Source organism: Janthinobacterium sp. 35 (genome assembly GCF_002754575.1).
GTDB lineage: Bacteria > Pseudomonadota > Gammaproteobacteria > Burkholderiales > Burkholderiaceae_D > Janthinobacterium > Janthinobacterium tructae.
Genome location: NZ_PEFN01000002.1, coordinates 55,794 through 113,464, shown reverse-complemented (window position 1 = coordinate 113,464; position 57,671 = coordinate 55,794). Strand labels below are relative to the sequence as shown.

Sequence of the window (57,671 nt, the reverse complement as noted above, 5' to 3'; positions counted from 1 at the left end):
CCCGGCGGGAACCGGGCCTCTGCTAATGCTCTGGCAGTGCCAAAACATGAATCACGTACTCTTCAGCCGTGATTCTAGTTCGGTGCTCAACTCAGTGCAAGGGATTTTTTACGCCTGTCACTTGGCATCTGGAGCTCCCATGAAGAATCATGGCCGAGGTGAGTACCTGCTCGCCCAAAAATTTGAGCGTTGTACCGTGCTTGCGCTACATGTTGGCACTGTCTTGCCGCCCCCTGGGAGCAAGTGGTGAATAGCGTCGCCGAGCCCGATGTTCGATACTTCGAGCACGGTACCGCCCTGCACCGGGTGCTGCAAGAGGCGCCCTATATTCCGCGCTGCAGCGACAACAAAACAGCGACCCGCACTCGCCCGCGCGAGTATGCGGTACGCTATCCGTACATGCAAATCAATCGGCCAGGCCTTGTCAGCTGGCTGATCTTTGACCTCGACCATGCAAATTCCATGATATGGGAAGATGCAGGCCTGCCTGCGCCAAACCTGATCGTGCGAAATCGCGCTTCCGGCAATAGCCACCTTTATTATGCGATTCCCCCGGTGTGCACGACTGATGCCGCGCGCGACAAGCCTATCGCTTTCATGAAGGCCGTCTACGCAGCATTCTCGATAGCGCTGCGCGCAGATCCCAATTTCCACTCAGGGCCGGTGGCCAAGACGCCAGGACATCCATGGTGGTCGACCGAGGAGTTACACAACTCAGTGTACGAGCTGGGCGCCCTGGCCGACTACGTCGACCTGGCCGTGGCGGCCCCTTGGGCCAAGAGAGTCAAGGTAGACGAAATTGCACACTCTCGCCATTGCCTGTTGTTCGAGCATTTGCGTCACTACGCATACTCCATCGTCAACCGCGAGCGTCAGAGTGGGAACTACGACAGTTTCGTGCGCTGGCTCGATGCCAAAGCCCACGACTTGAATAGATTCACGCAGCAAGGCTTTGCCCAGGACCTGCCTGTATCGTCGCTGAGGGCAACGATTCGCTCGATCGCGCGCTGGACGTGGACCAATTACACGGGCAGCGGCCGCTGCAAACGCGGCATCATGCAGCTTGACCCGGACCTGCCGCTTCCGGCACGCCAAAGCCTGGCTGCAGAACGCACGCATAGCGAAAGGCAGAAGAGTACAGCGGACAGAATCCGTGCCGCCTGCAGGCTTTTGCTACAACGCGGAGAGAGTCTTACTCAGATCGCGATTGGACGCATCGCCGGCGTGACCCGGCAGACGGTGGCCACCTACAAAACGCTCGTTGAGCAAGCCCGCCAGGCTCTGAAAACGCCAGATGCATCGAGCGCCGGCGCAGCCCCGGCGGATGTTAAGTTTGCTACACATCAGGTACCTGCAGTGGGGGTTGCTTTTTTGCAACTTGTTCCGCTTGCGGGTATTGAGGGAGGTTCCGGTGAAACTTCTTCCATTCCACAGAGTTGGCAACAGGTTGACGATGGATAATTTTCTATTTCTTTAGCGTTTCGCGGTTTGAGTTAGTGGTGTTTGCAGTAAGCAATCGGATGCGTATCGTTTGTCTTGGGTTTTAGGATGTTGAATTTATGGGTTCACAAGTTAACCGGGCGTGGCGACGGGGGTTTCGTCGGGGCGCAAGCAAGCGGGGACGTCCGCGCGCGAAGTCAGTCCTTGGAGTTTTTTTGTTCAGCGGTGTTTTTTAGTTGAAGCCGGGGAGAACACAGGCGACGGTATAAGGCACGTGCCGATCAAATGCAACGCAGAGCTGGAGTTGTGGTTAAAGGCGCGACGGAACGATTATGCTCAGCATATCCGTTCCACTGCACCTCAAACCCCAGATAGACGGCGATGGGAGGACGCTTACGATGTTCGCTAAATGATTCACGCTTCTGTCAGGCGTCACATGTAGCAGGTGGACAGCGTCTGTCCTCTGTCTGCTGCAGTTTCTTTCCAATCAACAAAAAACATTTGTCGCGGGAATGCAATCCGCCTACAGTTCACGTCAGCAAAACAATACGACGTGACGGACATGACGACCAATCCTTCTTTGCCAGACGAACAAACCGACCCACCGCAACTGCTGATGGCAGCACAGCGCCGCGCCCTGGCAGAAAACATGCTGGCTGCGATGGATGTGGCTGGCGCGCCAGGCCGCGATGGCCAGCCAGGCAAACTCAATCAGAGCGATCTTGCGGCCGCCACTGGTATCGCCCGCAGCACGCTGTCGCGCTTTGTGACTGAAAACACCGACAAGCCTCCCAATCCCGATCTCGATACTCTGTGTCGGATCGCTGAGGCACTCAACATTCCGCCTTTTTTCCTGCTGATGGGCAAGTCAGATTGGGTAAAGATGGCCGAGGCCGTCAAAGCCTATTTGCTGGTTATGGATGACGTGGAATTGAGCGAAGCGATGAACAACTATACGCAGAAACACAAAGTACTGGCAGGCATTGAACTGGCACAACGATTCGATATGTACCAGCCAGACGAAAACGTGGTCGCTGCAAGCGACCGCCACGAAGAGATCCAAGCCGATCTCGCCCGTCGTAGCGAGCGCAGCCGGCGTGCCATCCTCAGTGCGACGGCCGTGTCCCAGCTGTCTTCGCGCGAGAAGAACCGCGTGTTGTTGACGACGATCGGCGCCATCTTTGGCGCCATGCACCAGTAAGGAATCAAATGAACACCTCCGCCCACGACACAGATTTATCGCCGCTTCTTCGCACCGGCGACCAAGATGACATCGCTATCTTGATCGATTTTTTGACCGATAACGGCAAGGGCCGCATCTCCATGAACCGCGACGTGTGCGCCTTGCTGGTGACGGCCCGCGATGCGGTTACCGTGGGCCGCGTCGCCCAGGATGCCATCGTCAGTGAACTGCAGCGTTTCGGCGGTAACTCGCTGCTGAACATGCTGCGCGGCGGCAAAGGCGTGTCTTACCGGGAAATCGTGCGTGACGTCGCCGACCACCTTGATGTTGAGTGTCCGAAGGGGCAGGATATCGCCGGTATCGAAAGCGCCATCCTGATGCAGATGGTGGCGAAGTCGCTAGAAAAAATGTCGGATGATGAAAAGCAGCGTTTCTTCGCCCAGTTCCGCATGGTGTACGACGGCGCCATCGCCGGCGCCACGCTGGCCGCATTGGCCCGGCTGGTGGCAGGTGGCGGTGCCGCTTCGTACCAACTGGCACTCGTGGCTGCCAACGCGGTGGCCCGCGCCCTGGCAGGCCGCGGCGTAACACTAGGCACCAATGCCGTTGTCGCGCGCGGTATTGGCGCCTTTGCCGGGCCGATTGGCTGGGCGCTGACCGCTATCTGGACCGCTTACGATCTGGCCAGTCCGGCATACCGCGTCACCGTCCCCTGCGTCGTGCAGATCGCTTACATGCGCCAGAAAGCCATGCTTCCCCACTTGCAACGCGATGCTTTTTAGTAAGGAGAACAGTATGTTTCATCACCAGTCACCGTTTAAAACGCTGGCGTCGTATGCCATTTCGTTCAGTGCCGGCGTGATTGCCGTGGCGGCAGTTACCCTGTACGGCCGCTGGATGCAGCGCCGTGGCGCATGCCAAGCCTCACAGCAGCGGGGAGTTTGAATGGAAACCTGGCAAAAAGTAGTGGGCGGTGCGGCCTGCGGCATTGTTTGTATGGTGGCGCTGCCGGTGATGGCGCCGTTCGGCGCCATCACGGCAGTTGGTGCACTGATCGGCGCATCGCTCGGCGGCGGCGCCGCTTACGCTGCCAGCGAAGACGATGCGGCAGTGACCGAAACGCGCGGCTACTGCAGGGCCAAGGCGGAATACGACGTCAAGTTGCAGGAATTTATTGCGACCCTGCAGCGCAGCACCGGCCACACCCTAGCGCAAACGCATTACTTTGATGTAATGCTGGCCTTGATAGGCGTCGGCATGGCTTGTGCGGGTGCACGTGCCCCCGACAGCGCAATGGCGATGTCAGTGAAAGAGTTTGCCGCTGGCCAGGCGCTGGCGTTTTTACCATCACAGATTCTGCATATGATAGATACCACAGTCGCCAGTCCTCCAACGCTGAAAACGGCTTACCTGCGCGCGCTTAAAGTGGCGGCGGGTGACCTGGCGCTCTTCGACGAAATGGTGTACCTGGTCGAGGGGCTAGAAGCGTTCACGAAGTCGTCGAACCAGTCCATCCCTTCCATGATCTGGCGCCAACTGCGCGCGGCTTAAGGAGAACAGTATGTCAGAACGTTTACAGCGTTACCAAGCTCTGTTGCGCGCGCGCGCAGCAGTTCCTGTGCTGAGCTTACTACCTGCTGCTGCTGCTGTGCGCGGCTTGCACGAGCAGGACGTCGACCTCGATTATGTCAATGCACCTCGTTTCGGCGAGCAGTTCGAGCTGCATGCGCTGCCGGCGGCAGCGGCGTCGGTTGACGCGCTGTTGGCAGATATATCAGCACAACTTGATGGGCAGCGCTGGACCAGCACCGTCGATGGCCTCAGGCGCAGCGTACTGCAGACCATCGGTGGCCAGTTCGGTATCGGCAAGCTGGTCAGCGCGTTCGATCAGATTGGCGGCCGCGTCGATACCATCCACAACGTTCGTGCCGGAGTGTATTCCAGTGTGGACGAAGCGCAGCGTTACGCCGAGAGGGGCACTTACGACAGTGGAGCGTATCATCGGGACCCAGATTACATTGCCGCCAATCGACAGATGGCGGCCAGTTTAAAGGACGGCACACTTACCGATGCTTACACGGGCGAATTGTTTGCGCCATCGGATCGCCATGATCGCCAACGCAAGCCGCACCTGGATCATGTCGTCGCGGGCCGCAAGGTGCATGACGACCCCGGTCGCGTCCTGGCGGAGCTGGACGGCGCGAATCTGGCTGCCACCAGCGAAAACCTGAAGCCAACTGCGGCGAGCATCAACTGTGCGTTAGGCGATCGCAGCGCCACGCGCAACCTGCAGCGGCTGGCAACTACTCGGGCTGCGCGTGCCGAACGAATCACCGCACTTGAAGGGGCCGCGACGCCACTCGACGACTGCCAGCGTAAGCAGTTGGCCAAGCTGCAAGCCTTGAACAAGGTCGACGCCGCGCTGGTAAATGATGCGGAAGCACAAGCCCAGACCGCCATTGACAGCAAGCTTAATGGCGCCTACTACGGTGGCACGAAGTTTGCGCGAAGTGCAGCCACCGCCAGCGCCGTCGAGGGTGCATCGATGGGCATGCAGCAGGCGCTCGGCGTGGTGCTGGTGGAGTTTTTTGCGGCGCTGTTCGACGAAATTGGCGATTTGTACCGCCAGGGCATGCAGGAACAGCGCTATATCGAAGAGGCGGCGGTGCGCCTGCGTCGTATCGCCGAACGCATCGCTGGCAAGTGGGAAACCGTGCTGACCGCGTTTAAGGAAGGTTTCATTGCCGGATTATTGTCCAGTTTAGTAACAACGGTGGTGAATGCTTTCCTCACTACCGGCAAGCGGGCGGTTCGTTTGATTCGCGAAGGCGGATTGTCCCTGCTGCAAGCGGTGCGCCTGCTGGTGTTTCGCCCTGACGACATGTCAGGTGCGGAAGCAATGCACGCGGCCTCTAAGCTGATGACGGGCGCACTGGTGGTGGGTGGCGGGATTATGCTGGAAGAGGTCGTCAGCAAGTATCTGACTGTGCTGGGGCCGCTGGCGGCGGGTGCCACTGCGATTGTCGTCGGCTCGCTGACAGCGATCGTGGCGGCACTGGCGGCCTACTTAATCGACCGGCTCGATCTGTTCGGCGCCGAGCAGCAAGTGCGCGAGCGCCGCATCGACAGCATGGTTGATGCGCGGATCGCGGCGTTCGAACGGTGCCTCGATGAATGGCCAGCGAAGGCGACGTGAAGGAATCAGGACGTAATGGGCAGCGAAGCAACTTGAGCGAAAGCGTCTTGCATGAGACGTCTTGAATTGAACGTGGCGTTACGAAATGATGGCCTCACACTGCTTCGAAGCAGTGTGAGGCCACGTACGCTTGTCCCAAGTCTTTTTTAAGCAATCGTTGCTTTGTTTATTCATGAGGCCCTGCAAAATGAACTGATGAGGCATGGCCGCATACCGAGCAGTTCTCAAACTTGGTGTAAGCACACTTGGTTATATCGCCGTTGGCAGTACAGGGCGAACAACAGCGCTGGTTGCACTCGGCGCAGATCGTGTCATATTGCCCGGCAAATTCGATAGAGGCTTCATTCATGTTGCCAACGTTTTCGATAGTTGTCTTGGCACTCATCACTTATTCCCTGGAAATTTACTGCGAATGATAATGACCATGTTTACTATTTTACGCACAAAAACACACCAGATACAGAGCGGCCTAGTCGATCTGCATCGGTGGCACAGGTAAGATTGGTGGCAACAATATTCACGTTGTATGGACTGCAGTACTGCCTCGCATTGACCATCCAGTTGTTTTTCATACGTGCGCAATCATTTGCATCCATGGGACCGGCTTCGCGGGTAACGTGTTCTTTTTGCGGAGGTACGGGAACTGAAGGCGGCGTTGGTATTGGCGGAGTTGGCTTGCTTGGCCCACTGGGAGGATTTGGAACAGGGGGAACAGGGGGAACAGCATCGTTCAAGATGCACACTTCTGCTGATATTGTGACTATCGCCGGGCGACTGTGATGTCTAAATGTATAGGAAATATTGGTTGGAGATGTAACGCCGATGGGGGGGAACGATCCAAAACCACACGTTCCGCCAGAGCATGCTACTTGTGGATTCTTGAAGAACGCCGATTTTTGTTTGAATGAGTCCGGCATTTCAAGCTGAATCGTTTGTGGTGGAACTCTTTCAGCCCATGTACTGCAATGTTTTCCGCAATGGTTGTCTTTCGTCGTTAGCTGAGCTGAAATGCGGGTGAAACACTCGACCCCTGCGTTAGCAACGTTTGACAGGGCAATTGAAGTTGCGAAAATAGAAAACTTAATAATCGATTTCATGTCGACTCCGATAATTGTTGTTGTGTCATTCATGCTACTAGTTAGTTTTCAATTTAGCAAGATTATTGTGGCGCACTGTTGTGATAAGGCTGACGCGGCTGCTGACAGATATTTGGAAAGTAGATTATTTGGTGCGGTTCCGTCAACAGCTACTACGGTATTCGATCTGTGCCTTCGCACTGATACCGAAGAGAAGAAATGTGTGCTTGGCCGTGACCTCGGCCTCGACGTGGAGACCCTGTGAAGGTGGCGGCCATTCATTGACCTGTCTTTCCGTTCCGCTGCACCTCCCCTCCCGCTCCCCCCGTTTCAGCTGAAGCTGCCTCTTGCACAATCAAACAATCACGCATACACTGTATATATATACAGTACTATGTTGATAACGATTGTGCTTTCTCATGGCTTTGCTCTGCTCTCAAGTTTGCTCTGAATTCTCTGTGGAGGTCACTGATCCCCTGGTGATTTCTCATGTCTGGCGTGCAAGTGAGCTGGCAGTGTCGCGCGACGTTAGCTGTTCGTCCGGATATTCGTTGCTGGATGGAGAATTGCCTGGTGCTGGCTGGCCACGTTCGTCGCTTATCGAGTTGCTGGTTCAGCAATCCGGTATTGGAGAGTTGCAGCTACTTAAGCCATTGCTTGCCAAGTTGTCGGATAAGCAAAGAATTGTGTTGGTTCAGCCTCCTTATATCCCGCATTCGCTCGCATTTAAGATATGGGGCATCGACATCGGTCGATTGATATGGGTTCGGGCCCCCAGTACCGGAGACGCTCTTTGGACGACGGAACAAATACTTAAAAATGGTAGTTGCGGTGCTGTCGTGTTTTGGCAGAACCATATCCGTTCCGATTCACTGCGTCGCTTGAATTTGGCGGCCCAAGGCGCGGAAACTTGGTTCTGGTTGATTCGTCCTATGGCGTGCGCGAGTGAAGCCTCGCCCGCGTCCCTTCGGCTGGGAGTTCGGCCAGCGATGGGCGGTGTCCACGTTGAGGTCTTGAAGCGACGTGGTCCTGTTTCCGATAAAACCCTATTTATTCCGCTTGCTGATATGCCTACTGGCCGTCACCCCGTGCATCATGAAAACGTCCCTGCTGTTAACTTTATACCTGCCGCTGTTACCGCTCGAAACGCTCCGCCCGTTTTGGTCTGAGGCAGGCTCTTATGTGGTTGTGGATGGTGGAAAAGTGCTGGTCGCTTCGACAGAGGCGATCGATGCCGGTGTGCGAATTGGCATGCGGTCTGGCGGGGTGGAGACCATTGCACCTGGTGCGATCATTTTGGATCGCGATATAGAAAAGGAATCGCGTGCGCTCGATTCCATTGCGATGGTGATGTTGCAGTTCACGCCCGAGGTTGCGTTCACCGATGATTTCAGCCTGTTGCTCAATGTCGGTGCGAGTCTTTCGTTGTTTGGTGGTGCGCTTTCATTGTGTCGACGGGTACGCGATAGCATCCGCCGCCTCGGATTTACCGGGCGGTTGGGTGCGGCGCCGACGGCGGAAGGTGCCTGGCTGCTTGCTCACATAAAGAGTGGACGTCATTCTCCGCGTAGAAGGTGCCTGCAATCCGCAACTCTGGCTTTCCGACTCGACGGGTTACCCTGTTCACTTGTGCCATCGGCTGCGCCATTTCTTACCTGGTTCGATGGTATCGGCGCCAGTACGCTGAGCGATGTGCGGAAATTGCCGAGAGCCGGGTTACTGCGACGGACGAGCAAGCAGCTGTTGCATTCCCTCGACCGTGCGTATGGTGATATCGAAGAAATGCATCGTTGGATATCAGTGCCAGCGCAATTCTCCGCTCATATCGAAACCTTCGATCGAATCGAGCATGCGGAAGCGTTGATGCATGGCGCCACGACCTTGATCCTGCAGCTCATTGGCTGGCTTGCTGCTCGCCAGCTGGCTGTGATCACTTTTAGACTGCTTCTGGAGCACGAGCGCGGCCGTTCTGCGGTGCTGCCGACGCCTGTCGAAATTACGTTGGCCAAGCCGGCGTGGAAAGAGCCACACTTGTTAAGGTTGTTGAGGGAGCGCCTGGCCAAGACAGAATTGAGTGCGCCGGTCATTGGACTACGACTGGAAGTGGTGCAGCTCGAACCGAGGCAGCCGCTAACCGATCAGCTATTTCCAGAGCCCGGCGGTTCGCAGGCTGATTTCACTCGCCTGTTGGAACTGTTGTCCGCCAGATTAGGTCCGGAAAACGTTTTGGTGCCGGTGCTGTCTCCTGACCATCGCCCCGAGCAGTGCAACAGCTGGGGGCCGGCCACGGCGAAAATGGCGTCGTGCCGCGAGGATGAGTTGGTGTTGGATCGTCCCTGCTTTGTGCTGCCCAAGCCCATACAGCTGCTGACGCGCGACGAAAGGCCTTTTTACTTGAGCCCCCTCAGGCTGATACGCGGACCTGAGCGACTTGAGGCCGGCTGGTGGGATGCGAAGTCGGTCGCGCGCGACTACTATGTTGCGCAAGGTACCGATGCGACGTGCTACTGGATTTACCTTGAGCGCATCGTGGATAGTCGCTGGTTTCTGCATGGACTGTACGCCTGACGGATGCGAGCCATGGCGACCGCCCTCCCCTCCTACGCCGAATTGCAGTGCGTGAGTCATTTTACATTTTTACATGGATCGTCCGCTCCCGAGCAGCTGGTGCAGCGTGCCGCTGGTCTTGGCTATCACGCTCTGGCGATTACCGACGAATGCACTGTGGCAGGTGTGGTGAAGGCACATCTTGCCGCCAAAGAGGCTGGCCTAAAGTTGCTGATTGGGAGCCAGATGCTGGTGACGCCGGAGGACGGTACACCGCCCTTCTCGCTGCTTATCCTGGCCATGAACCGGAACGGCTATGGCAATTTGTGCGAGCTGATCACCGTTGCGCGTCGGCGCGCGAAAAAGGGCGAGTATCTTGTACGACCTCGCGATATTGCGGCACCGCCGCCTGACTTGACGGCGTTGCGTGGTATGCCCGATTGTCAGCTGATTTTGCTGCCGCGCTATGGCGCGGAGCTCGAAGTCATCGAGCGGCAGGGGGCCTGGCTGTTGCAATGTGCCGCCGGTCGTGCGCGGATTGCGCTGACCTTGCACTTCCGATCGCGTGACCAGGAGCACAAGGATATCGTTGCCGCTGTCGGCGCCCAGTTCGACCTGCCCGTGGTGGCTACCGGTGATGTGGTGATGCATGTGCGTTCGGCCAAACCCCTGCAGGACACCATGACCGCGATCCGTCATGGCGTGCCGGTCGCACACTGTGGCTATCGGCTGGCGTCGAACGCCGAGCAGCACCTGCGCTCCAGGGTCCGGCTGGGCAATCTTTATTCGCACGCCGCGCTCGAGGAAACGGTCCGCGTCGCAAATCTGTGTACGTTCTCGCTCGACGAGTTGCGTTACGAGTACCCGGTGGAGATTGTGCCTGAGGGGATGACGCCAAGCGGGTATTTGCGACAGCAGGCATACCTTGGTGCGCACTGGCGGTATCCCGGCGGCGTGCCGGCCAACGTCCAGTCTCTCATCGAGCGGGAGCTCGAATTGATTGCAGAGATGTCCTATGAAAGCTACTTTCTCACGGTCTACGATATCGTGCGCTTCGCGCGGGCCAGCAAGATTCTGTGCCAGGGACGCGGTTCGGCGGCCAACAGTGCCGTGTGCTACTGCCTGGGCGTGACCGAGGTTGATCCATCGCGTGGCACCTTGTTGTTCGAGCGATTTATTTCCAAGGAGCGCAACGAACCGCCCGACATCGACGTGGACTTCGAGCACCAGCGTCGCGAGGAGGTGATCCAGTATATCTATCAAAAGTATGGCCGCACCCGCGCAGCACTCACGGCCGTTGTCATCAGCTATCGCCCGAAGAGCGTGTTGCGTGATGTCGGTACCGCGCTCGGCGTTGACCTGTCCATTGTCGAAAAAGTGGCCAAAGCCAACCACGGATGGGGAGGGCGGGCCGAACTGGCGGAGCGCATGCACAGCTGCGGACTGGATCCTGAGTCCGACGTCGCCCGGAAGTGGGCTTTCCTGGCTGAGCATATGATGCGCTTTCCGCGTCACATGTCGCAGCATCCTGGCGGTTTCGTCATTTCGCACAGTAAGCTGTCGCGTCTGGTACCGGTGGAAAATGCCAGTATGGAGAACCGTACCATCGTGCAATGGGATAAGGATGATCTGGATGCGGTTGGCTTGTTAAAGATCGATATCTTGGCGCTCGGCATGTTAAGTGCCATGCGTCGCACGTTGGATCTGGTATCAGCCAGGCGTGGCGAGCGGTTCGAGTTGGCAGACATTCCGAAAGAGGATGCGGCGACGTACGAGATGATCTGCCAGGCCGACACGGTCGGCGTGTTTCAGATCGAGAGCCGTGCCCAGATGTCGATGCTGCCGCGGCTGAAGCCTAAGACGTTTTACGACCTGGTGATCGAGGTTGCCATTATTCGCCCAGGCCCGATTCAAGGGGGGATGATCCATCCCTACCTGCGCCGACGCGAGGGGACCGATCCCGTGTCCTATCCCAGTCCGGAAATGGAGGCGGTGTTGTCGCGCACACTGGGTATCCCAATCTTCCAGGAACAAGTAATGCAGATCGCGATGGTCGCTGCCGGTTTCACGGCTGGCGAGGCGGATCAGCTGCGCCGTGCCATGGCCGCGTGGAAGCGGAAAGGGGGCCTGGAGCAGTTCGAGGACAAGCTCAAAACCGGCATGGCGGCGCGCGGCTACAGCGACGATTTCGCTAACGGCATTATCGGGCAGATCCGGGGATTCGCCGAGTACGGTTTTCCTGAGTCACATGCTGCCAGTTTTGCCCTGCTCGCCTATGCGTCGAGCTGGATGAAACGCCATGAGCCGGCCGCGTTTTTGGCCGCCCTGCTGAACAGCCAGCCGATGGGTTTTTACAGTCCGTCGCAATTGGTACAGGACGCTGTTCGTCATGGCGTCGAGGTGCTTGGCGTGGACATCAATATCAGCAGCTGGGAGGCCACCCTGGAGGCTTCATCTGGTGCCCAACCTGTGGTACGCCTGGGGTTCAACCTGATTCGAGGTATGGAGCGTGAAGCCGCCTGGCGGATTGAAGAGGCGAGGGCTGTGCGGCCGTTCAAGGATCTGCATGACTTGGGCGTACGCGCGGTGCTCGATGCGGCGCAACTGAAGTTACTGGCCAGTGCAAATGCGCTGGTGGAGATCAGCGGCAATCGGCGCCAGGCCATATGGAACGCGGCGGGGAGCGTTCCTGACCGCGGACTATTACGAGAGGCCCACATCGTTGAGGAAGAGTTGATGATTGCGCCGGCCACTGAAGGGCAGGAGCTGGTAGCGGATTACCGCCATATGGGGTTGACGCTCGGCCGTCATCCTCTCGCGCTGTTACGCGAGCGACTACACGCAATGCGCTTTATGCCTGCGGAAATTCTGAATTTGTATGACGATGCGCGCCTTGCACGTGGTTGCGGTCTGGTAACCGTGCGGCAGCGCCCGGAGACTGCGAAGGGCGTCGTGTTCTTGACGATCGAAGACGAAACAGGAAACGTGAACGTCATCGTTTGGCCGAGCCTTTTGGAGCAGCAACGTCGTGAAGTGATGAGTGCGCGACTTTTGGGCGTGTATGGTCAATGGCAGTGTGCGAACAATGTCAGGCACCTGGTGGCGAAACGGCTGGTGGATCTTACCCATCTGCTAGGGGATCTGGATACACGCAGTCGCAACTTTCATTGAGTCGGCTTTTTATTCCAACGGTTACTTAGATGTTTGGTAAATTTCAAACGTCATGCGTCGGCCAATTGTGCTTATGCGACTGCATATAAAATTGTAAGTATTTGATTTTATTGGGTGTTCTAGTAGAACATTCGTGTTTCCTGTTTTGATGGGCTTTAGCTCTTGGCGCCGACCAGTAGTGATTGCGTGTTTGGTTGTAATTCACATTCTGGTACTCGATCTCTGTGAAAATCGGTTCGATGAATGGCGCCATGCAGGCGAATCTAAAATTATAAGCCTTTGATTTTATTAGGTGTTCAAGTAGAACAACGTTGATTTCCTTCAAAATATCACCGGCGTGAGGTTGCCCGGGAGGTACAGCGGATGGCCCGGATGGCCAGCCAGGGTCTTGCGCAAGCAGTGCAGATTCGGCACCACGGCACGCACCGCTTGGTCGCGTCCAAGGTGAGTGCCGTTGGTGCCCCAAGCAGCCACCACCACGCCGGCGCTGCGCGCAAGTTCAACAAGGTGCTTGTCATTCTCTGGTCCGATTGGGTCTACTGCGGCCAACATGTCGGTAGGCTTGGTCGCGCGGAACGCGAACAGATTGGTCATGCAAAGCGCGCCATAACCCCAAGCTTTTGCGAATGCCATGCAGCGCCGAATTGTTGGGTCGTCCAAAACCTCGTCAGCCGTGCTCGGATTCAAACCGATGAACATCGCGTAGCCGTCATCGTCCAGGCTGCCGACATTGCGCCATAGCGTATAGCGGTAGGTACGGCAGGGCGAAAGGATCGTTTCTCGTGTGGTCATATTTTCCTCTCAGGTGTAAGCGCCGTAATTGCCTTCTAGTTTCAGATGCCGGAAAGAGCGACGCACGCTGGCCACTATCGGCTTCAAGTTCTCGACCAAAGGGTCCCACCAGGCGATAACTTGCAACGCCGAATCGGGCGAAGCAGCCAAGCCGATATCCAGCATCTCGGCAGCGATGCAGTCACGGCGCGGATCGTCGTTGGCAAGTACGTCGCTTGGGCACACCCGACCGTAGAGTGCGATCAGCTTGACCTTGTCCGCCTCACGGATGGTTGCCGGATCAATTGGAGCGCAGGTAGACTTCATATGCAGATTTCCTTTCACCTTAGAGAGGAAACACCTGCACGCCTTTTGTTCGTGCTTCGAATGCATGCGTACCAGACTCAGCTTCATAAAACCGCCGCGAGCGAGTCACAAGTAGGTCAATTGGGCCAAGGCCTTGGGCCCGCCGCTCGGATTCGAGTTTTGAGAACATCTTTGCGTGTAGTGTTCCGCCAGTTCTGATCTCATCAGGAGCAGAGTCAGCCACAATAGCCATAAAGTCGTGGTCGCTGTTTGACCTTGGTTCACCATTGGCCCGGCTTCCGAACAAAATTATTTTCTCAAGTTGGTACGCGCCCAAATTTGTGATGCAAAAATGTATGACAAAATTTACGGTTTTTAGATCAGCAGCGGATGGTAATGGCAAAGCAATTCTCCCAGGTTAAAAACTAGTTGACGCCAGCGACCGGCCGGACTGTGGGGCGCGATCAGTTCGCGTTTTCCTCGACCGTTACGCAGCCGGAGCCGCGCCAAAATATGACGTGATCCAGTCATCGGTAACTGCTGGAACATCGCGACACCCACTGGCATCCGTTAGCACGCCATACCAAACATACTGAATACCAGGTATAGCCGCCAGCGTGCGGATGGCGTCGGCATAGGTACTTGGGTGGCCACCATGTTCTGGATAATCCGGAGTCCAATGGCGCCCCAACGTCCTTTTCCACATACGCCCCTCAAGGCTGGACTCTCCGAGCAACGGCGATGACCGCGCATCCGAACAATATTCAAGTTGACCAGTAGGAGAAACCCAACAGTGCAAGTCCGCGTCCTCGATCATTGAAAGGCCCATTACACCAGGCGCACTAACCTCACCAGGTTGAGCCGTAGTAAAAAGTACGACGATTTCTGCATCAACTGTCATGGCGGTGGTTTCCTATCCCTGTACTGGTGGCATCGAGCCAAGCATTTCGATGCGGTCAAACTCGATCCCGGCTTCAAGCGCCTGATGTTCTACATCGTCCTTCGATGTGCAGCCAGCCACACGGCCGTCCTCAACATCGCCACGAAGAACTCGGCCAGCCCATTGACCGCTTGCCGCCTTCCATATTTGCAAAATGACTTCATCCATGATGTAGCTCTTTTCCGATACAACGTCATCGTAAGGCCGACTTGTATTTGTCGAGTAAATCAAAAGGATTAACGCTATTCGTTTTTGCGGCAAAGTCCGCACCAACCAACATTGGCCAGTGATGAACTGCTAGGCGGGTTCCGAACTCATCCGCGCGATGAACGAGGATTGGGTCCAGAACGTGCTCAGGTACACGATAGTATTTGATTAGGCGATGTGCCAGACCCGGATCGACAATGACGTCATCGCCTAAGGTAATCCACATGTGCAAGCGCTGAGATCCCTCCGTTGGAGGCGCGCGGAACTCGTCACGAATGTTTTCGAGGGTGGCATCGTATTCGAGGTTGCCTTGGATGTTTACTTCGCCTACGACTAAGTCAACATCGTAGCCTGCAATACGCAACCAAGCAAACAGATGAGTTGCAAGGGTCTGGCACGACGCCCCCCAATATCCAGGGATTACTCTTTGTAATCGGGACAAAAATTCCTTGTTGCAGAGGTCGCGGACTGCCTCTACCGTATCGTCGGAAACACTACGGTTAGCGCGAACGTTTGGTAAAGGCGTCAGTCCGAGTTGCTCGGCTTCCTTCACGGCTGCTTCAAGCATACGTCGGTACTCGACGGAATGCGGTTTGAAGACGTCTGCTCGGTCAATAGCCTTTGCCATTCGTTCCTCTCTGCTGCCACGCTTTTTTGCTTGTCCCATCGTTTTCCGTCCTATTCCAGTTCGTAATCGCGCTCAAGCGAGTTGTCCTTGAGGCGACACTCTCGGAGCGTTTGTAGCATCACGTGACCATCTACGATCCGGCGCATGATGTTGAGCAGCGCCTCAAGACTTTCCGATGACTCCAATTCAACTTCCACGTCAGGAAACTCACCGTCCGGTCGCTGGTCGAGTGACGTGGTAATGCTGGCAGCGTTGCAAGCTGCTTTGAATTGCTCGACATCATCTGGGCACTCGGCCCTAAATGAGAAAAATGCCATCATCATACTCTGCGGTCAAATTGCGAAGCGAATTGTCTTGCGGCCATGCTTGAACCAGTTCAATGCCGTGTCGTGATCGCCTTTATCTACAGCCGCAATGGCCTGCACGAGACCACCCATTACCTGATCCTTGGTGATCGCACCATTCTGAAAATCGTCGAGGATGGCATTGAGGAAGCCATCCAGGTTGCGATGGTCAGTTTGGGTCAAAATAGGGGGGCGGTAAGTCATGGCTTTCTCCTTGCAAGCGGTTTCAATGCAACTAGTATAGCCCTTTAAAGGTTTATTGCAACTCATTTCCGAGGAATCGCGAAACGGCGAATACGCGTCCAGGATTAACGATTCGGCGGCCTCAAATCGTCTCAGAGTTTTATTAACCGATTGGGGTAGCAAGTCAAACCTCTTCGCCGCGTCAGAGGGACGAACCCCCTCTACGAGCACCAGCCGAGCCGCCGATCTAGTCGGCTCGCGTGAACTGATTAATTCGGCAATCACGTCAAACTGGGTTGCGGACATAGGTGGTTTTCGCTCCATCAGAACACTCCTGCAGCTATCTTGCCCAGTCGGACCGGCGTGGCATCTATGAGCTCCTTGGTTGCCCTCAGCGTCTTCATGCCCAGCAGAACTTTGATGTGTTTCAGGTCTACGGGGCGCTGGCCAGTGGCGAGCCGTACAGCGAATGTGCGGCGGCCCGACATAGCACTGGCACCTTCTATCCCTGCTTGAAGGTGCAACTTGCGGAATAGCTGGCTCAGACTGTCGCAGGAATAGCTAATAGCAGTCGTGCTGGTGCGACGCTCAGTCAACTTGTACGCTTGGCCATGGGCAGTAAGGAACAACGGCGCATTGGGATCGAGGCCACGATAGGTGGCTTTTTCTGCCGTAATCCGGTGACGGTGCTCAATCCTGTATGTAAGATACTTGTTGATGGCGTCAACCACCTTCCTGTTAGCCCAATATAGGGGCCGCTCGCTACGGTTGTACGCAATGTCTGGCGAGACCACCGATTCTTCACGCACGGAGCCATCCGAGTTCAGGTAAGCCTTGAGCGGAAGGCGGGCTAGTTCGGTCAGCATCATCCCGGTACCGTAGACGCACGTCAGAAGGGCCACGTTACGCACCGGGAATTCGCCATTGACTGCGGCTACTTTCAGCATGTGCTTTAGTCTGTGATCTTCGATGTACGGGGTTTTTGGCATGATTTCAGGTACCAGTTTTGGTTTTATTCAGAGTTTGCCGGCTGAAGCATACTCTGATATCAAGTCTGCGATCAAGGCGGTGCTCGGTTTGCTAGGAAAAGTGAACGATCACCGGTGGCGACAGGAACCCGTATCCGGCCGATATTATTGCGTCCGCTAGCGCCTAGGTGCGCTGCTCATTGCTGGGTGCCCGGCTGAGCGGTATAGTGCCAACGGGTGAAACTTTGACAAGTTGGGTAGCCGCATGCTCGCGTGGCTGTTGCTGGTGGCCATCACGCTAGAGACAGCACCCGCCATTGCTGCCCACGGCCGAGCGGGATCAACTGCTTGGTGCTGTGGGTGGTCGACAATATCAATGACGAGCATTGCATGTGGCGTCAGGAGCGAGCAGCGCCGGAGGATCCATTGCTCCAGCTCGACGAGGGACATTATGGTCGGATTATGACCGGGCCACCGAAAAGTAAGGAGCAAGAATGGTCGACAAGGTGCAGTTCAGTTGGCTCAATGGCGCCGGAGAGCACGTGTGTACGGGATTTGACCGCATGGTCGACGCGTACTGGGGCAAGGTAGCGCAGCCGGCGCTCGCCGCCGCCGAGCAGGAAGCACAGGACTGGCTGGCGGCCACTGCCAAAGACGTGTCGGCTGTGTTCGTACATTCTGATAGGGAAATGCAGTACCAAGTGACCGCCTTAGGTCTGTGCCTATCATTGTCGGCGCTATGGGAACGCCAGCTGCGCCGCTATTTGAGTGCCTACGTGCTTCACGATCCCGCTAAAACCCAGGACATACAAATGCACCACTGGGGTAGGTTGCAGGAATACTTTCAGCAGCTGCGCGGTGTTCCGCTGCAGGCATTCCTCTGGTATCCAGAGCTAGATCTGCTCTCCCGCCTTGGTAATGTCTGTCGCCATGGCAATGGACGGAGCGCTGACGACTTGTGGCGCACGCATCCTGAGTTCTGGCCGTACGATGATCCCGATGCGCCCAGCGTGTCGGCGCCGCCTGTGGAGCGACTGCACATCGGCACCGAACTGCTTGACCGACTCGCTGGCGCGCTGGTGCAGTTCTGGTCGTTCATCGAGTACCTTTACATCGAGAATCTGCATATGAAGCATAGTTCAGTGGAGCGCGTACTGCCCGAGCTGCGAAGACAATATGCCACCGCAATTGCCCACTTCAACCGCACGATGGCGAGTCGGCCAACTGGTTCCCGGCAAGGAACGGGTTTATGATGGTCTTTTTAGCTGAGAGTAATCCATGAAACTACACGAGATTGTCGACATACCGGCGCTCCTCCCATCTCTTGATGAGATATTGCTGGCCGACTCACCCACCAGTCCGGGCGGCATCTGGGCGCTGAACGAAGAGCGAAAATGGGTGAAGGGGCGGTTCGATCGCAATATTGGCATAGACCAACCGTCCCACTTGCATGGTGATGGCCAAATGCATGCCCACGTCCTGGGTCGTCGCGGCAATGAGCTGGGTGTCGTGAACCTCGACGGGACTGCCAGTCATGGAACCAAGGTCAGATTGCATTTGAAGGACGCCGATGCGCTGCGTGCGCGGGGCTTCACCATACCGGCTGATAATATCGTCGAGTGGCTCACATTGGGTGCCATGCCCAATTTGATCTTAGGCTGACAACCCACTTTGATCGCCCCTGCACCTTTCACCCCATCAGGGCAAATAAAGGCTGGGCCGCGACTTTCGCGCGCGAAAGTTCGACCCGGCGTCCCTACCATATTCCGATCCATCCATGACTGATTCCTCCTCCTCCGCGACGCCAGCTCCGGTACCATTCACCCTCGCCGACTTCGTGGCCGCCGAGGTGCCCAAGATTCTGGGCGCGCACGCTGATGCCGACTGTCACGCGCTGAACAAGGTTTTCTGGAAAGCAAAGGAAGGTGCACAGAGCGCCGCCGCCTCACGCGCGCTCGAGCTGCTCGCCGGGATCTGTTCGATGCGACTTGTCCCGGAGGAGTCGGGCCACATTTACAGGCCGATGGTCGAGTTCAGCGACGGAGGCAGCAGCATGGCCTTGGGCCATATTCCCAAGGACGCTGTCGAAGCACTCGCGCAATTGGCCGGTACCCTCGACAGCGCGCCGCTGCGGGCTCGGGTTGCGGACTTGGTCTGGTTGCTGGATCGATCACGGGGGCACCCGTTTCCGCTGATGGCGGTCCAAGCCTACCGCAGACTTCCGTTATCGAGTGACGCTTGGTACGGGGAGTCGAGAACCGCTTGGCACCGCGCACTGCAGCTTGCCAAGCAGATCCATGCGGAGGACGAGCTGGCCGCCATCGAGACGGCCCTGTTGGACGCTTTTTTTGCGACTGCTGGTGACGAAGACGGCTATCAGGCCTTGCATTACCTGCATCCTCTGCGTGCGGAACGCCGCAGCGGCGGGCGTGCACAGGCCGTCGCCGAGCGGCTGGAGGCGATCGGTCGGCAGCGGATGGCCCTCACGCACGCATTCGTGGGCCAGTCTCATTTCGAGGCCGCTGCCGAATGGTACGAATGGGCACGCGACCGAGATCGGCAGGCGCTCATGCTGTCCTTGGCGGCCGAGGCGATCACGATGCAGGCCAGACAGGCCGACGGCGCCATCGTGGAGCACCATTGGCTCAGTAAGGCGATAGAAGCCTACCGGCGCGTGCCGGCCCGCTTCCGTGCCGAGCTGGGAACCGAGGGCGCGATAGAAGCACTACGGCGCCGGCGGGAAGACGCTGGCCACGCCATGCTGGGCGAAATGGTGGTGATACGAGGGCCGCGCGAAGATGTCGGCGGTCGTGTTCAAGCCTCGGTCGCCCACGTTAAAGGACGGCCCGCCCTTGATGCCTTGCTGGCATTTTGTGGACTAGATAGTCCTCCAGACGTTGGGGCGCTGAAGGCGGCGGCCGAAGCTGCTTTGAAGGCTACACCGTTGAGCACCCTGATGGGAATGCACATTGTGGCCGGCGATGGGCGACAGGTGGAGCACATTGGCCCCGACGATGGTTGGCAGGCACAGGTCGACGCGCGAGCGCGTGGCATGTTCCTTGAACATGCCAGCAAGGTGGCGCTGGCCGAGCTGCGGCCTGCACGCGATCAGTTGCGCTTCGAGCATGACTTTCGGCTCGGTGATTTCATCGCGATCGCGGAGCGATCCCCTGTAGTACCAACTGATCGTGCTCGCATGCTTGCACAAGGTCTGTACGCCGGGTACTGCGGTGACATGGTGCAGGCCATGCACATCCTGATGCCGCAGTTTGAGCACATCGTGCGTCACGTGTTGCGCGGCGCTGGCGCATTCACCGCGCAGCATGACAAAGGACTTGATATGGAAGTTGCGCTGGGCAGCCTGGTCGAACGGTCTCAAATGGCCGAGGAGTTTGGCGATGGGCTGACGCTGGTCATCCATGCGGTCATGTGCGACCGCGCGGGACCCAATCTGCGCAATGATGTGGCCCATGGTCTGGCGGACGAGGAGGCGTGTGAATCGGCCCTTGCCCTGTACGCATGGTGGTTGATTCTTCAGTTGGTGACGGAAACTTGTGCCGCTGCGATGGACACTTCCACCTCGCCAGACCAACGGTTTGTTTGAGTGCATAATTCTCTTTTTATTCTGCTAGGAGCAGGCAATGCGTGAGATGTCGGTTTTAGTCGGTCTGGGCCTGGACGCAGACCAGCTTCAGCAGGTCCTGCAGGAGAACGGCGGGAGGCGCTTATATGAGGTCGCGCACGCGCTACTGGACGACCACGCCGACGACCGCGCGGAAATCTACGAGGTCAAGGTGGATAGCGTGGCGATCGACGAGGACTGCCCTACTCAGGTAGACATCGACTTTGAAACCTCTTGGAGCATCTACAGGGGCTGCGAGGACAGGAACACCGCGGGGAGCGAGTATCAGCATGAGCGGGCGACCTACGAGGCGGACGGCCGCCTGGTGTTTCTCGTGCCGCTGGCGCGCAAACACATTGATCCCTGCTGACAAGGCATGACGATGAACGCTTCCAGACTATCCCGTCACGGCATGCTGATCCTGGCCACGGTCGCCATGCAGGTCGCATGGGCCCAGGCAGAGCCGAATACTGCGATCTACACCCTGTACCGGAACAGCGTAACTGATGCGGCGCTGCGCCTGCACGTCGCCACCTTCGACGCCCTGGACGGGGCGGCGTATAACCGCCAGAACTGTACTCAGGCCCAGCAGCTGTTCGCCGCTCAGCAAGGCGTCAAAGTGGCATTCTGGTGCGAACCCGGTAGGTTCCGTGCCATAGCTGCCAGCGATCACGCGCCAGACCCCGGTCAGCAGTTCATCACCGGCAAGCCGGCTGAACGGAACTGCAGCCCGTCCGCCTCGGAACTGGCGCGCGGCGAAAAGCGGCCCGCCAGCGCCGGTGATAGTTGTTCGCCATGACGGCGCTGTGCACCTTCGCCGGTGTTCACCCTATTCACCACTTCCAGGGCGCGCTGTTCACAGTGCACACCGACAGCGACACCGTCTATATGTCCGAGGAGGATCCTGGATCTGACGGCGAAGCATGGGCGGTCGTGGAGGTCGACGCCGAGCGGTTCCTGCAGCTATGGCGCCAGCCGGGAAGCAGCCATCCCGAGGTGGCGCACCAAAGCCCCGCGACCTGGCCGCTGGACCGCAAGTTCCATTGGCCGGACAAGCATTTTACGGAGGGGCGTGTCAACCCGGTGCCGCTGGCCACCGTCAGCTGTGAGCTGCGGCGCTTGGAAACGCCGGTGTGGCGTCGCCGGTTGCTGGGGAAGGTGCTGGAGCGCGTCGACGTGACCGAGTACCCGGTCCTCTCGTTCACCGACGGGGTCACCCGCACCATCTGGCTGCTGACTCACGGCGTGCAGGCCATGCCGGTCAAATGCCCGATGGCCGACGCGGCACGCTTGCAGGCACTGGCCGGCGTGGATGGCGGCCAGCCGGTCGCCGTCGGTACATTGTTCAAGCAAAAAATGGAGTGACACCGTTGGTTTGATCAGCGGCAGGGAAGTGGGGGTGGCACCTGTGGCAGGCTGTAGCACCAGGCGGGAGGTGCCGGCATGCCGGGCAGATGCCTGGGCGTGGACAATCGCGCGGGGGCGCGCCGGCAGGGGCAGAGGAGGGCGCCCGTCGCCACGGCCGGACGAGCACCAGGTCACGGTCCACTAGAGGGTCGGCCGGGATTGCGGTTTTTTTCGCGAAAAGCTAACTAAGCTATTGATTACATGGAAAGAAATGTGAATTGCATACTCACGGCAGGAATACTGGCTGCAAAGAAGATTTCATGTCCCACGATTATCGCTGTACCGGCCCGCATCTACCTAATGCCGGCCGGGATTCCTGTAAAAATTCCCAAAATTTGATCTAAGCTTTTGTTTTTAAAGAGTTTAATTCTGATTTTTGTTGCAATATCTGTTCATTTAGATTGGCGGTCGGCTGTCCAGACCAGTCTCTACCTCTGTTTTGAGGCGGGTGGTCGGTCCAGTGACTGCAGATAACCCCGCAACTCCTCACTGAAGCCTTGGCTCGCTTCGGCTCTAGCGTTAGCTTGGGCCAAGGACAATTCGAGTTCACGTAATCGGGTTTTCAGTCCCCCCATTTCCTTTCCCAATGCTGCCACCTGCCCCAGCAATACCTCATTTTCAGTCACTTTGGCGGCAAGTTGTCGTTCCAGGTCTCCGGCATGTAGCTGCCCCGCATGAAGCTGCTCGATCTTTTGATCTTGCCGACGGCCGAGCGCTTGTTGCTCGTAAAGCGCCTGTTTGGCATGTGACAGCTCGGCAACCAATTTAGCGCCTTCCTGGTTCAATCGAGTCGCCTCTTCCTGTTTGAGTACCACCGCTTGTTGCTGTTGCCGTAGCTCGGCTTGCAGTTGCTGTGTCTGCTGTTCATGGCGCCGCTGATCCTGATCGCGCTGTTCCTTGACTGACTGACGATAATGCTCCAGGGAGTCGCGCGCATGGGCATGCTTTTCCTCCAGCGACCGCCGGTGCGCCTCATTTTCGGCCAGGCGCTCTTGCAAATCGGCCACCTGCTGCTGCGCTGTGTGGCGCAAGATGGTCTCATTTTGCAAACTGGAACGAGTTTGAGTATGCGTCCGTATTTCCTCGATGCCGTCATCTCTGGCCTGGCGCAATTGCTGTTGTAGCGCCGCCAGTTCTTTCTCATAGTTGCCCACGGCCGCGGCATGGTCGCGCTCCCGTTCGACGCTCCGGGACTCGATAGCCGAGGTCCGTTCGTCGGCTTCTTCATGCAGTCGCGCGGCCAGCCGCACCACAATATCATGCAAGGCATCGCTGATCGGCGCCTTGCGCCCGTCACCAGAGCCTTCTTCTGTCTCCAGTTCTTTCAGATATTTATGGATGGTGGTCTTGGACCCCGTGTTGCCTAAGGCAACTCGGACAGCGTCGACCGAAGGGTAGCGCCCGTGGGCCAGCAACGCATCGCGCGCTTTTTTGATATCCGATTGATACAGTCCGGCACGGGCCATAACCTCTCCACGAAATAAGATGATGGATTACATACCATGTAATTACATACCATTTTTCGAGAAATTCAAGCTAAAATTTTCCTTGAAATTGAAGCAGGATAATGTATTCTTATCCTGTGTCAGATGTCTCTTCGCGCCATTTTGACCGAGTTTGCTGTACATTTGCTGATAGTGCCAGACAGAATTGGTAACGTCGCTCGCCATTGGCTATCGAACCTATCCCGTCCGCATTTTCTGCCTTGTCATGCCATGTCTGATATCGACCGCTTCCTGCAGGCCGCCACGCGCGAGAACACGCGAAAAAGCTATCAAAGCGCGATCCGCGACTTTGAAGTGGAATGGGGTGGTTTTTTGCCGGCGACGTCCGATAGCGTGGCACGCTATCTGGCTGATCGTGCCGGCAAACATGTCGTCAACACCCTGCGTCAGCGATTGGCCGCATTAGCTCAGTGGCATCTCGACCAAGGCTTTCCAGACCCAACCAAAGCTCCGGTAGTACGCCAGGTCTTGCGCGGTATCCAGACGCTGCATCCAGCCGAGGAAAAGCGGGCAAAACCATTTCAGATCGATCAACTCATGCTGGTCGAGCACTGGTTGACGGCCAACGTCGACGCCGCGCAATCCCAGGGAGAAATGGGCACCGAGCTGCGGTACCGCCGCAACAAAGCGTTGTTTCTGCTTGGTTTCTGGCGCGGGTTTCGCGGCGACGAGTTGACGCGCCTGCAAATCGAGCATGTTCACATCACGCAAGGTGAAGGGATGACTTGCTTCTTGCCGCGCACCAAAGGTGATCGCCAGTTCAAGGGCGGCTACTTCAAGGTGCCGTTGCTATCGCGCCTGTGCCCGGTCAGCGCTTATGAGGAATGGATCGCTGCGGCGAGATTGACGGCTGGACCGGTGTTTCGTGCCATTGATCGCTGGGGCAACATCAGCGATAACGGACTGAACATCGATAGCCTGGTACCGCTCCTGCGTAATATCCTGCAGGAAGCTGGCGTTGATGCGCCTGAGTTGTACAGTGCTCACTCGCTGCGGCGCGGCTTTGCCAGCTGGGCAACAGCCAATGGCTGGGATCTCAAGACGCTGATGGAGCACGTGGGCTGGAAAAACGCCCAATCCGCCATGCGCTACATCGATAGGGAAGATCCCTTTAACCAGCGCCGTATCGAACAAAACCTGTATCCTCTTTATAGCAAGTAATTAAACAGCTGCAGGTGGACCTTTAATTCTGACAGGATTGTAATCCTGGCGTTAGACGATTGTCATCTTTCCAAGGTAGACTGAAGAAAGAGACCGACGGCGATCTTCACCATCCGCATAACGTGGACACAGCAGTTGAACTAGTGGAAAAGTGACATGCGATTATTAGTGGTTGAGGACGAGCAAAAGGCGGGCGAATATATTCAGAAAGGTCTGAGTGAGTCTGGTTTTGTTGTTGACTTGGCGAGAACTGGGCCCGACGGCCTTCACGCTGCCACGACTGCCCATTACGACCTGATCGTGCTTGACGTCATGCTTCCGGGCTTAGATGGTTGGCAAGTCATTGCTGAGTTGCGCAAAACGGTCGATACGCCGGTGCTGTTTCTTACCGCACGGGATGGACTCGATGACCGCATCAAAGGCCTGGAGCTCGGTGCGGATGATTACTTAGTCAAGCCATTCGCTTTTGTTGAACTGCTTGTTCGTATTCGAACGTTGTTGCGTCGAGGGCCGATCAGAGAAGCTGATATTTTTCAGATTGCCGATCTGGAACTGGACATTCCTAAGCGAAGAGTAATACGTGCCGGTGTTCGGATTGATTTGACTGCGAAAGAATTTGCACTTTTGCATTTGCTATCCAAGCGGGTCGGACAAGTTTTATCCCGGCCGTTGATTGCATCGCAAGTCTGGGATATGAATTTTGACAGCGACACGAACGTGGTGGATGTCGCGGTACGCCGTCTACGAGCAAAAATTGACGACCCCTTCGAGGTAAAACTGATCCATACGATTCGGAGTATGGGCTATGTATTAGAAGATAGACAATGAAGGCCAAGAACTGGTCTCTTACCACGCAGCTGGGGGTGCTCTTCGCCTGCATCTCGGCAATTGCATTTTCGGTCTTAGGCATCTATCTCTATCAAGCACTCGCGGCGCAGCTCCAAGCACGGGATGATGCAGACCTTGTCGACCGTATTGTGTTCATCAGACATATGCTGGAGGAAACACCGAGTGTAGAGTCGATTCGTGTGGATCCGCACCGTTTTTTAGATGCTGTCGATTTGCATGGCGGCTTTTTGCTCGTTATGCAGGCACAAGACGGTGAAGAATTAATCCGCAATACCCGTGACCGTTCATTCATGCATGCCAGCGGGGCTGTGCCGGTAGAGACGATGCCAGAGCCATCTCACGTACGTGCTGCACCAGGGCATAGCGAACCCAACCTAAGAGTTATTGCTGCGCTGGGTACCGTTGGTTCGACCGGTTCCGTGGTGAAAATCACGCTCGCCAGAAGCGAAGAGAGCCGCGCAGCTGTTCTATCTGCATACAAGTTAAAAGTGCTTGCATCGGGCTTCTTTGGTGCGGTGCTAACAGCCCTACTGGGGTTTCTACTAGTACGTCGCGCGTTGCACAAAGTAAAGCTCATCGCGCAGCAAGCTCAGCAAGTCAGTGCGCACAATTTGGAAGTGCGCCTGCATGCAAAATCAGCCCCGAAGGAAATCCAGATACTGGCTGATTCGTTCAATGAGGTGCTTGACCGCCTGCAAAATAGCTTTAATAACCTTTCCCAGTTCGCAGATGACTTGGCACACGATTTGCGTACGCCTCTCAACAATCTGATGGTCCAAACAGAAGTTGCCCTGTCTCAGCCCAGATCATCCGATGAATATCAAAACCTGCTTTCATCTAATTACGAGGAGTTTGGCCGTCTAGCTAGAATGGTGGAAAGCATATTATTTTTGGCGCGGGCTGACCATGACCAAATTTCGCTAGCAACTGAGCAGCTTGATATGGATGTTGAGCTGACGCGAATCGCCGAGTACTTTGAAGGGCCGGCATCCGACGCCGAAATATCATTCGTCGTCATCGCCTCTGGCACAGTGCTTGCTGATGGGCACCTGCTTCGCCGCGCGGTGAGCAACCTTGTGTCGAACGCCCTTCGATACACCCCGAAGGGAGGAACTATCTCGCTCGAGGCAAAAGCCGACGACGACGGGGCACTGGTTTCCGTTTCCAATCCTGGCCCTGGCATCGTGAAGGAACACCTGCCGCGGCTGTTTGACCGGTTCTACCGTTCCGATAAATCGAGGTCCAGCACGTCAGCCTCCGCTGGATTGGGTCTTTCAATCGTCAAATCCATTATGACGCTTCACCATGGCCGCGCCAGCGTCACGAGTGAGCCCGATGGAGTGACCCAATTCACGCTATTTTTTCCAGGCGTTATTACCCACTGATAGTTCGATGCGGGTGCGCTTGTGGCGCTGCACCGCTAGCTCAGGCGTCTACTGGTCGTCCTATTCTGCCTGCTGACTGCGGCTGAACAGTCACTAAACAGTTAGTTCAAGTTGAATTGGGGATAGGTACTTGACCTTGGAACTGCTGAAGTTTCTGTAATGTAAATGTAATGCTTCCGTCATTCGGGTGTGCGGGTCCCCTACGTAGAATAGCTTCATCGGATCCGCAACTTCATTCACCCGCAACTGAAAAATAAGGACATTCCAATGAAATCCATCAAAGCCAACATCGTCGCCGTTTTCGCTGTCATCGCTCTCAGCCCGCTTGCCGCGATGGCACACCAAGGCGAAATGCACTCGAATCCAGCGTTTGGCAGTGCGGCTCCGGCGCCGGCCGCCACGCGCACTATCACGATTTCATCGACTACGAAGTATGTGAATGTCGCCCAGGGCGACGTCGTCAAGTTTGATGTGGATGGTAAGACGTTCACTTGGCAGTTCGATACGCTGCGAGCCAATGCCAGCTTTGACTTTTCGGCAATTGCGCCGTCCGGCGTGAATACCCACGGCGTACGCGTGTATGTGGCACCTAACCCGACCTACGCCAACTAACTACATGTACGCCCGCCAGTGCGTTGCCGGCACATGAAATTACTGAGATTTCCGGGACGACCAGTGAAGATGAAAGATGACCCATTGATCGCCCTGTTTTTCAAGCAAAGCTGTTTCTGTGCCGAATAAGTGGACATTTTTGCCTTGGAATTGTCCTGTGGTCTCTGTTTCCTGCATCACGACGGCCAGGTTTCCATCAATACGTTCGTTTTGTTTTAGGACTTTGCTTTTAGTGGCCTTAGCAAAGGCGGTATCGGCTGGCAGGTGATGGCCAGCATATTCATCACGTGAACGTTCAACATGTCCAGATTCGTAAATTTTAATTTCAGGGCTAAGCAAAGTACTCGCCTGCTCGGATTTTCCGCTGGCAAGCGCTTCGTGAAATGCAGCAACAGTTTCAGTTGGTGTGGCGGCGTATAGGGGAAGACTGAATACGGAAATAGCGATTAGGGAAGTAAGTTGGCGCACGAGGTCTCCAGTGTTTTTTGTTTATATGATGAATTGCAGCGATGCAATTAAATCAGCGGGCGGTGATTGTGACAAGGTGGAAGTGAAAATACTCTGGAAAACTGAAATTCGCTTGACCTTCCGTCCGTTGGAAGGTGTAGCCTAAAAAGGCGATTTCATCTCAGGTGGTTCAGGCAATTTGCAAGCAACTTAGTTGTCCGTCATAGGGAAGATACTGCAGATGAATTTCATGCTGACGCGCATTGTAAGCAACCGGGCCGAAATAGGTGCAGAACAGCGTACGCCTTGCTCTACCTTTGGAGGCAACAAGAGCCGCCACTCGTTCCTCGCGTCCCTTGAGCTCCCTTCTCACCACTTTCCCCGCCGTCTCCTGAAATCATGTACTGGCGTTCGCCTCACCTCGTGCTGTATCCACCCAGTAACCAGTCATTTTGAAAGAGAATCATGCAACGCTTCCACTTATTGCTTCTGGCAACGGTTAGCTTCTCGCCGGTTGTCTATGCACAATCCACTCAACCCGCGCGCACCACGGCGACAGTGACGGATGCTAAGGCGATGGTGCCGCCGTTGAAATATGTTTCCGCTTTTGCGGATGTTAAGCCGATTGGGGAGCCCCCGACATCTCCGGATAAGGCCTGGATTCAGGCAAATCAAGATGTAACAGGGGGCTCTCAGCATGGCGCTCAGGGGGACATGTCGATGGAAATGGTACCCGGGGCAAAAAGCCAGGAAAAACCCAAGCCGTCTTCGGCGAACGATCCGCACAAAGGCCATCAAATGAACATGAAAGGCAAATAGCATGAAGCGATTATCGTTGCCGACAGCCAATCGGGTAGCCACTGTATTCGGCGTGGTATTTCTTGCAGGTTGCGCCAGCTTTTCACCGGATGGTGGCTTAAATGATGTCTCTCGGCTAACACAAGAGCGGATTGGGCAAGTCAAGCCCTTCACGAAAGAGACGCTGAAAGACAGCCAGCAGTCCAATACACAGGTGCAGTCCTTGCTGTCCGCACCACTTACGCCTGAATCTGCTGTCCAGATTGCGCTGCTCAATAATGCAGCGCTGAAGGTCTCCTTCGCTGAATTGGGGGTCTCGGAGGCTGAGTTTGTACAAGCTGGACGGATGCGTAATCCAAGTTTTAGTTTTGGCCGCGTCAGCGGCGGTGGCGACGCTGAAATCGATCGCAGTGTGATGTTTGACATTGCGGGCCTGCTGACGCTGCCCACGCGTCGACGCATTGAGCAAGGACGCTTTGAACAAACAAAGTTGCTAACAGCTGCTCAGGCTGTGCAGTTGGCGGCAGAGACACGTCGGGCATATTTTATGGCCGTTGCGGCGGCCCAATCGGCCGCATTCGCGGAGCAAGTGCGCGGCGCCGCCGAGGCATCATCGCAACTCGCCGACAGCATGACCAAGGTTGGCAACTGGAGCACACTTGACCAGGCCCGTGAGCGTGCGTTTTACCAAGATGCGTTGACACAATTGGCGAGGACCAAGCATGAAGCAACAGCCACGCGCGAACAGCTCATTCGCCTCCTGGGCCTGTGGGGAGAGCAGCAAAATTTCGTCCTGCCGGACAGATTGCCTCCACTGCCGGACAAGCCGCGGGAAACGAACAATGCGGAAGCACAGGCCATGTCACAACGCCTCGATATGCTGTCGGCCCGCCGCGAGACCGAAGCAACGGCCGCAGCACTTGGCTTAACAAAGGCAACTGGCTTCATCAACGTCTTTGACGCTGGCTACACCAACAAGAGTACGACAGGCTTGCCACGCGAGAACGGCTACCAGATTTCCCTTGAATTACCGATCTTCGATTGGGGTGGCGCCAAGGTCGCACGGGCGGAAGCGCTTTATATGCAGTCCGTCCATCGCACCACCGACACCGCCGTGCGGGCGCGCTCAGAGGTGCGTGAGGCCTTCTCCGCATACCGTACTAGCTATGACATCGCTCGTCATTATCGCGACGATGTTGTGCCGCTGCGGAAAAAAATATCCGACGAGGTTCTGCTTCGCTACAACGGGATGCTTGCCAGCGTATTCGAATTGCTGGCGGACTCGCGCGAGCAACTGGTGAGCGTGAATACCGCCATCGAAACCCAGCGCGACTTTTGGATAGCGGAAACCAAACTTCAATCCGCCATCAACGGTGGAAGTACGAACGATACAAGGGCCATGCCATGATTTCACGTAGAGACTTTTTCAGAGGTGCCGGTGCTGTAGCGGTGAGTGCCGTTGCCGTTAGCAAGGCTGGTGCCGCGTCATTGCCTGAGGCGATGTTGATGGACAATGCCAAGACACACATTCCCTTGGCGCCCCCCACTGGACGGCCCTACAATCCGGTCGTGACCCTGAACGGCTGGTCATTGCCATGGCGCATGAAAAATGGCGTAAAGGAATTCCATCTGGTGGCCGAACCCGTGGTGCGTGAACTTGCACCAGGAATGAAAGCCAACCTGTGGGGCTATAACGGTCAATCCCCAGGTCCGACAATTGAAGTGGTCGAAGGTGACCGTGTGCGTATTTTCGTGACCAACAAGTTACCTGAGCACACCAGTGTTCATTGGCATGGCCAGCGACTGCCGAACGGCATGGATGGCGTAACGGGCCTCAATCAACCAGGTATCGCTCCTGGAAGGACTTTCGTCTACGAATTCGAGGCCAAACGGCCAGGTACGTTTATGTACCATCCCCACGCCGACGAGATGGCCCAAATGGCGATGGGGATGATGGGCTTCTGGGTGACCCATCCAAAGGATCCTTCGCTCCATGCGGTGGACCGCGATTTCGTCTTCCTGCTCAACGCGTACGACGTAGAGCCGGGAAGCTATACGCCGAAGATCAACACCATGCTGGACTTCAACTTGTGGACATTCAATAGCCGCGTCTTCCCCGGCATTGATTCATTGCCGGTGCGCCAAGGTGACAAGGTACGTATCCGTGTCGGTAATTTGACGATGACGAATCATCCTATTCACATTCATGGCCATGAATTTTTCGTTACTGGTACGGATGGCGGCTGGACTCCACCAGCGTCGCGCTGGCCTGAAGTCACCACCGATGTCGCCGTTGGACAAATGCGCGCCATCGAGTTCGTCGCTACCGACCTGGGTGACTGGGCACTTCACTGCCATAAATCCCACCATACCATGAATGCAATGGGCCACTCGGTACCGACAATGATTGGCGTCAACCATCGCGGGGTTGCAGAGAAAATTAACAAAATCGTTCCTGAATATATGGTGATGGGCGACAAGGGCGGCTCCATGGGAGGCATGGAAATGCCACTGCCAGATAATACTTTACCGATGATGTCAGGTGAAGGACCGTTCGGTGGGGTTGAGATGGGAGGCATGTTTACCGTACTGAAGGTACGCAAGGATCAGAAGCGCGGCGACTATTCCGACCCTGGTTGGTACAAGCATCCGGCCGGAACCGTGGCATACGAGTGGACGGGTACCCTTCCTGAACCAGAACGTGCCACCAATGCTGGGGGGCAGTCGATGCCAACGATGAACAAACCTAATATTGAAGTCACTGTTCGTAAACCGACCGGACATAGCGGTCACTAATTTTTTAACTGAAAGGAAACATCATGAAAAACCTGCACAAAGTTGTATTGGCAACCTTGATTGGCCTGTCTTCCGTGGCAACCACCTCCGTGGCGTTCGCCCAGCAGCAGAGCGCCTCCGCGACGCAAGACGCGATGAGCGAAGGGGAAATTAAGAAAGTGGACAAGGACGCCGGCAAGCTGACCATCAAGCATGGTGAGCTGAAGAACCTGGGCATGCCAGGGATGACCATGATGTTCAAAGTCAAAGAGCCGTCAATGCTCGACAAGGTCAAACAAGGGGACAAAGTACGTTTCGTCGTGGAAAAAGTTGGTGGCGCACTCACGGTCACCTCCATCGAGGCAGTAAAGTAAATTTAACAACGAAAGTAGAAGATGAAGACCCTGCGGAACATTATTCTTGCCACGTCCATATTGGCGGCAACGCTGGCTACCCCATTTGCCTTGGCACATGCGAGCTTGAAGAGCTCCAATCCCGAGGCGGGCGCCTCCCTGGCAGTTGCACCGAAAGAGATTGCGCTGACCTTCAACGAGAAGGTGGAAGAAGCCTTTAGCACGATCGTTCTGGCCGATGGCGAAGGCAAAACCGTCGCTGCAAACAAGGCAAAGGTCGATGCCGCAAATCCAGCCATCTTACGCTTGGAAGTACCGGCATTGAATGCTGGCGCCTATACCGTGAGCTGGGCAGTTGCAGGGCACGATGGACACCGTCGCAAAGGCGACTTTAAGTTCACGGTGAAATAATTGGATGCAGTCTCGCTGTTGCAAGTCAGTTCAGCGTTGCTGCTGAACCTCGGCTTTGCCTGGCTCGTCGGATCATGGTTTGCACGCTACTGGATGCGTTCTAGCGGTGTCGATCATGATCATTTCGAGCCAGCGCTGCGCAAACTTGACTTGATGGCAGCGGCAATCAGCATAGTTGGTAGTGCATCGGCACTATTGAGCGCGACGGCAGTTATGGGAGGTGTAGGCCTGCGCGAAGCGTGCCCGATGTTCTGGATGATGGTGTCTACAACCGACTACGGACATGCAGGCTGCGCCATTATTGTGGCGATGCTTGTTCTCTTTTTTGTGCGATTAGCAGGCGGAGTCGGCCGCATCAGCGATATTGCAGTCGTTCTACTTTTGGCTGTTTTTTCTGTAACACGGGCGTCCATGGGGCATGCGGGAGAGGAAGGCTTCTGGACTATTCCGCTAGCGGTTGAAGCGATTCATTTTTTTGCCATCGGCCTATGGACTGGTGCGGTGATGGTTACCGGCTGGTTTGTTCTGCATGAGGCGCGGGTACGGAAATTTGATACGGGTAGCACCGATCAGTACCTCGAATTGATGTCTCAGGCAGCAATGCTTGCAGTAGTTGCCATTGCCGCCACTGGTATTTACAGCGCCTGGCACCGTGTGGGGAGCTCAGAGCATCTTGTTCATACCACCTATGGCATAACCTTGTTGGTCAAAGTTGCATTGGTCCTCCTGGCTATCGCCTTGGGCGGCTACAACAAATTTCTTGGACTGCCTGCCGCCTCCCGCTCCTTGCGCGGCGTCACTCTGGTGAGAGTCGTTTTACAAGTGGAAACCTTGCTACTGCTCGGTGCACTGTTTGCGGCGGCAATTCTTACCACTCAACAACCACCTACCGCGATGTAATGCCGCGACGGTTTTCTACAAGGGAGTACGATATGAAAAAGATGACCTTAAATGCAATTGCAGTAATGTTACTGGCCAGCTTGAGCACTTTCAGCAATGCTGCGGTACCGGATAGCAGCCCAGTAGCACATAGTGGCCACCAGCATGGCGCAAATGAGCAGAGCGCATCTCTTGTGGGCAAGGCGGGAGACCCGAAAAAAGTGACGCGTACCGTCACTGTCGATATGAACGACAGCATGCGCTTTAGCCCAGCGTCTATTGCCGTGAAACGGGGCGAGATCATTCGCTTTGTCGTCAACAATTCCGGCAAGATCAAGCATGAAATGGTCATTGGTTCTGAGAGCGAGTTAAAAGAACATGCCCAACAAATGGCAAAGTTTCCGGAGATGGAGCATGCGGAACCCAATCAAGTGACCGTGACGCCTGGAAAATCGGGAACCATCGTTTGGCAGTTCGACAAAGCCGGCAAAGTGGAGTTTGCTTGCTTACAACCCGGTCACTTTGAGGCCGGCATGAAGGGGCTGGTAGTAGTCTCCGCCAAGTAGATGACTTCGTTCGGCGGGAATGTTCAATTCCCGCCATTGTCACCATAGCTGGTTCCACCGTAGGCAAAGAAACAGGCGAATCTGCCCAAGGAGTGATTCATGAGTAGAACTGACGCCGAGCATCATGCGCACGAGCATCATCACGATACCCATAGCAAGACCGGGCCTGGCAATACGATGAAGACAGGGGAAGAAAAACCATTCATCGATCCTGTGTGCGGCATGCGCGTTGGCGCAAATCCCGAGCAAGAAATCACCTACAAAAGTATGGTCTACCACTTCTGTAGCGGGAAATGCATGGCAAAGTTCAACGCAGCGCCAGATTCCTTCATCGATAGAGCGAATGCGGCGCCCAGCCCCGAGCACTCGCCACAGCAGGGAGCGGTCTACACCTGCCCCATGCACCCCGAGATACGCCAGCCTGCACCGGGAACTTGCCCCATTTGCGGCATGTCGCTCGAACCTGAAATGCCGACGCTAGATGAGGCGGAAAATCCGGAACTAGTCGATTTCCGCCACCGCTTCTGGTGGACGCTGCCTCTGACTCTGGTGGTGTTCCTGTTGGCGATGTTTGGGCATGTGTTCCTTGAAATGGGGCTGCCAGGCCAGAACTGGATTGAATTCGCATTAAGTACCCCTGTCGTACTGTGGGCCGGCTGGCCATTTTTCACGCGCTGGGCGCAATCGCTGGCACGCATGCGCCCGAATATGTGGACCTTGATTGGTTTTGGCGTAATGGCTGCCTATGGCTATAGTGTCGTCGCCACCATCGCACCGGGCTTCTTCCCACCTACCTTTGCTGCACATGGCCGCATAGGCGTCTATTTTGAAGCCGCAGCAGTCATTGTTTCGCTCACGCTACTGGGACAGATCCTTGAGCTGCGCGCACGCTCCCAAACTTCCGCGGCAATCAAATCCTTACTTGGCCTCGCTCCGAAAACGGCTCGGCGCATTCAGGACGATGGGGCCGAAGACGACATTCCTCTCACGCACGTCCACGTCGGCGACAAACTCCGTGTCAGACCCGGTGAGAAGGTGCCGGTTGATGGCGTAGTGCTTGATGGCGAGAGTTCGCTTGATGAATCAATGCTGACTGGCGAGCCCTTACCTGTGACAAAACGTCCCGGAGACACGTTGATTGGCGCAACGATCAATACCAGCGGGAGCCTGATTATGCGTGCCGAGAAAATCGGCAGCGACACGATGTTGTCTCAAATCGTACAAATGGTCGCGCAGGCACAGCGCTCCCGCGCGCCTATGCAACGACTCGCCGATAGTGTCGCAGGCTATTTCGTGGTCGTGGTCGTGGCCATAGCGCTACTGACGTTCGTGTTATGGGGAATGTATGGCCCTGAACCAAGCTGGGTCTTTGGTTTTGTTAACGCCGTTGCAGTACTGATCATTGCTTGCCCATGTGCATTGGGGTTAGCCACACCGATGTCCATCATGGCCGCCACTGGCCGCGCCGCCACCCAGGGGGTGCTCTTTCGGGATGCCGCGGCAATAGAAGACCTCAAGAAGGTCGACACACTGATTGTCGACAAGACGGGGACCCTCACTGAAGGTAAGCCTTCCTTTAACAGCGTGGTCGCAGCGCCTGGTTTCAAGGACGAAGACGTCCTGCAAATGGCGGCGAGCATAGACCAGGGAAGCGAACATCCTTTAGCGCACGCGATTGTCAACGAAGCGAATCGGCGAGCACTGGCGCTAACAAAGCCTGACAGTTTTGAGTCCGCCAGCGGTATTGGCGTGCGCGGCACGCTTGGCGGGGTGCACATCGCACTGGGCAACACCGCCCTGATGGATACTGACAAAGTTGATTGGCGGCCGCTTGCTGAGGTCGCTGAACGCTTGCGAACAGAAGGTGCTAGCGTCATGTATCTATCCTCTGACGGCGTTTTGGCTGGACTGATCGCCGTGTCGGATCCCATCAAGGCAACGACGCGTGAGGCGATAGAGGGCCTGCGCGCCGAAGGGCTGACCGTGATCATGGCCACTGGCGATGGCGTCACTACTGCGAGGTCCGTGGCCGAAAGGCTGGGCATCACGGAGTTCTACGGCGAGGTGAAACCACAGGACAAGTTGGCCTTGGTAGAAAAACTCCAAAAGCAAGGCAAGGTGGTCGCAATGGCCGGCGATGGAATCAATGATGCCCCCGCACTGGCGAAGGCCAACGTTGGTATTGCCATGGGTACAGGAACAGACGTGGCTATCAATAGCGCTCACGTCGCTTTAGTAAAAGGAGATCTGCGTGGGATTGCCCTTGCCCGTCGAATCTCGGTCGACACTGTTCGAAATATGTGGCAGAACCTGGGCTTCGCGTTTGTCTACAATGCCTTGGGCATTCCCCTGGCTGCCGGTGTGCTGTATCCATTTACTGGCCAACTGCTATCGCCGATGATCGCCGCGTTAGCGATGAGCCTGAGTTCCGTGTCTGTCATTACTAATGCACTCCGGTTGCGCGGTACCGGTCGGCCTTAACCGCTGACTGTGGCACCGAGCGACATTCTTGTGGAAGCAAACATGAATACACCTGCGATAGTGAAAGCTGCATCGAAAAACGGCTGCTTGCTTAGCAACGAAGAATTGAGCTTTCTTCCGGCTGCACGCCTCAATAGAGACTGTTTCTGCACCAGTTTGGATAGCTCCGCATTGAAAATAGCGCTTTCTAGCGAACCGGGTATGGACGGATTGCACGAGTTGATCGAGGAGCGGTGTCCCTATCTATTTTCTGCGCGGCCTATTTTTGTCTCCTATCACCAAAGCAAACGTATTGCGGACGTTATTGCAGCGATTGAATCCGTGATATCGCTGCCATCCTTTCGTGCGCGCGTTCTGACTGATGCTCCTGACATTGCCAAGCATAATCCTGATGGTGCAAAAGGAGTATTTTTTGGCTATGACTTCCACATGCGCGACGATACCTTGGCGCTCATCGAAATCAACACAAATGCCGGTGGAGCGATGCTCAACGCCGCGATGGCCAAAGCCCATAGATCGTGCTGTCTCAGCGATAGTGAATTGACACGTGCCATTGATAGCGGTGCGACCCTTGAAGACACCATCTTCAACATGTTTGAGTCTGAATGGGTACTCTCTCGACGTTCACAGCCACTTCGGACAGTCGCGATAGTTGACGAACATCCAGAGCAGCAGTATCTCTATCCCGAGTTTGTTCTTTTTCAACGCTTGTTCGAACGCCACGGCATCGAGGCCGTCATTGCCTCACCATCGGACCTTACCTATCGTGATGGCGTTTTACGTCATGGGGATCTTGCTGTCGACTTGGTCTATAACCGGCTGACCGATTTCATGCTTGAGTCGCCCCAGTGTCTCCCATTGCGGTCGGCGTATCTAGACAGTGCGATCGTGCTAACGCCGCACCCCCAAGCGCATGCCCTCTATGCAAATAAGGCAAATCTGGTTCTGCTATCGGATAAGAAAGAGCTCGTAGCGCTTGGCGTAGCCTCCGCCGTGCAAGATATTCTGCTCAAGAGCATGCCTCGGACGCAGATTGTGACGGCCTCCGATGCGGACCGCTTGTGGACGGAGCGCCGAAAGTTGTTTTTTAAACCTGTTGCAGGCTACGGGGGGCGAGCCACGTACCGTGGTGAAAAGATCACCAAACGGGTATGGCAGGACATTCTGGCTGGTGATTACGTCGCTCAGGCCCTCGTCATACCCGGCGAGCGCTCGATCGGTTCCACAGATAATCCTAGCTCGCTGAAATTCGACCTTCGAGTCTATGTTTATGACGGAAAGGTGCAGTGGACCGCAGCCAGGATGTATCAGGGGCAAACCACCAACTTTCGCACCCCTGGAGGTGGTTTTGCACCTGTTTATAGTTTGGACGACGAGTGCACTGCGAATGAAATCAGCTCTATCGCGACTAGAGCTAGTTCCCATCACGATTGAGACGTGTTTGATCCGTAAACCGAACAGGTTAGTTAGTTACTCGATCCGACCAGCTCTCTGAAACGTCAGAAATCGAATGTCAATGAGGGAGGAATCCATGACTAAAATTGAATCGATCCAGGCATCTATCGGGCTCACAGTTAAGGGTAGCACTAGCGCGGAAGGCAAGACGGCAGGGCAAATGTTTTCTGCCACATTAGCTAATGCACTTGGATCGACGCCAAAAGTGGCAATGGCCTTGCCTCCAGTGGCAACTATTCAACACACACAGTTTGACCTTCCATTGAATTTGACCGCTGCTAAGATTTGGCAGCAGCCGAGTATCAATGAACGTGCGCTCGGACTGCGGGCATACCGTCAAGAACTTCTCGCATCCAATATCGCGAATGCCGATACGCCTGGATATGTGGCGGTAGATATTGATGTTGAGAAGGCCTTAAAAACAGGAAAGTCAAAAGATGACGTTTCCCTGCAATTTCGTCTTCCAGCCCAAGGTAGTATTGATGGCAATACCGTTGATATGGATGTTGAACGGGCCCAGTTTGCTCACAATTCCCTCATGTATGAATACAGCGTTGATCGTGTCAAGGGACGCTTCAAGGAACTAGATGACCTTTTGAAAAATACACCATATTAGTAATCCCTACTTGGAAATACTGACAGTAGCGACTTAATGCAACTACCGCAGGCAACGGAAAGATTAAGTCATGGCGTGATCGGGTAAGCACCTGAATGGATACGATCGCTGCTGTCCGCATATGCCACCAGCAGCGATCGCATCCAGCACTCAAAAACGCGTTACTTTTTCTTCATCATTTCCTGACAGTCCTTCATCATTTGATCCATTTTTTCATGCATTTTCGGATCCATTTGATGATCCATTTTTGGCTCCATCTGATGTTCCATTCCAGCTTGCGGGGCTTTATTGGCCGCTCGCATCATTTGCGCCTGCTTGGCCTTGCGCCCTTGCTCAATCAGTTGCCAGTCCGGGCCAGCGAAGGCGGGAAATGCAGTGCTAAGAGTGCTGATACAGAGCAGCGTAAGTAGTAATTTTTTCATGATAGACTCCTCGATAAACTAATTTGATGTATGCATCGTCATCCCCATGGTCAAGTGGCTAATTCAACCATCGACAATACAAAAGCCGCAGCGCAACTGCGGGAACGTCTGACATATCAGAAAAAAAATCACCTCTATCCGTTTGCGAAACAAAACGCATCGTAGCAGTGGTAGCACCGAGATCCGGATAGTCGCCGCCTGCGTTATGGTCGGCAAAAGGTGGTCCCATATAGCAGAAGGCGCATGGCTGGCAGCTTGGCATGGCCATCGGCTGCGCAATCGCCGCAGATGCACGCATGTCGTTTTGCAGTGGAAACGCCGGCACATGGCTGCACCAGATAAAACCGAACAACACCACCGCACACCTCACGAAATACACGAGGTGCTTAGCCGATCGGTAGGTGCCAAACGGTCTCATGACGGCTAATTCTCCTCTGCTGCTGCCGAGCCGGCGGCACGGATCTGACGCCGACGTAGCAGCAGATAAACCGCAGGGACCACAAACATGGACAACAACGGCGCGGTAATCATGCCGCCAACCATCGGCGCGGCGATGCGCTGCATGACCTCCGACCCAGTGCCGGTGCCCAGCATAATCGGCACCAGGCCGGCGATAATGACCGCCACCGTCATTGCCTTGGGCCTCACGCGCAAGACCGCCCCTTCACGAATTGCATCGAGCAGATCGGTTTCACCAGCGTTACCATTCGCCAGACGTTCATCCCAGGCATGCTTTAAATAAAGCAGCATGATTACGCCGAATTCGGCCGAGACGCCAGCCAACGCGATGAAGCCGACGCTGCCGGCGACTGACAGGTGATAGTCGAGCAACCACAGTAGCCAAATGCCGCCGGCCAGCGCAAACGGCAACGTTGCCATGATCAAGGCCGCTTCATCGAAGCGCTTGAAGGTCAAATAAAGCAGCACGAAGATAATAAGCAAGGTCGCTGGCACGACGATTTTGAGTTTTTCAGTGGCACGCTCTAGATATTCGAACTGCCCCGACCATGCAATGGAGTAACCCGCCGGCAATTTGACTTCCCTGGCGACGACTTGCTTCATGTCATACACAGTCGAACTCAAGTCGCGATCGCGAATATCGACATACACCCAGCCTGACAGCCGGGCATTTTCACTCTTGAGCATCGGTGGACCGTCGTCGATGCGGATCGCGGCGACATCACCCAGCCGGATTTGCGCCCCCCGCTCTGTCAGCACCGGTAGCTGGCGCAGTTTCTCGACTGAGTCGCGCACCTCGCGTGGATAACGCACATTAATCGGGAAACGCTGCAATCCTTCGACAGTTTCACCGATATTGTCACCGCCGATCGCCGCCGACACCACGCTTTGCACGTCTGCAATATTCAAGCCGTAGCGGGCGGCCGCGTCGCGATCGATATTGACGTCGATGTACCGTCCGCCATTCAGGCGCTCGGCCAGCGCCGAGGAGACGCCCGGCACCTTCTTGACTGCGCGCTCTATTTCACCTGTGATGCGGTCAATTTCCTCCAAGCTAACGCCTGCGACCTTGACGCCGACCGGGCTTTTGATGCCCGTGGCCAACATGTCGATCCGGTTACGGATCGGCGGCACCCAGATGTTGGACAGCCCAGGCACCTTGACGGTGCGATCCAGTTCTTGTATCAATTTTTCTGGCGTCATGCCAGGGCGCCACTGATCGCGCGGCTTGAACTGGATCATGGTTTCGAACATTTCCAGCGGCGCCGGATCAGTGGCGCTCTCGGCTCGGCCGGCCTTGCCGAAGACGCTTTGTACCTCGGGTACCGTTTTAATCAGCCGGTCAGTCTGCTGCAACAACTGCGCGACCTTGCCGGCGGACAGCCCGGGCAACGCCGATGGCATGTACAGCACATCGCCTTCATCCAGTGGCGGCATAAATTCGCCGCCGAGTCGACTCATGGGCCAGATCGTGATGGCCGCTACCAGTGCGGCCGCCAACAAAGTCAGTTTCGGGAAACGCAGCACGATATCAAGCAAGGGACGATATAGCGCGATCAGGAAGCGATTGAGGGGGTTCTTTTGCTCATCAGGAATGCGGCCGCGGATCAGATAGCCCATCAAAATGGGAATCAGCGTGACCGCCAAGCCAGCCGCTGCCGCCATCGCATACGTCTTGGTAAAAGCCAGCGGTGAAAACAAACGCCCCTCTTGCGCTTCCAGGGTGAACACGGGAATGAACGATAGAACGATGATCAATAGCGAAAAGAACAGTGCTGGCCCGACCTCAGCCGCAGCGTCGCCAATGACACGCCAGTGCTCATTGCCCTTCAGCTGCTTTCCTGGATGGGCATGATTCCAGGCTTCAATATGCTTGTGGGCATTCTCGATCATCACCACGGCGGCATCGACCATCGCGCCGACGGCAATGGCGATACCGCCCAGCGACATGATATTGGCGTTGACTCCCTGGTAGTACATGACGATAAAAGCGATCAGAATGCCGATCGGCAGCGTGATGATGGCCACCAGCGCCGAGCGCAAGTGAAACAGGAACAGCGCACAGACCACAGCGACGACAATGAATTCCTCGATCAGCTTTTCTTTCAGGTTGCTCACGGCGCGCTTGATCAAGCTCGACCTATCGTAGGTTGGGACGATCTCGACGCCGGGCGGCAAGCTCGCTTTTAGCTTTTCCAGTTTGACTTTGACGGCATCGATGGTTTCCAGCGCATTTTTCCCGGAACGCATAATGATCACGCCACCAGCAACTTCGCCCTCGCCATTCAATTCAGCAATCCCGCGCCGCATTTCCGGCCCGATCTGGATGCGTGCGACATCGCCCAGCCGCACAGATACGCCGGCATCAGACGTCATCAACGGAATCTTACGGAAGTCATCCAGCGACTTTAGATAACCAGAGGCCCGTACCATGTATTCGGCCTCGCCCAATTCCAGCACGGAGCCGCCCGTTTCCTGATTGGCTTTCTGCACGGCATCAATGATTTTGCCATGCGGGATGTTATAGGCGCGCATCTTGTCCGGATCGAGCACAATCTGGTACTGCCGCACCATGCCGCCAATGCTGGCCACTTCCGAGACGTTGGGCACCGCTTTCAACTCATACTTGAGAAACCAGTCCTGCAAGGCGCGCAATTGCGACAAATCGGTCTTGCCGCTACGGTCGACCAGCGCATATTCATAGACCCAGCCGACGCCGGTCGCATCTGGTCCGAGTGCGGTTTTTGCCTGCGGTGGCAGGCGTGACTGCACCTGGTTCAGATATTCCAGCACCCGTGATCGCGCCCAGTATGGATCGGTACCGTCTTCAAACAGAATGTAGACGAAGGAGTCACCGAAAAACGAATATCCACGCACCGTCTTGGCGCCCGGCACCGACAGCATGGTGGTGGTCAGTGGATATGTGACCTGGTTCTCGACGATTTGTGGCGCTTGCCCCGGATAGCTGGTGCGGATGATAACCTGCACGTCCGACAGGTCGGGAATGGCGTCGAGCGGCGTGCGCGCCAGCGACCATATGCCCCAGGCCGTAATGAATACAGTCACCAACAAGACCAGAAATCGGTTGCCGATAGACCAGCGGATCAGTTTTGCGATCATTTCGCCACTCCCGCTGGTGCCTTCATGCCACCCATGGGTTTGTTCTCGGGTTTCGGCACACCGGAGGTCGGCGCAATGGCCACGATCTCAAAGCTGCCATCTTCGCCTTGCCTGATGTCGAAGGCGACTCGGTCACCTATGCCGACATTGCGCGGCAAGCCCGTGGAGGGCACTTTGAAACCCATCGTCATCGCCCCCCACTGCAGCGACGTGATAGGGCCATGCGAGATGGTGATTTCGTCCTTGCCGATCTGTTCGACCTTGCCTACCCCATGGTGGCGCGGGGGTGCCTTGTCTGCATCCGGGGATGGCGTATCGCTCAAGCGTGTCGTGGTTCCCTTCAGGCTGGCCTCGGAATCGACCAGGAACTGCGCCGAGACGACCACTTTCTGGCCAGCGGACAGGCCCTTGCGGATTTCGGTGAGACCATTGCCTTCGCTGCCGGCCTCCACATCGACGGGCATAAACTTGCCACCCTCCTGGGCAAGCATGACAACGCTGCGCGTACCCGTCTGGATGACTGCCTCCGATGGCACCTGCAAAACATCGGCGCCATTGTTTGACGTGAAGGTCAACGTAGCAAACATGCCGGGCAACAACTGGGCGCCGGGGTTAGCCAGCTCCACACGGGCTTTCAGGGTTCGCGTCGTAGCATTAACTTCCGGCAAAATGGCATTCACCTTGCCTTTGAAAATACTTCCGGGTAGCGCTTGTACCCGCGCTTCGACGGCATCACCGGGGCGAACCTTGGCCGCCACGCTCTCGGGCACTTCCGCGTTGACCCACACTGTCGCGAGCCCATTGATGCGAAACAGCGGCGCACCGGCGGAGACGGTCATTCCTTCGCGAGCGCCAAGCTCTGCGATCACACCGCTGATGGGTGCTGAGACCGTCAGGCGAGGATGTACCTTTCCACTCGATTCGACTAGCCGGATTTGCCCGTCACTCATACCAACAAGCCGCATGCGCTGGCGGGCAGCATCGACCAGGGATGCTGTCTCATTGCCTTGCATACGACGGCTTGCCAGATAGTCTTCTTGTGCCGCGATCCAATCAGGGACATACAAGTCAGCCAAGGGTTGCCCCTTTTTCACCGGATCGAGCAGGGCACGCGCATACAAGCGCTCTACAAATCCACCGCTACGCGCCTGCACCAGTGCCACGTCGCGCTCGTTATAGGCAACGTTACCGACGGCAACCAAGCCGGCGGACATCCTTCCTGATGTGACGAGCGCTGTGCGCACTCCCAGGTTTTGCTGGACCCGCGGGCTGATCGTAACATTACTGTCCTCACCATCCCCCGCAGCATAGACGGGCACCAGCGGCATATCCATGAACGGTGACTTACCGGGTTTGTCAAACTTCTGGCCTGGCACCATGGGGTCATGCCAATATAATGGTTTCTTGTTGGCAGCACTCGCGGCGCCTGCTGCGTTGCCGGATACCGCCTTGACGTCACCTGTAGATACTGTCTGATGTGCTTGTCGTAAACCAAACTGGTAACCGGCATAAGCGACCGCTGCAAGGGCACCCGCAAGTACCAGGACGTGTAATTTCTTATTGTTCATTTGAATTCCTGCTGGCGATGTACTGCGGAAATCTGCGTGATTGCGATGTCGGGAAAGAGGAAGCGAAGCTGTGCCCAGAACTGGGCTGTATTCATCTGCAACTGCAGCAACTGAACGTGCATGTCCGCACTGTTACGCCTGGCAGCGAGCACCTCAGCCAAAGAGGCTTTTCCGCCACGATAGGAGGCCAGGACCGCTTGGCTTCGCTCGTCGGCAAGGGGCAATAGCTGGAGCGCGTAGCGCTCGCTACGTTCTTGGCCACTCCTCCATTCGATGAGCAAGGCACGGATGTTGGCGGCATCTTCTCGCAGCAATTCGTCGCGTTCGCTCCTCGCTTGTTCGACCAAGGCGAGTTTGGAGCCTAGTTCGCGGTCCTGCCGGTTTTTGCGATCCCACTGTAATGGCAGGGATAGGCCAACGGAGACCATGTTCGAGTAGGCCGCGCCGCGCTGCTGGAATGCGAACTCGATACTCCAGTCCGGATGCCGATTCGCTCGCGCCAGATTGACGTCGGCCTGGGCGACTTCTTCCTGCCGATTCAACACCATGATCTGCGGGCGGTGCGCCAGTTCAGTGTCGAGCAACACCGGGTCCAGAGGGATGGTGCCCAAGTCGGGCATGCTGGCATCGGCAAGTTCGCCGCTGCTGCCGGTCCAACGCACCAGCATGTTTTTTGCCGTATTGAGGTCGCGTTCGACCTGACTGGCTCGGTCCTCAAGGGTTAACAAGGCAGAACGCGCAGCCAGCACGTCGGCCTGGCTGCCACGCCCGCCCCGATAGGCGGCCGTAGCGGCGTCAATTTCCTGGCGGGAAAAGACCACTTGTTCTGTCAGAACTACTGACATTTTCCGAATGTAGTAGACGTTGAGCCAGGAGATCGCCGTGTCGCGCTGAATCGCGGCGAGTGCGACATCTTTTTGCGCCTGCGCCTTGTCGGCTTCGCGCTCAAGACGTGCGGAACGCCAGCGCAATTTATCGGCGCGTGTCAGTTCCTGCGAAATGCCGATGCGCCGCATCGTCATGAAATCCCCGCTCAAACTAAAGCGATCACTGCCACTTAAGGGCACATTATCGATGCCGACCTTGAGAGTGGGATCGGGGCGCTGCGCCACCGCTACCGCCATTTCATGTGCAGCGACAGTGGCCTGGTCCTGCGCATGAAGTTGGCGCGAGCGGACGACAGCCTGCTGCAGCGCCTCGGTGAAGGTGATTGGCTGGGGGGCCGCGCGCGCATCATGAACGAAGGCAAGCAGCGGAAAAGTAAGGGCGAGAGCGAGCGCCGTCTTCATGAATGGGCGAAGACGGACGACGCGTGCATGCGACTGCACGGAGTACGGGATTGGCATGGCAGCTCCAGAATGCGATGGGCAACAACGCCCTGTCGAACCCGACAAGGCGATGACGATCTAGGCAGTCTGGAGTATCAAATACGCAAACAGCAATGGCGGATAGCGATAGGCGGTGCCGTTGGCCTCGCCAAGGTAATGAGCAAAGGAGGTTTTGCTGAATACACTACGGGAGTGTCATAAATAGCTAACGTCAAAATCAGGACAACAGGGACGAATGATGGGTGGTCGGCGACAGGTGTCTTGTCCAGCGACTGCCTGGATGCATCTCCCACAGCATAAATTTGACACAACGTCGACTGGTCAGTGTCCATGCCAGCGCAATCTGTCATCGCGGGCATCGCAGATGCCCTAACACCTGCGGCTACAACAGAGCCACCGCCTCCCATCGGTACGCCAGGGCACAGGTACGAAGCAACCGCATGCTGCATGAACAGCATGCTAAGTATCGCGACAAGAGTCGTGAACAATCGCACTGTGCGGGAGGTCTTCATAAACTATCTATATGGACGGTATTCGTAGCCTAGGTTGTATCAGACCCACTGTCAAGGTATTGCTGCGATGCACTTGACCGTGAGCAAGTACGGATCCGAATGACCGGTATCATCACTATACGCATTACCATAATGGGGAAGGTCAAAGACATATGTCGCCGGATTGGAATGCTTTACGTTTAATTGCTTGACAAAAAACTTGCAATCGATGCACGATTTCCAGCAATTCCTTCGCTGGACCGGTGTCGACTGATTTCAATGACGAATATTCATGAAACGGCTTATCCACGCCTGAAACAAGAATTCACTGAGCAGGAGCTCGGGGCGATCTACACGCCTTCGCGCGCTCAAATTGACCATATCTTCACTCTGTATCGCCAAGCATCGCATCGTACTTTTTTGCTTATCCAACTTATGCTGGTGCAAAGGCTTGGTTATTTCGTCCCCTTGTCGAGCGTCCCGGCTATCGTGGTGCGGCATATCTGCGAACATAGCGGTCTGCGCGTTCCGGCAAAACGGGCACTGGCACAATATGATCAATCCGGTAGCAAGACAATACACCAGCGCCGTCTGCGCGGGTATGTGGGGATCCGGGTGATGGACTCGTCCGATGAATACTGGTTGGAAGATCAGGCCCTGCAGGCTGCCCATACCAAGCAGGAGCTACCCGACATTATCAATGTCCTGATTGAGGAGTTGGTCCAGCGTCGCCTGGAACTGCCTGGATTCACCTACTTGTTCAGGCTGGCTCGCCAGTCCCGCACCAGCGTCAACGACGGCATCTATAAGGCGGTGGCTGGCGGATTGCCAACTTGCGTGGTCGAGCGTCTTGAACACATGCTCACTGCCGGTGAGAACCTGCGCATATGGGATAGCCTCAAACGCGAGCCGAAGCAGCCCAATGTGCGTGCGGTGACGGATTTCTTGGCCCACATTGACACCATGATCGCGCTGGCGCAGGACCTGCCCAATACTGAGGCCATCGCCGCAACCAAGCGTGAACAACTCGTTTTGGAGGCGCGTGCCCTGGATGTGGCGGAAATGCGGCGGATCAAGCCACTCAAGCGCCACACCCTCATCGTGCTGCTGATTCAAAGCCAGTTGCAGAAGGCAATGGACGATATCGCCGAAATCTTCATCAAGACCATCCGCATCTTGCATAACGGCGCCGAGGAACGGTTGCGGCAATATCACCTGCAGCACGCCGAACAGATTGAGCGTTTGATCGGACAGTTCCGCGAAGTGCTGACCGTCCTGAGCGAAGAGGCCAGCGAAGAGGATCGCGTCGCCCGGGTCGAGCAATCCCTCGACGGGGATCTGGCGGCATGGATTACTGAATGCGACGAGCACATGGCGTATGCTGGCAATAACTATTATCCATTCATGCTGATCGGGTATGTTGGCAAGCGCAGCCTGCTCTTCAAGTGCCTCGAAGCGCTCAGCCTGAAATCCAGCTCCCAGGATCAGAGCCTGCTGGCGGCGATCGCCATCATCCAAAAGCATCGCTCCAGCCACAAGGAACAACTGCCAGCAGCAGAAGGTGCGCTACCTGCATTGGCACTGGACTGGATGTCCGATAAGTGGCGCAAGCTGGTTTTTGGCCGAGTCGCAGCCAACGCCCCAGCGAGTGTCCATCGCAAGTATTTCGAACTCGCCGTGATGACGGAAGTCATGGATGAACTCAAGTCGGGCGACCTGTACGTCGAGCACAGCGGCGACTATGATGATTATCGCAACCATTTGGTGGGATGGGAAGAATACGAGCGCGAGGTTAAAGCCTATGGCGAACTAGTAGGGCTGCCGGTAGAGGCACAGGCTTTTGTCGCGCAGTTGCGGGAAAAATTGGGCAACCTGGCGCGCGACGTCGACAGCCGCTTCCCGGAGAATAGCCTTGCCGATATCGACGAGAGCGGCATTGTGATCCGTCGCATGGAGCGTCCAAAGCCGCCGCCCGAACTTGACGCCATCGAGCAGATGGTCACCAATGAAATGGATCCGGTGAGCATCCTTGATGTGTTGACCGAAACTGAAAAATGGTTGGACTTGCATAAACTCTTCGGTCCGTTGTCCGGCTTCGAGGCCAAAGTAGACGATCCGCGCAAGCGCTTTATCACTACGTTGTTTTGCTATGGTTGTAACTTGGGCGCCACGCAGACCGCACGCTCGATCAAGGGCCTGAGCCGCAAGCAGGTGGCCTGGCTCAATCTCAAGCATGTCACCGAGCAGCGCCTGGACAAGGCGATCGTCAAGGTGATCAATGCATACAACCGCTTCGCATTGCCACGTTATTGGGGATCGGGAAAGAGCGCGTCGGCCGACGGTACCAAATGGAACATTTACGAGGCTAACCTGCTTTCCGAATACCATATCCGCTACGGTGGATACGGCGGCATTGGCTACTACCATGTGTCCGACAAGTGCATCGCGTTGTTCAGTCACTTTATTCCATGCGGCGTCTATGAGGCGGTTTACATCCTCGATGGGCTAATCAACAACCAGTCGGACATCCAGCCAGATACGCTGCACGGCGATACGCAGGCCCAAAGCACGCCTGTGTTTGGCCTGGCCTCGCTGCTGGGTATCGACCTGATGCCGCGCATCCGCAATATCAAAGATCTGGTGTTCTTCAAGGCGGACAAGGCCGACCAGTATGACAATATCGGCAGCTTGTTCCGTGGATCGATCGACTGGGAACTGATCGCGCGCCATCTGAAGGACATGCTGCGCGTCGTCATTTCCATCAAAGCGGGCAAGATCGCGCCATCGACGATCCTGCGCCGCCTAGGCACGGCTAGCCGCAAGAACAAGCTCTACTACGCGTTCCGCGAGCTCGGCAGGGTACATCGGACCATGTTCCTGCTCAAGTACATCAACGACGCGGAACTGCGTCGTACCATTCACGCCGCTACCAACAAGAGCGAGGAATTCAACGGCTTCATCAAATGGCTGTTTTTTGGGGGCGAAGGTATCATTGCCGAAAACGTTCGGCACGAACAGCGCAAGGTTATCAAATACAACCAGCTCGTTGCGAACATGGTCATCCTGCACAATGTCCATGAGATGACGCGGCTCCTCAAGGCAATACAAGCCAAGGGATATGTGCTAACGGAAGAGGTACTTCGCGGCTTAGCGCCATATCGTAAAGGGCACATCAACCGATTCGGCGAATACATGCTGGACCTTGAGCGAGAGGTGGCCCCGATGAACTACAAAGTCGAATTTACTAAATAAATCAATTGGTTAGAATTCTTTTTGCAGTAAAAGCCGCAATCCCGGCCGGCCCTCCACTATACCGCCCCGGCGCTCGGCAAGCCGCTGTAGAACGTAAAACAACGTATCGGATGCGCCTGCCCTTCCGTGATAATCCGTATTATCACGGAAGGATTATTGCTCTTTTTGAGCGTGAAACAGGTATGATGACCGGGTAAATCCTCATTTTAGGGTGTAGTGTTAGTGTCGCCAAACAATACGGTCTAACTTCAGACAATACGGTTCGACATGGCCTAAAGCAGATTGACATCGGTAACTATGTCAATATTGACCTTTATGGCTCGCGCTCAAGTCTCGCGGTGACGGTAGAGATGCTACGCAGGAGGCGCGCCCTCGATGAAGCAGCCAGGTCCAGCGCGCTTATCGACGCAGCGTGGGCAGGTGTGATACAGCGGGACGGCGAGTGGAACGAGGTGTTCGCCGACGCCATGCGCCAGCTCCTCGTCATCGACGCAAACACCGTACTCCAGGAGCGGCTACGCAAGCTCGGCCACGCCCTGGCGATGGAACGGATGCGGCTGGAGGCCGAACTGAAGAGGCTGGATTCCGACGTGTATGACGATACCCTCGACGCATGGGGCAGGGAGGCGATGCGCTTTGCGGGGAGCACTGATCGGAAACATCGCACACTATCTAACTCGATGTGAGACGAAGGAATTGGTTGGCGTTAATTTTGTCATAGAATGCCAGAATGGAACATCGAACAACAACTCAAAAAATCTATGTACGTTTCCAATCTCAAGCTGTGGAATTTCCGAAAGTTCGGCAGCAGCGCGGTTTTTTCCCTCGGTGCGCCCCAGCTCGACCTCAGCCTGACTTCCGGACTGAACGTGCTGATCGGCGAGAACGATTCCGGGAAGTCAGCGATCATCGACGCGTTGCGGCTCGTGCTGAAAACGCACAGTTACGACTGGTGCAGGATCGAAGACGACGATTTCCACTTGGGACAGGACAGGCTGCGGATTGAACTGCTGCTGTCAGGCATCGAACCGTCCGAAGGTAAGAACTTCACCGAGTTCCTGTCCTATGAGACGGTCGGCGCGAATACCATTTCCCGCCTGCGCCTTATCCTCGACGTGAAGAGGAATCCGCTGTCCGGACAGATACTGCCCTACGACGTACGTGCCGGGGCTGACGTTGATGGCAAGCAGCTGAGCCCTGAGGCGAAAGAGTACCTGAAAGTGACGTACCTCAAACCCCTCCGCGATGCCGAAGATGAGCTGGTAGCGCGGAAAAACTCACGCCTGTCGCAGATCCTGGTCGGACACGAGGCTTTCAAGAACAAGGGCACGAGCCATGTGCTGATGGGGTTGCTGACGGATTTCAACGGCTCGATTGAGAACTACTTCGACGGCAAGGACCATGTGGGCACGGCGATTACCGACCAGCTTGGAAAGGAGCTCAAGGACAAGATCGATACCTATATCGAAGCGCTTTACGAACCCGGCAAGAAGACGGGCCTTGCCGTTACGGAGCGCGGACAGCTGAAGAGCCTGTTGGAAAAGCTGGAGCTTTCCATCGAAGGAGAAACCAGGCCGGGACTGGGTACTCTCAACCGGCTGTTCATGGCGTCCGAACTGCTGCACCTCAACAAGAACAACTGGACCGGGCTCAGGCTCGGACTCGTCGAGGAGCTGGAAGCGCACCTGCATCCCCAGGCCCAGATGCAGGCGATTGAGACATTCCAGAAGCAAACCGGTGTACAGCTGGTACTGACTACCCACAGCCCCAATATTGGGTCTAAGCTCGAACTCAAGAACCTCGTAATCTGCAGCGGGAACCAGGCGTTTCCAATGAGCGAGGAACATACCGAGCTCGATCCTGACGACTACGTCTTCCTCCAGCGCTTCCTCGACGTGACGAAGGCAAACCTATTCTTCTCCAAGGGCGTCATCTTGGTCGAGGGATGGTCCGAGGAGTTGCTGCTGTCCGAATTCGCGAAACTTATCGGGTACAACCTTACCGAGAAAGGCGTGGCAGTCATCAACGTGAACAACCTGGCGTTCATTCGATACGCGAACATCTTCAAGCGGAAGAATCCGCCGCATTTCGCAAAACGAGTGGCCGTGATTACCGACGTGGACATCCCACCGGACGAGGAAGACGGCTCCACCCCAGGAGACAAGGTCAAGCTGGCACAGGCGATTGCGGACAAGACGGCAAAATACGAAGGGCAGTGCGTGAAATCGTTCATCGCGCCGCAGTGGACGCTGGAATACTGCCTGTCGAAGTCGACAACCTTCGCGGAAAAATTCGCAGAGATCGCGAAGGCCGTGCACAGCAAGACCGTTTGGACCGATTTCGACGTTGCGCTCGCGGACAAGCTGAAACGGCAGGCCCTTGCGAAAACGGAGATCGCCAGCAAGCTGGCCCAGGCGATTGCGGGCGGCGGGATAGACAAGACCAAGATCCCAGGCGACGCGCATATCGAATACCTGGTTAACGCGATCAAGTATGCCTGCGGGGATTAGCGTCTCGGACGGCGACATAGCGTATGCCGAACGCATCCTGCTGCCGCTTGGGGAGACGTTTGACGACGAGCGCCGGGCGTTTATCAAAAACCTCGAAACCATCGACCTGCAGGCCGTTCCCGGAAGCGGGAAGACCACTGCGCTCCTGGCCAAGCTCCTCATACTGGACCGCTACCTGCCGTTTTCAAACGGTTCAGGGATTCTGGTCATCTCTCATACGAACGCAGCGATAGACGAAATCAGGGACCGGATAGGCCCGCATTGCGCCAGCCTTTTCAGGTACCCGAACTTCGTGGGGACCATCCAGGGCTTCGTAGACGAATTCCTGGCAGTTCCGTACTTCGTGAACAGGTACAAGAAACCTCCGCTGAGGATCGATGACGAGATCTACGACCAGACGTTCTCGGAACCGCCGTTCAATATCCAGGGTTTCACCTCGCAGGAAAGCAAGAACGCGCGGCGCTACCTCATCGCAAACACGAAGAGAATCCGCTGGTCCATAGTCGATGGCAAAGCCTGCCTGACGGAGGGGTACTGCGGCAAGGCTATAGATTTCAAGAAGCCTCGCGGGAATACTAATCCGCAGAACTATGCCGACTGGAATGGGGCCGAAAAGGCCAAAGTGAGGGATTGGATCCGCAAATTCAAATCGGGGATACTGGAAGGGGGATTCCTTTGCTATGACGACGCCTACCTTCTGGCGCGCGTCTCGATGTCAAGAAATCCGCTGGTCAAACCCTTGCTCCAGCAGCGCTTTTCCCACGTTTTCGTAGATGAGATGCAGGACATGGAAGAGCACCAGTATCGCCTTCTCGAAGATGTGTTCTTCGACGGCGGCGCAAGCGTGTCCGCTTACCAGCGCATCGGTGATAAGAACCAGTCCATTTTCGACGGGAAGGAAGTTGCGGCGACGCCTTTCTGGAGCGACAGGGCGACGGTCCTGCAACTGAACGGCAGCTACCGCCTGAGCGGCATCGTTGCTGGCGTCGTCGAGGCTTTCGCCGTAAGCCCGATCAGGATCGAAGGAAGAAAAAGGAATGCCGACGGTAGCGAGATTGCCATAAAGCCCCACTTCATCGTGTTTTCCGAAGCCACGAAAGGTCAGGTGATTTCCGGGTTCGCATCGATAATAAGGACGTTGATCGACAGTGGCGACATTCCATCAAAGCCAGGCAGCAAATACAAGGCGGTAGCTTGGACAACCAAGCTGGAAGCCGGGAAAATCCGCCTACCCGACTACCACCCGCCCTATTCCAAGGAAGAACAGCGCAAGCGGATCGACTATAGGGACCTAGCAAGCTACCTTTCGAACTACAGCAAGGAGCAGCGCGACCTTTCGTCCATTGAAAAGAACATCGGCAACGCGCTCCTGAGGATACTAAGGATAGAGCGCGTTCCTGATTCTGTCGGCGTACCCTATTCAAAAAGGACGATGATCGCCTTCCTGAAGGAATCCAGGGAGGACTACTGGCACGTCTACCAGGAGAAAGTTTACAAGTGGTGCATGGAGACGGTGGGCGGCAGCGCGGCTGCCGCATTGGCGGACATTCGTGACCACCTGCCGACATTCCTCTCGGCATTCGATGCCGAGATCAAGAACAGCAGAGAGTTTATCGACGGTACACCCAACGCCGGTACGGCTGAGGCTCCTCCGTCCGTAGGAGCACCCCAGAACGTCGTGTCGTATGAAGGTTTCGAAGTCGAGGTGGCAACCGTCCACAGCGTGAAGGGGGAAACGCACGCGGCGACCCTGTACATGGAAACGTTTTATGAAAGAGGCGGCGGAGGGAATTACGAATCGGAGCGCTTGGCGGGATCGATCAAGGGCGTGGCGGTTAAAGGAGCGGCACACAACCTGGTCAAGCAGTCCGCAAAAATGGTCTACGTCGGGTTCTCCCGGCCTACGCACCTTCTTTGTTTTGCCGTCCACGAAAGCAGGTTCGCCAAGTTCGAAGCCGGTATCGACCTCGCAATTTGGAATGTAATTAAGTTGTAGCTTTCCGCCAAACGGAGAAACGTGCGCCAAGCTGACGCATGCTGAATCCACGGCTACTAAGGATCACGTCCGGCTATTTTCCGGCGGAACCGTAAAGGTCGAGGAACCTGTCGCCGTTGGAATGGATGAGGTGAGTCTGGTTGGACGACAAGTTATTGTTAATCCGCTTTATAACCGATCCGGTAGTACCGGGGGCAGTGATAATTTTTTTGTTGAACCGTATTAAACAAATTTTAGCTGCGGTGTTTCAGTAAATATTTGATTTATAAGGAACTGCGTTGTCAAACCGTTTTGATTGTCCACAGTTAGTGAATAATAAAGTCTGACAAAAAATAATATAATTTGAAAAACTCTTCTACTTAACGAAAACATGGCTTCGATTGATTACTTAGATGGCGTGCTGCATGCGTGTGCCCAAGAGCAGGATGCCACCCGGACGCCGGCCGGACAGGCAGCCTCCTTCGACGTCCTAATGGACCGCGCTTTCGAGCGCCGACACTCGGATCTCTGCACGCACTTGACGGCGACACGGACTCGGTTAAAGAATGCCCACGCGGAGGTCGATCGATTATCCAGGACGGGACTTTTCGACCGCTTTATCGCCGGCACTTCGTTGCGGGGGGCCAAGGCAGAGCTTGCGCAGAGGCAACGTGAGGAAGGGGACGCCGGTAAGGCCGTCAACGATGCCAGGCGGGAATTTCATGCGGACTTCGCCAACCAGACGCGCGTGATCGACCTGCAGGAGCGACTGGACGATGCCGCGCGCCGCCACCGCGCGGCACTGCACATTGCTCGGCGTGCAGCGGCCATGAAAGTAGATCTCGCACGCCACAAGACCAGATTCTCGGGCGCCCCCTGGTGCATTTCCTTCCCTAGTTTACCGTCGTACGGCACCGAAGACGAGATCATCGGAGAGGCGGACCGCGTCCTAGATCAAGCGCAGGAAGATCTCGCCCGGTTGAGCCAATTGTTGGAATCGACTCGCCCGGCCGCTGCGAAGGCGAGCGAAATCCTGCGCGCCTTTCTTCACGACTCAAGTCTCGCACGCCGGCCGGCTGGACAGTATGTCGAACAACGCAGCCGCAGTTCTCTCGACCTCCTGACACGTACCGCTGCCGTGCCTTCACTTGAGGCACAGCTCAAGGCATGCACCTGGCCGGGTTTCTTTCATCGCCGTGCGGACTGGCTGGTGTTGTGGTCCGCACTTCAGGCTGGTGTGGAATACAACAACCGTGCCGATGGCAATGCAGCAAACGAAGGGCCGAAAGCCAGCTGGTGGTGTGGACAGTGGCAACATGCAATCGCGCAGTGGGATCGTCCCGCCTTGGCGGCGTTGCGGCTGGCGCCGGAGATGATCGGCAACGCGCTGTTCGCGCTAGAGAACAGCACGATGGAAAGCAAATCGGGCGCCGACGTCCTGATCGTCCTGGCCATCAATGATGGTAACTCGCGTCATTGCAGCATCGTCGGGGTTCAGTTCAAACGAGGCGACGAGAACTCGTCCGTGATTCCCTTGAGTCAGAGCGGGGGCACGCAGTACGACGCGATAGCGCGACACTACAGGGCCTCTGGCGGCCGCTGGCACGGGCTGTACGCATCGCTCCAGCGTGATGGGGGTGGCCTGTCGAGCGTTCCGGCGGTGGCCATCGAAACAACTTTCGTACCCGAACAGGACAACATTTCGTCCTGCACGTATGAGGTGCGTAAGAAAGCGACGGGCAGCGCATCCGTCGACTGGACGATCCACGGCGAGTCGCTCGCGACAGCACTGGCGAGCCGCTTGGGCGGCGCAGGTGCGACTTTCGACTCCATCGACGCGGCGTTCGACTGGGCAGAAAACAATGGGATCAACAAGCTACCCACTTTTGTCCTCATCCAAGCCGTGGGGGAGTCTGTACAGGCGCTTTACCGTGCTGGCGCGCGGCTACGGGATCTTGCTGTACGCTCTGGCCAGACGTACGAACTGGTTGAATCGCTCGAACGCCGGCTCTCGCTCGGGATCGAGCCGGACAGACCCGAGCCGCAACGTGACACCGGAATGGAACGCTAGAAACCGTCTTGGCGTAGCGAATTCGCTTCAATCTGTCGCTGAGGCGGCCTACGCCATTAAGCTGGCAACTTCGCTGATTCGCGCGGGCTGGAACAACGTGGCCGACCGGGATCGGCCAGCCGACGATCCCTTCCATGTCGACACTCTTGAACAAGCAATGACTCAGAGCCCAGTTTTGTCAAATTTTATTATTGCTCGACAGGCGCCCATTAAACGCTATGCCGGGCGCCGTCCTACGGTCCGGATCATCCAGGAGCAACGCCGCCATGACTGCCGTCTCATCTAAATTGCCCGCGTCTCCACTCACGGCCGACGACCTGGCCAGCTGCGGCTATCAGCAGGCCTTCGCGCGCGATCCTGAGCCTTGGTACCTTGGGATGTCGACGGAACTGAACCTGGAGATCCGCACGGCGCAACGGGAGGGGCATTACACCCGGGAGCGCGCGCTGATCCTGCTCGCCAGGATCTGCTCGCTGCAGCTGGAATCGGACAACAAGAGGGCGCCATTTATGCCGGAGTGGAAAGCGCCTGACGGCCGACGTGGATTCATGCCTGAGGACCTGACAACCGACGAGATCGCATCATTATCAGAGTTCGTCGACGGCGCTGAGAACATCCTGTTAAAGGCGCGCGTGGCCGACCTCGTCTGGCTGCGCGATCGACGACGCGGGATTCGTTTCGCTCACTTGGCCATCGATACCTACTGCCAGCTTCCGCTCGACGACGATAGCTGGCTGCTGTCGGGCCGCGATGGATGGCGGCGTGCGCTGCAGCTGGCGCGGGGGATCCGCGATACTGGGCGGGGCACGCTGATCGAGGCCAGCTTATTGCAGGCATTTCGCAATGCCGTCGCCCTACCTGGCCACATGTCGTTGTCGTATCTCGGGCCAATGTGGGCGGAAGACGCCGGGCGCACCCACGCTGAGGAGATCGGTGAGCGATTGGCGGCGCAGGCCGAAGTTGGGCGCCGAGAGGGCAGCTATACCGATGCACTGGAATATGCCGAAGCGGCGGCACGGTGGTTCACGCGAGCGCCCGCCGGTGCCGCGCGCGAAGCTGCCATGCTGGTCCTGGTCGGCCAAATCATGGCGGCGATCGGCTGCGCCGCCGGCGCCGCGATCACTCGAAAATATTGGTATGCCAAAGCGATCGAGATGTATCGCGCGGTGCCGGGCGCGTACCGGGAAGAGCATCAGGTTAATACCATGATCGCTGCAGTGCGCGCGCAGCAGGATGCGGCCGGGCGTGAGGCCCTGAACGAAATGGAATCGTTCGAGCACGTATTCGACCTGTCGCCTTTTGCCGCAAAGGCCCGGGATCGCGTGCAGGGCCGGTCGCCATTCAGCGCGCTATGGGCACTGACCCGGATTCATGCGCTACCGAACCGTGCACAGTTGATTGCGGCAGCTGAGCGGCCGCTGCCAACAGGGCGTATCAGTAGACTATTCGATTCGGTGGTACTGGCCAATGACGGCCGGGCAGTCGCCCGGCGGCCAGGCGTCGGTGTGGATGGTGAGGGTGGTGGTGCCCAGGTGCTGGCCGAGGCCACTCAGGCATGCCATCTGCTGTGTACCGCCACGGTGACAGGAATGATCCTGCCGGCACTGGAGACCATGTGGCGGGAAATGCATTTCGACCTCGGTACGTTCGAGGCGCTGGCCAGCAGGGCACCGCTGGTGCCAAACGAGCGCGCCGCGCTGGTCGCCCAGGGGCTGCACGCTGGCTGGTGTGGTGATTTCGTACAGGCGGTGCATATTCTCGTGCCGCAGTTCGAACATATCGTCCGCATGAAGCTGAAAGCCGCCGGCGCGCTGACCACGACCCATGACGCGGCTGGTCTCGATACCGAGATTGGCTTGTCCAATCTGATCGAGCGTCCTGAAATGCGTGACGCATTCGATGTTGACCTGACCTTTACGATACGCGCGCTGATGTGCGATCCGTCAGGACCGAATCTGCGCAATATGGTGGCCCACGGCCTGGCCGACGAGAGCCTGGTCAAGGGACCATACGGCATCTATCTGTGGTGGCTGGTGCTGCGCCTGGTGGTGGAGCAGTGCGCCGCTATGGAGCCCGCAGCCGGTACCGTTGATGCAGCTGCCACCGACCACCCGGCGAACGCAGGCGAATAAATGGCACAGAATACCCAGGTCGTGATCCCGCCGATCACCTATAACCGGACCGATTACACGG

The 57,671-nt window shown here is 56.3% G+C and carries 53 protein-coding genes (1 of these 53 only partly in view); 35 read left to right on the top strand and 18 right to left on the bottom strand.

Annotation, left to right across the window (positions count from 1 at the left end):
- The first annotated feature begins 246 nt into the window (after nt 1-246).
- The 5 genes from CLU93_RS27685 (at nt 247) to CLU93_RS27665 (ending at nt 5,819) form a co-directional block, all read left to right on the top strand.
- Nucleotides 247-1,461, top strand: coding sequence for a replication initiation protein (locus CLU93_RS27685; protein ID WP_257225154.1), 1,215 nt, complete (start codon nt 247-249; stop codon nt 1,459-1,461).
- 541 nt (nt 1,462-2,002) lie between these two features.
- Nucleotides 2,003-2,641, top strand: coding sequence for a helix-turn-helix domain-containing protein (locus tag CLU93_RS27680; protein WP_099764733.1), 639 nt, complete (start codon nt 2,003-2,005; stop codon nt 2,639-2,641).
- 8 nt (nt 2,642-2,649) lie between these two features.
- Nucleotides 2,650-3,405, top strand: a complete 756-nt coding sequence (locus tag CLU93_RS27675) for a YaaW family protein (protein ID WP_099764731.1) — start codon at nt 2,650-2,652, stop codon at nt 3,403-3,405.
- A 163-nt stretch (nt 3,406-3,568) separates the two neighbouring features.
- The gene (locus tag CLU93_RS27670) at nt 3,569-4,174 is read left to right on the top strand and encodes a hypothetical protein (RefSeq protein ID WP_099764729.1); all 606 of its coding nucleotides are present in this window, start codon (nt 3,569-3,571) and stop codon (nt 4,172-4,174) included.
- 10 nt (nt 4,175-4,184) lie between these two features.
- Nucleotides 4,185-5,819, top strand: coding sequence for a lactate permease (locus CLU93_RS27665; protein WP_143451870.1), 1,635 nt, complete (start codon nt 4,185-4,187; stop codon nt 5,817-5,819).
- A 166-nt stretch (nt 5,820-5,985) separates the two neighbouring features.
- Here CLU93_RS27665 and CLU93_RS28400 read toward each other — a convergent pair whose 3' ends face one another.
- On the bottom strand, nt 5,986-6,204 hold the full coding sequence (locus CLU93_RS28400) for a hypothetical protein (RefSeq protein ID WP_180288040.1): 219 nt from the start codon (nt 6,202-6,204) through the stop codon (nt 5,986-5,988).
- A gap of 46 nt (nt 6,205-6,250) precedes the next feature.
- Nucleotides 6,251-6,916, bottom strand: a complete 666-nt coding sequence (locus CLU93_RS28080; RefSeq protein WP_143451869.1) for a hypothetical protein — start codon at nt 6,914-6,916, stop codon at nt 6,251-6,253.
- 398 nt (nt 6,917-7,314) lie between these two features.
- Here CLU93_RS28080 and imuA point away from each other — a divergent pair, with 398 nt between their 5' ends.
- Genes imuA through CLU93_RS27645 form a run of 3 tightly spaced genes read left to right on the top strand, consistent with a single transcriptional unit; the run spans nt 7,315 to nt 12,613 of the window.
- Complete coding sequence (gene imuA, locus CLU93_RS27655; RefSeq protein WP_143451868.1) at nt 7,315-8,064, top strand: translesion DNA synthesis-associated protein ImuA; 750 nt, start codon at nt 7,315-7,317, stop codon at nt 8,062-8,064.
- Nucleotides 7,991-9,463 (top strand): Y-family DNA polymerase, encoded by a 1,473-nt coding sequence (locus CLU93_RS27650; RefSeq protein ID WP_099764721.1) that lies wholly within the window; start codon nt 7,991-7,993, stop codon nt 9,461-9,463. Before imuA ends, CLU93_RS27650 begins: the two co-directional genes overlap by 74 nt.
- Before the next feature lie 3 nt (nt 9,464-9,466).
- Nucleotides 9,467-12,613, top strand: coding sequence for an error-prone DNA polymerase (locus CLU93_RS27645; RefSeq protein ID WP_099764719.1), 3,147 nt, complete (start codon nt 9,467-9,469; stop codon nt 12,611-12,613).
- A 321-nt stretch (nt 12,614-12,934) separates the two neighbouring features.
- Here the strand turns inward: CLU93_RS27645 and CLU93_RS27640 are convergent, their stop codons facing one another.
- From CLU93_RS27640 to CLU93_RS27610, 9 genes are all read right to left on the bottom strand, one after another.
- Nucleotides 12,935-13,405 carry a DUF1643 domain-containing protein gene (locus tag CLU93_RS27640; RefSeq protein ID WP_099764717.1) on the bottom strand — a complete coding sequence of 157 codons (471 nt, stop codon included), beginning with the start codon at nt 13,403-13,405 and terminating at the stop codon, nt 12,935-12,937.
- 9 nt (nt 13,406-13,414) lie between these two features.
- Entirely contained in the window at nt 13,415-13,798 is a 384-nt protein-coding gene (locus CLU93_RS27635) for a hypothetical protein (RefSeq protein ID WP_143451867.1), read from the bottom strand.
- Nucleotides 13,731-14,027, bottom strand: a complete 297-nt coding sequence (locus CLU93_RS28855; protein WP_373629928.1) for a nucleotidyltransferase domain-containing protein — start codon at nt 14,025-14,027, stop codon at nt 13,731-13,733. The genes CLU93_RS27635 and CLU93_RS28855 overlap by 68 nt, the downstream gene beginning before the upstream one ends.
- A 150-nt stretch (nt 14,028-14,177) precedes the next feature.
- Entirely contained in the window at nt 14,178-14,591 is a 414-nt protein-coding gene (locus tag CLU93_RS28070) for a hypothetical protein (protein ID WP_139174909.1), read from the bottom strand.
- Between the two features lie 12 nt (nt 14,592-14,603).
- The gene (locus CLU93_RS27630) at nt 14,604-14,798 is read right to left on the bottom strand and encodes a hypothetical protein (protein WP_099764712.1); all 195 of its coding nucleotides are present in this window, start codon (nt 14,796-14,798) and stop codon (nt 14,604-14,606) included.
- Between the two features lie 25 nt (nt 14,799-14,823).
- Nucleotides 14,824-15,504 carry a hypothetical protein gene (locus tag CLU93_RS27625; protein ID WP_143451866.1) on the bottom strand — a complete coding sequence of 227 codons (681 nt, stop codon included), beginning with the start codon at nt 15,502-15,504 and terminating at the stop codon, nt 14,824-14,826.
- An 11-nt stretch (nt 15,505-15,515) separates the two neighbouring features.
- On the bottom strand, nt 15,516-15,785 hold the full coding sequence (locus CLU93_RS27620) for a hypothetical protein (RefSeq protein ID WP_143451865.1): 270 nt from the start codon (nt 15,783-15,785) through the stop codon (nt 15,516-15,518).
- 12 nt (nt 15,786-15,797) lie between these two features.
- Nucleotides 15,798-16,316: a hypothetical protein gene (locus CLU93_RS27615; protein ID WP_099764706.1), complete on the bottom strand. Its 519-nt coding sequence runs from the start codon at nt 16,314-16,316 to the stop codon at nt 15,798-15,800.
- Nucleotides 16,316-16,939, bottom strand: coding sequence for a site-specific integrase (locus CLU93_RS27610; protein ID WP_257225153.1), 624 nt, complete (start codon nt 16,937-16,939; stop codon nt 16,316-16,318). Before CLU93_RS27610 ends, CLU93_RS27615 begins: the two co-directional genes overlap by 1 nt.
- Before the next feature lie 515 nt (nt 16,940-17,454).
- Between CLU93_RS27610 and CLU93_RS27605 the strand changes: the two genes are divergently transcribed.
- From CLU93_RS27605 to CLU93_RS27580, 6 genes are all read left to right on the top strand, one after another.
- Nucleotides 17,455-18,213 (top strand): hypothetical protein, encoded by a 759-nt coding sequence (locus tag CLU93_RS27605; RefSeq protein ID WP_099764702.1) that lies wholly within the window; start codon nt 17,455-17,457, stop codon nt 18,211-18,213.
- 25 nt (nt 18,214-18,238) lie between these two features.
- The gene (locus CLU93_RS27600) at nt 18,239-18,622 is read left to right on the top strand and encodes a hypothetical protein (RefSeq protein ID WP_099764701.1); all 384 of its coding nucleotides are present in this window, start codon (nt 18,239-18,241) and stop codon (nt 18,620-18,622) included.
- Nucleotides 18,623-18,737: 115 nt separating this feature from the next.
- Nucleotides 18,738-20,564, top strand: coding sequence for a DUF4209 domain-containing protein (locus CLU93_RS27595; protein WP_099764700.1), 1,827 nt, complete (start codon nt 18,738-18,740; stop codon nt 20,562-20,564).
- Between the two features lie 37 nt (nt 20,565-20,601).
- Entirely contained in the window at nt 20,602-20,952 is a 351-nt protein-coding gene (locus CLU93_RS27590) for a hypothetical protein (RefSeq protein WP_099764699.1), read from the top strand.
- Between the two features lie 6 nt (nt 20,953-20,958).
- On the top strand, nt 20,959-21,381 hold the full coding sequence (locus CLU93_RS27585; RefSeq protein ID WP_143451864.1) for a hypothetical protein: 423 nt from the start codon (nt 20,959-20,961) through the stop codon (nt 21,379-21,381).
- Nucleotides 21,378-21,947 (top strand): plasmid fertility inhibition factor family protein, encoded by a 570-nt coding sequence (locus CLU93_RS27580; RefSeq protein ID WP_373629927.1) that lies wholly within the window; start codon nt 21,378-21,380, stop codon nt 21,945-21,947. Before CLU93_RS27585 ends, CLU93_RS27580 begins: the two co-directional genes overlap by 4 nt.
- Nucleotides 21,948-22,417: 470 nt before the next feature.
- On the opposite strand, the gene CLU93_RS27575 is transcribed toward CLU93_RS27580, so the two are convergent.
- Nucleotides 22,418-23,455, bottom strand: coding sequence for a DNA-binding protein (locus tag CLU93_RS27575; RefSeq protein WP_099764696.1), 1,038 nt, complete (start codon nt 23,453-23,455; stop codon nt 22,418-22,420).
- A gap of 249 nt (nt 23,456-23,704) precedes the next feature.
- On the opposite strand from CLU93_RS27575, the gene CLU93_RS27570 reads away from it, so the two are divergent.
- From CLU93_RS27570 to CLU93_RS27555, 4 genes are all read left to right on the top strand, one after another.
- Nucleotides 23,705-24,655 carry a site-specific integrase gene (locus CLU93_RS27570; protein ID WP_099764695.1) on the top strand — a complete coding sequence of 317 codons (951 nt, stop codon included), beginning with the start codon at nt 23,705-23,707 and terminating at the stop codon, nt 24,653-24,655.
- 156 nt (nt 24,656-24,811) lie between these two features.
- Nucleotides 24,812-25,483 carry a heavy metal response regulator transcription factor gene (locus CLU93_RS27565; protein ID WP_099764694.1) on the top strand — a complete coding sequence of 224 codons (672 nt, stop codon included), beginning with the start codon at nt 24,812-24,814 and terminating at the stop codon, nt 25,481-25,483.
- Nucleotides 25,480-26,889, top strand: coding sequence for a heavy metal sensor histidine kinase (locus CLU93_RS27560; protein ID WP_099764693.1), 1,410 nt, complete (start codon nt 25,480-25,482; stop codon nt 26,887-26,889). The genes CLU93_RS27565 and CLU93_RS27560 overlap by 4 nt, the downstream gene beginning before the upstream one ends.
- A gap of 267 nt (nt 26,890-27,156) precedes the next feature.
- Nucleotides 27,157-27,501, top strand: coding sequence for a CzcE family metal-binding protein (locus CLU93_RS27555; RefSeq protein ID WP_099764692.1), 345 nt, complete (start codon nt 27,157-27,159; stop codon nt 27,499-27,501).
- A 39-nt stretch (nt 27,502-27,540) separates the two neighbouring features.
- On the opposite strand, the gene CLU93_RS27550 is transcribed toward CLU93_RS27555, so the two are convergent.
- On the bottom strand, nt 27,541-27,969 hold the full coding sequence (locus CLU93_RS27550; protein WP_099764691.1) for a YybH family protein: 429 nt from the start codon (nt 27,967-27,969) through the stop codon (nt 27,541-27,543).
- 444 nt (nt 27,970-28,413) lie between these two features.
- Between CLU93_RS27550 and CLU93_RS27545 the strand changes: the two genes are divergently transcribed.
- From CLU93_RS27545 to CLU93_RS27500, 10 genes are all read left to right on the top strand, one after another.
- Nucleotides 28,414-28,767 (top strand): hypothetical protein, encoded by a 354-nt coding sequence (locus tag CLU93_RS27545; protein WP_099764690.1) that lies wholly within the window; start codon nt 28,414-28,416, stop codon nt 28,765-28,767.
- A gap of 1 nt (nt 28,768) precedes the next feature.
- Nucleotides 28,769-30,154: a TolC family protein gene (locus tag CLU93_RS27540; RefSeq protein ID WP_099764689.1), complete on the top strand. Its 1,386-nt coding sequence runs from the start codon at nt 28,769-28,771 to the stop codon at nt 30,152-30,154.
- The gene (locus CLU93_RS27535; protein ID WP_099764688.1) at nt 30,151-31,542 is read left to right on the top strand and encodes a multicopper oxidase family protein; all 1,392 of its coding nucleotides are present in this window, start codon (nt 30,151-30,153) and stop codon (nt 31,540-31,542) included. The genes CLU93_RS27540 and CLU93_RS27535 overlap by 4 nt, the downstream gene beginning before the upstream one ends.
- A 23-nt stretch (nt 31,543-31,565) precedes the next feature.
- Nucleotides 31,566-31,895, top strand: a complete 330-nt coding sequence (locus CLU93_RS27530; RefSeq protein WP_099764687.1) for a copper-binding protein — start codon at nt 31,566-31,568, stop codon at nt 31,893-31,895.
- 21 nt (nt 31,896-31,916) lie between these two features.
- Nucleotides 31,917-32,285 (top strand): copper resistance CopC family protein, encoded by a 369-nt coding sequence (locus CLU93_RS27525; protein WP_099764686.1) that lies wholly within the window; start codon nt 31,917-31,919, stop codon nt 32,283-32,285.
- The gene (locus CLU93_RS27520; RefSeq protein WP_099764685.1) at nt 32,286-33,185 is read left to right on the top strand and encodes a copper resistance D family protein; all 900 of its coding nucleotides are present in this window, start codon (nt 32,286-32,288) and stop codon (nt 33,183-33,185) included.
- 32 nt (nt 33,186-33,217) lie between these two features.
- The gene (locus CLU93_RS27515) at nt 33,218-33,730 is read left to right on the top strand and encodes a cupredoxin domain-containing protein (protein WP_076568727.1); all 513 of its coding nucleotides are present in this window, start codon (nt 33,218-33,220) and stop codon (nt 33,728-33,730) included.
- A gap of 99 nt (nt 33,731-33,829) precedes the next feature.
- Nucleotides 33,830-36,211, top strand: coding sequence for a heavy metal translocating P-type ATPase (locus tag CLU93_RS27510; protein WP_099764684.1), 2,382 nt, complete (start codon nt 33,830-33,832; stop codon nt 36,209-36,211).
- A gap of 42 nt (nt 36,212-36,253) precedes the next feature.
- On the top strand, nt 36,254-37,645 hold the full coding sequence (locus tag CLU93_RS27505; RefSeq protein WP_257225152.1) for a hypothetical protein: 1,392 nt from the start codon (nt 36,254-36,256) through the stop codon (nt 37,643-37,645).
- Between the two features lie 232 nt (nt 37,646-37,877).
- On the top strand, nt 37,878-38,282 hold the full coding sequence (locus CLU93_RS27500) for a flagellar basal body rod protein FlgB (RefSeq protein ID WP_099764762.1): 405 nt from the start codon (nt 37,878-37,880) through the stop codon (nt 38,280-38,282).
- Nucleotides 38,283-38,443: 161 nt separating this feature from the next.
- Here CLU93_RS27500 and CLU93_RS27495 read toward each other — a convergent pair whose 3' ends face one another.
- Genes CLU93_RS27495 through CLU93_RS27480 form a run of 5 tightly spaced genes read right to left on the bottom strand, consistent with a single transcriptional unit; the run spans nt 38,444 to nt 45,197 of the window.
- The gene (locus CLU93_RS27495; protein ID WP_058051341.1) at nt 38,444-38,704 is read right to left on the bottom strand and encodes a hypothetical protein; all 261 of its coding nucleotides are present in this window, start codon (nt 38,702-38,704) and stop codon (nt 38,444-38,446) included.
- A gap of 58 nt (nt 38,705-38,762) precedes the next feature.
- Complete coding sequence (locus CLU93_RS28065; protein WP_133250774.1) at nt 38,763-39,122, bottom strand: hypothetical protein; 360 nt, start codon at nt 39,120-39,122, stop codon at nt 38,763-38,765.
- Between the two features lie 5 nt (nt 39,123-39,127).
- A complete protein-coding gene (locus CLU93_RS27490; protein WP_058051342.1) occupies nt 39,128-42,283 on the bottom strand; it encodes an efflux RND transporter permease subunit in 3,156 nt (1,051 codons plus the stop codon).
- Nucleotides 42,280-43,851, bottom strand: a complete 1,572-nt coding sequence (locus tag CLU93_RS27485; RefSeq protein WP_099764683.1) for an efflux RND transporter periplasmic adaptor subunit — start codon at nt 43,849-43,851, stop codon at nt 42,280-42,282. Before CLU93_RS27485 ends, CLU93_RS27490 begins: the two co-directional genes overlap by 4 nt.
- Nucleotides 43,848-45,197 (bottom strand): TolC family protein, encoded by a 1,350-nt coding sequence (locus CLU93_RS27480; protein ID WP_082654774.1) that lies wholly within the window; start codon nt 45,195-45,197, stop codon nt 43,848-43,850. Before CLU93_RS27480 ends, CLU93_RS27485 begins: the two co-directional genes overlap by 4 nt.
- Nucleotides 45,198-45,949: 752 nt before the next feature.
- Here CLU93_RS27480 and CLU93_RS27475 point away from each other — a divergent pair.
- From CLU93_RS27475 to CLU93_RS27445, 7 genes are all read left to right on the top strand, one after another.
- Complete coding sequence (locus tag CLU93_RS27475; protein ID WP_099764682.1) at nt 45,950-48,922, top strand: Tn3 family transposase; 2,973 nt, start codon at nt 45,950-45,952, stop codon at nt 48,920-48,922.
- Between the two features lie 452 nt (nt 48,923-49,374).
- Nucleotides 49,375-49,608, top strand: coding sequence for a hypothetical protein (locus tag CLU93_RS27470; protein ID WP_143451863.1), 234 nt, complete (start codon nt 49,375-49,377; stop codon nt 49,606-49,608).
- Nucleotides 49,609-49,683: 75 nt separating this feature from the next.
- Nucleotides 49,684-51,432: an ATP-dependent nuclease gene (locus tag CLU93_RS27465; RefSeq protein ID WP_099764757.1), complete on the top strand. Its 1,749-nt coding sequence runs from the start codon at nt 49,684-49,686 to the stop codon at nt 51,430-51,432.
- Nucleotides 51,416-53,428, top strand: a complete 2,013-nt coding sequence (locus CLU93_RS27460) for a UvrD-helicase domain-containing protein (protein ID WP_099764680.1) — start codon at nt 51,416-51,418, stop codon at nt 53,426-53,428. The genes CLU93_RS27465 and CLU93_RS27460 overlap by 17 nt, the downstream gene beginning before the upstream one ends.
- Before the next feature lie 370 nt (nt 53,429-53,798).
- Nucleotides 53,799-55,478, top strand: a complete 1,680-nt coding sequence (locus tag CLU93_RS27455) for a hypothetical protein (RefSeq protein WP_099764679.1) — start codon at nt 53,799-53,801, stop codon at nt 55,476-55,478.
- Nucleotides 55,479-55,744: 266 nt separating this feature from the next.
- Entirely contained in the window at nt 55,745-57,610 is a 1,866-nt protein-coding gene (locus CLU93_RS27450) for a DUF4209 domain-containing protein (protein WP_180288038.1), read from the top strand.
- Nucleotides 57,611-57,671, top strand: the 5' end (the start) of a protein-coding gene (locus CLU93_RS27445) for a site-specific integrase (RefSeq protein ID WP_099764677.1). Its footprint extends 1,727 nt past the window's final position; the window shows 61 of its 1,788 coding nt (coding positions 1-61); the start codon lies at nt 57,611-57,613; its stop codon lies off the right edge, out of view. It begins immediately after the preceding gene.

Excerpts from the sequence above, each read along its gene's own strand:
- CLU93_RS27540 (WP_099764689.1), top strand. The coding sequence starts at position 28,769 with ATGAAGCGATTATCGTTGCCGACAGCCAATCGGGTAGCCACTGTATTC.
- CLU93_RS27590 (WP_099764699.1), top strand. The coding sequence starts at position 20,602 with ATGCGTGAGATGTCGGTTTTAGTCGGTCTGGGCCTGGACGCAGACCAG.
- CLU93_RS27480 (WP_082654774.1), bottom strand. The coding sequence starts at position 45,197 with ATGCCAATCCCGTACTCCGTGCAGTCGCATGCACGCGTCGTCCGTCTT.
- CLU93_RS27510 (WP_099764684.1), top strand. The coding sequence starts at position 33,830 with ATGAGTAGAACTGACGCCGAGCATCATGCGCACGAGCATCATCACGAT.
- CLU93_RS28400 (WP_180288040.1), bottom strand. The coding sequence starts at position 6,204 with ATGAGTGCCAAGACAACTATCGAAAACGTTGGCAACATGAATGAAGCC.
- CLU93_RS27515 (WP_076568727.1), top strand. The coding sequence starts at position 33,218 with ATGAAAAAGATGACCTTAAATGCAATTGCAGTAATGTTACTGGCCAGC.
- CLU93_RS27600 (WP_099764701.1), top strand. The coding sequence starts at position 18,239 with ATGAAACTACACGAGATTGTCGACATACCGGCGCTCCTCCCATCTCTT.
- CLU93_RS27465 (WP_099764757.1), top strand. The coding sequence starts at position 49,684 with ATGTACGTTTCCAATCTCAAGCTGTGGAATTTCCGAAAGTTCGGCAGC.
- CLU93_RS28065 (WP_133250774.1), bottom strand. The coding sequence starts at position 39,122 with ATGAGACCGTTTGGCACCTACCGATCGGCTAAGCACCTCGTGTATTTC.
- CLU93_RS27585 (WP_143451864.1), top strand. The coding sequence starts at position 20,959 with ATGACGATGAACGCTTCCAGACTATCCCGTCACGGCATGCTGATCCTG.
- CLU93_RS27615 (WP_099764706.1), bottom strand. The coding sequence starts at position 16,316 with ATGGAGCGAAAACCACCTATGTCCGCAACCCAGTTTGACGTGATTGCC.
- CLU93_RS27675 (WP_099764731.1), top strand. The coding sequence starts at position 2,650 with ATGAACACCTCCGCCCACGACACAGATTTATCGCCGCTTCTTCGCACC.
- CLU93_RS27535 (WP_099764688.1), top strand. The coding sequence starts at position 30,151 with ATGATTTCACGTAGAGACTTTTTCAGAGGTGCCGGTGCTGTAGCGGTG.
- CLU93_RS27650 (WP_099764721.1), top strand. The coding sequence starts at position 7,991 with ATGAAAACGTCCCTGCTGTTAACTTTATACCTGCCGCTGTTACCGCTC.
- CLU93_RS27570 (WP_099764695.1), top strand. The coding sequence starts at position 23,705 with ATGTCTGATATCGACCGCTTCCTGCAGGCCGCCACGCGCGAGAACACG.
- CLU93_RS27645 (WP_099764719.1), top strand. The coding sequence starts at position 9,467 with ATGCGAGCCATGGCGACCGCCCTCCCCTCCTACGCCGAATTGCAGTGC.
- CLU93_RS27500 (WP_099764762.1), top strand. The coding sequence starts at position 37,878 with ATGGCCTTGCCTCCAGTGGCAACTATTCAACACACACAGTTTGACCTT.
- CLU93_RS27605 (WP_099764702.1), top strand. The coding sequence starts at position 17,455 with ATGGTCGACAAGGTGCAGTTCAGTTGGCTCAATGGCGCCGGAGAGCAC.
- CLU93_RS27575 (WP_099764696.1), bottom strand. The coding sequence starts at position 23,455 with ATGGCCCGTGCCGGACTGTATCAATCGGATATCAAAAAAGCGCGCGAT.
- CLU93_RS27670 (WP_099764729.1), top strand. The coding sequence starts at position 3,569 with ATGGAAACCTGGCAAAAAGTAGTGGGCGGTGCGGCCTGCGGCATTGTT.
- CLU93_RS27460 (WP_099764680.1), top strand. The coding sequence starts at position 51,416 with ATGCCTGCGGGGATTAGCGTCTCGGACGGCGACATAGCGTATGCCGAA.
- CLU93_RS27530 (WP_099764687.1), top strand. The coding sequence starts at position 31,566 with ATGAAAAACCTGCACAAAGTTGTATTGGCAACCTTGATTGGCCTGTCT.
- CLU93_RS27640 (WP_099764717.1), bottom strand. The coding sequence starts at position 13,405 with ATGACCACACGAGAAACGATCCTTTCGCCCTGCCGTACCTACCGCTAT.
- CLU93_RS27595 (WP_099764700.1), top strand. The coding sequence starts at position 18,738 with ATGACTGATTCCTCCTCCTCCGCGACGCCAGCTCCGGTACCATTCACC.
- CLU93_RS27545 (WP_099764690.1), top strand. The coding sequence starts at position 28,414 with ATGCAACGCTTCCACTTATTGCTTCTGGCAACGGTTAGCTTCTCGCCG.
- CLU93_RS27610 (WP_257225153.1), bottom strand. The coding sequence starts at position 16,939 with ATGCTGAAAGTAGCCGCAGTCAATGGCGAATTCCCGGTGCGTAACGTG.
- CLU93_RS27485 (WP_099764683.1), bottom strand. The coding sequence starts at position 43,851 with ATGAACAATAAGAAATTACACGTCCTGGTACTTGCGGGTGCCCTTGCA.
- CLU93_RS27475 (WP_099764682.1), top strand. The coding sequence starts at position 45,950 with ATGACGAATATTCATGAAACGGCTTATCCACGCCTGAAACAAGAATTC.
- CLU93_RS27635 (WP_143451867.1), bottom strand. The coding sequence starts at position 13,798 with ATGAAGCTGAGTCTGGTACGCATGCATTCGAAGCACGAACAAAAGGCG.
- CLU93_RS27680 (WP_099764733.1), top strand. The coding sequence starts at position 2,003 with ATGACGACCAATCCTTCTTTGCCAGACGAACAAACCGACCCACCGCAA.
- CLU93_RS27450 (WP_180288038.1), top strand. The coding sequence starts at position 55,745 with ATGACTGCCGTCTCATCTAAATTGCCCGCGTCTCCACTCACGGCCGAC.
- CLU93_RS27505 (WP_257225152.1), top strand. The coding sequence starts at position 36,254 with ATGAATACACCTGCGATAGTGAAAGCTGCATCGAAAAACGGCTGCTTG.
- CLU93_RS27665 (WP_143451870.1), top strand. The coding sequence starts at position 4,185 with ATGTCAGAACGTTTACAGCGTTACCAAGCTCTGTTGCGCGCGCGCGCA.
- CLU93_RS27490 (WP_058051342.1), bottom strand. The coding sequence starts at position 42,283 with ATGATCGCAAAACTGATCCGCTGGTCTATCGGCAACCGATTTCTGGTC.
- CLU93_RS27620 (WP_143451865.1), bottom strand. The coding sequence starts at position 15,785 with ATGATGGCATTTTTCTCATTTAGGGCCGAGTGCCCAGATGATGTCGAG.
- CLU93_RS27525 (WP_099764686.1), top strand. The coding sequence starts at position 31,917 with ATGAAGACCCTGCGGAACATTATTCTTGCCACGTCCATATTGGCGGCA.
- CLU93_RS27555 (WP_099764692.1), top strand. The coding sequence starts at position 27,157 with ATGAAATCCATCAAAGCCAACATCGTCGCCGTTTTCGCTGTCATCGCT.
- CLU93_RS28080 (WP_143451869.1), bottom strand. The coding sequence starts at position 6,916 with ATGAAATCGATTATTAAGTTTTCTATTTTCGCAACTTCAATTGCCCTG.
- CLU93_RS27455 (WP_099764679.1), top strand. The coding sequence starts at position 53,799 with ATGGCTTCGATTGATTACTTAGATGGCGTGCTGCATGCGTGTGCCCAA.
- CLU93_RS27565 (WP_099764694.1), top strand. The coding sequence starts at position 24,812 with ATGCGATTATTAGTGGTTGAGGACGAGCAAAAGGCGGGCGAATATATT.
- CLU93_RS27580 (WP_373629927.1), top strand. The coding sequence starts at position 21,378 with ATGACGGCGCTGTGCACCTTCGCCGGTGTTCACCCTATTCACCACTTC.
- CLU93_RS27495 (WP_058051341.1), bottom strand. The coding sequence starts at position 38,704 with ATGAAAAAATTACTACTTACGCTGCTCTGTATCAGCACTCTTAGCACT.
- CLU93_RS27625 (WP_143451866.1), bottom strand. The coding sequence starts at position 15,504 with ATGGGACAAGCAAAAAAGCGTGGCAGCAGAGAGGAACGAATGGCAAAG.
- imuA (WP_143451868.1), top strand. The coding sequence starts at position 7,315 with ATGGCTTTGCTCTGCTCTCAAGTTTGCTCTGAATTCTCTGTGGAGGTC.
- CLU93_RS28070 (WP_139174909.1), bottom strand. The coding sequence starts at position 14,591 with ATGACAGTTGATGCAGAAATCGTCGTACTTTTTACTACGGCTCAACCT.
- CLU93_RS27560 (WP_099764693.1), top strand. The coding sequence starts at position 25,480 with ATGAAGGCCAAGAACTGGTCTCTTACCACGCAGCTGGGGGTGCTCTTC.
- CLU93_RS27630 (WP_099764712.1), bottom strand. The coding sequence starts at position 14,798 with ATGGATGAAGTCATTTTGCAAATATGGAAGGCGGCAAGCGGTCAATGG.